Genomic DNA, 43,730 nt, shown 5'->3' with positions numbered 1-43,730 from the left:
ACTACTCTATCGGAGTTCTGTTCTGATTTTTCGGCAATAGTGTAAAATCGTATCGAGCAAAAACTGTCAATTTTATTTTAGCGTTCACAGTTGAACGCATGTTTTATTCCGTCCCTTATGATTATACCCGCGAAGACGTCGATGTGCGCCTGACGGCGAACTTAATCGAGGTCTATTTCAAGGACGTCAGAATCGCCTCCCACACGCGCCTGAAGGGCGCAATCGGGCAGTACGCGACGAACACCGACCATATGCCCGACAACCATCGCCTCTATCTCGACCACAACCCGGAGAACAACCGGGCATGGGCACGTACCGTAGGTACCAACATGGAGCAGTTCGTGACGTATATTCTTGAGAACAACGTGGAGAAAAAGGCGCTTGGCTTCCTGGCGGTCATTCGGAACCTGAACAAGAAACATTCGAACGATCAGATGGAGGCGGCCGCCAAGAGCTTACTCGAGGTCGCGTCGCAGCCTACCATCAGCGTCTATAAAGGCATCTTGGACCGGCAAAAGAAAAAGGCGGCACGAGCTTCGGTCGTCACCGAACGACCGAGTCAATCAAAAGAAGACCACGGATTCACGCGTGGAGCAAAATATTTCGGAGGCGATAGAACATGATCAACCAGGAGACGTTAAGAAAGTTGACCGAGATGAAAATGACCGGGATGGCAGAGCAATATGAATTACAGCATGAGATGAAAGAGTACGCCGAGTTGGATTTTGATGATCGTTTCAACCTGTTGGTCGACCAGGAATACTCGAGACGCCGGTCGAACAAGCTCGATCGGCTCATCAAGCAGGCGACTTTGTCCGACCCGTCCGCGTCAATCGAACATATTGAATACCATCCGGACCGGAGGTTGGACAAAAAACTGATCCTAGAGCTCGCCTCGGGCAACTACATCAAGAATCATCATAACGTCATCCTGATGGGGGCATCAGGCAACGGAAAAACATGGTTGGCGAACGCTTTGGCCGTCCAGGCCTGTCGCCAATTCCACAAGGTGAAGTATATCCGGCTGCCTGAACTATTGGACGAGCTCGCGGTGGCGAAATACGAGGCGGACGGCAGCTTCAGGAAGCTAATCCACAAGTATCGGACGATCGACCTCCTGATCCTTGACGAATGGCTCCTCACCGAGCTCCCACAGGAGCATGTGATGCATCTGTTGGAAATCGTTGAGGCACGGCTGAAGCGTTCCTCGACCATCTTCTGTTCCCAATTCGCACCCGAGGGATGGCATTCGAAGCTAGGACAGGCCCAAATCGCGGACGCAATTCTCGACAGGATCGTACACGACTCCTATAAAATCCTGGTCGATGGCGAAACCTCAATGAGGGAACGCCATGGGCTAGGAATAAGCTAAGATCTTGGCCATCGATGAGTCGATGGCCTTTTTCTTCATATTGACTGGCTCAGTATCCGCATTTGGTGGCTCAGTCGTCCGCATTCGGTGGCTCACAAGTCCGCACTAGTGGCTCTCTGTATCCGCAATACTCATTTGTTAACGGTCGCCACTTTGGGTCTTTGATGTCGTGTTCGTTCGGAGTCCGAACAAATTTGAGCGAACCTCGATCGCATGCGCCAAAATGAATGTAGTTCTGTTGCGCTTGTCGGAGCGACATTGTGTTAGCGCCACCTTCATAGTCCGGGTCATTGAACTGGACTCCGTCGTCTTCCCAGAAACAGATACCGCAAATGTCATACGTGCCGGGTGGGTCTTCGTTAAGTGTTTGATAGCCGCAACAAGGACATGTGTATGTCATCGAATATCACCTCACTTTTCAGTATACCGCACGCCGCGTACAAAAAAACGGCCGACACGAGGTCGACCGCTTTCAGCTCACCACAACATGGACAATAGCGTCAAGATCGCCAATCCGCCTTGTGTGAGGATGATTTTTTTATTGCTCGTCATACTGCCGTACAACGCGACGAGCACGATATAGATGAGGAGCATCGTGACGATCTCGATTGACTGGCTGACGAACAGCCCGTACAGCAAGCCGACGCCGATTAATCCGTTATAGACGCCTTGATTCTTGAACAGCACCGATACGGAGTCACGCGCGAGCTCTTGCTCCGTCATGTTGAAGACACGCGCCGTCGCTTTCGAACGAGTGGCGAACGTCTCCAAATACATGATGTAAAAGAACTCGATGGCGACGAGCGTTCCGAGTACGAGGGTGAGCCCGGACATGTTAGTTGGCCGTCGCGACTTCCGTCACATGGAGCACCGGTTTCGCCGACACGTAGTTGCCTACGTTTTGGGCGAACGCGATGAGGTCCGGGTTTTGGTTGTGTTGCTCGACGGCCGCTTGGTCGGCCCAGTTCTCAATCATGACGAAACGGTTCTCTGAAGTCGTCGATTGGAACAGTTCATAACTCAAGCAACCGGCTTCTTGTTTCGACGAGTCGATGAGCTTGTTGATGTCCGCCAAGAAGTTTTCAAATTCCGTTTCTTTCACGTCGAAAATAGCATTGATTAAGATCATGTGGGTATCCTCCGATTATTTGAATGATGTGATTTTTTCAGCGTCGAGACGTACCGATTGGTAGCCTTCTTCTGCAGCTTTACCGACCGAGAGGATCATGACCGGCACGTAACGGTCTTTATCTAAACCGAACGCTTCCGCGAGTTGGTCTTTCTCGAAACCACCGATTGGGTTCGTGTCGTAACCGTGAGCACGAGCGACGAGCATGAATTGCATCGCAGCGAGACTCGAGTCGATTTTGACGATGTCGTTCATCTCTTGTGTCGACAAGTTCTTGTAGTACGGAAGGATGGCGCCGAGCTGTTGGTCGCGTACTTCTTGTGGCATTTTGCCTTCTGCGACAGCTTGGTCATAAATCTCTTCACCGAGCTCGTAGCATTCCATGTCGCCGAAGATGAGGACCATCGCAGCCGACGTGTCGTTTTGACGGACGTTGAAGCGGATGAGCGGCTTGAGCGTTTCTTTCGCCTCAGGGCTCTCGACGACGACGAAGCGCCACGGTTGCATATTGACTGAAGAAGGGGCCGTTGTCGCTTCCTCGATCATTTGAAGCATTTCAAGTTGTGAGATTTTAACGTTCTCGTCGTAGACGCGGATCGATTTACGACCGAGCATCACGTCAGTGAATGTGTTGTTTTCGAATGTAGTTGCCATGGATATTACCTCTTTCTCTCTTGTTATAGTTGGTTAAGCTTTTGCAGCAGACTCGACAGCTGATTGATCTCTGACTCGGACAGCACTTTCGTGATTAAGTGTTTGCCGCGGTCGTGGTCTTGTTCACAACTCGTCAAGTCATGCTTGGCTTCGTCGGTCAAATGGACGAACACTTCACGATGGTTCGCGGTGTTCCGTTCCCGACGGACGTAGCCTTTTTCTTCAAGAATCTTCAAATGGCGGGTGATGGCCGCATTGTCGATTTTCATCGCCTGCTGAATCTCGCTTTGCGAACAGACGCCCTTGTCATGCACAATCATGAGCATCTCGTAGCGGGTCAGGCTGAAGCCCGTCTCTTTCTCGAACGAGGTCGCGACGCGTTGGTCCGCCAGTTTGATTTGGTACAGCAGTCGGCTGATATCTCGTAATTCCATCTGTGGTGTCTCACCCCTCTCATTTGATAAGTCAATTGTTGACTCGTCAAATGTAAAACATTCACGACGTGCTGTAAAGGAGAATGCTCACAAAAAAAACATCCGCTTTTGCGAATGGTGATCAGTCTTCATATTTGGTGCCATCGAAGTGGTAGTCATGGATGAACGTCGTCTCGTCGAAACCATACAGTCGATCGTGTCGATTCAAGTCCTCAATCGTCTGAATTTCATGCATCGCCGGTTCTCTCGGTAAGGAATCGCGGGCGACGTTCAAATACCGCTCGGTGAAGTCGTCATCCTCATACGGTGTCCCGTCGAACGAGAAGTGAATCGAGTAGACGTCGTCCTCCAAAGCACGAATCACGTCGAGCATCCGTTGTTTCTGCGAATCGGTATTGGCCCAGTCCTCATGGAACATGACCGACACGTCCAAGAACTCTTTCGACTCGACGTCGAAGACGGACGTCGGGGTAGGGCGTACGGTCGTCGCAACCCCTTCATCCACACCGGTCGGCACACTCGCGCGAACCGTCTCTGCCTCCGTCAACAAGTCGAGTTGCTCGAGTCGCTCCTTGAACGTGTCTTCGGCCTCTTGTTGCCAGACATGTTCGAGCACGTTGTCATGGATTGTTTGATCAGACCGATACGTCTCGGCCCAGTAGTCACCTTCGAGTATCGGATCAGTCAGCGTGAACTCGGCCGCATAGCCGCCCATCTTCCAGTCACGCTTGAGCGTGACCTCGACGTCCTCTCCATATGTATCTTCAATATAGGATGCGTATCGTTCTTCCTCATCTTGTTTTGCATACGTCGACCATGTCGTGCCAAGCGCGGTCACGGCGACAGCGGTCGCGACTAACCATCGTTTTCTCATTTTTGATTCACCTCTCTACCAATGTACCTGAAATGGAAGTGTCCTACCTCAGTCCAAAGTCGTATTCAATTTATTACCAAATACCTGTAAACTGAAAGTGCCCTTGAAGAACTAATATCTTTACGTGTACTAATACATATAATACACTTAAGTTACGTACACAAGAAAGGGTGTGACCCATGTTATATAAAATTGATATGAAGAGCGCGGAACCGCTGTATGAACAAATCGTTAACCAGACGAAAGCGCTCGTCATCCGTGGCATTTTACGTCCAGGGGATAAAGTCATGTCGGTGCGTGAACTCGCGACCGACCTCGTCATCAATCCGAACACGGTCAGCAAGGCGTATCAGGAACTCGAACGGCTCGGCTTGCTCGAGATGCATCGCGGACGCGGGACGTTCGTGTCCGAGGACTGGATTGACCAAGACTCGCCGCGCGCGCCGATCCTTGAAGCAATCAAGAAACTCGCCATCGATTGCCATTATGCCAATATTGAGCTCACCGAAGCGCTGACGCTATTTGAGACAGAGTATAAGAAAGTAGGGGAGAACCATGCTGACAGTACAGCAACTGAGTAAGACGATCGATCGCCAGCAAGTGTTAGAAGATATCGACTTCACGGTCGACTCCGGTGAAATCATCGCGCTCGTCGGACGGAACGGGGCCGGCAAAACGACGTTGCTCCGGACGATGGTCGGTATCATTCGACCGGATAAAGGTGATGTCCGTTACGGACCGTCGAGCATCTTTGAGAAGGCGGAGTTGAAGCGTGACGTCATCTTTGTCCCGGATTCGGCCGACGCCCTCAAACATTATACGATTAACGAGGCGGCAGCGCTCTACGAATCGATTTACCCATCGTTCAACCGATCGATTTTCAGAGAGACGCTCACTCGCTATAACATCGACAACAAGAAGATTCGCCAGCTCTCGAAAGGGCAGAAGGCGATGGTGACGCTCTCGCTCGCGTTCGCCGTCCAAGCGAAATATTATCTGCTCGATGAACCGACGGACGGACTCGACGTCGTCGCCAAGTCGGACGTTTTGAAGCTGATGATCGCCCAAGTCGAGGCACGTAACTGTTCCATCATCGTCTCGAGTCACCAGTTACATGAGCTCGAACGAATCGCCGACCGCATCATCATGATCGAGAAGGGCCGCGTCAAGGCGATCATGTCGCTCGAGGAGGCGCGCGAGACGAGCGTCAAACTGCAAGTCGTCTTCAACGACCAAGTACCGGTCGAACTGCTCGAGCGCAAGGACATCGAAATCATCAATGTGACCGGACGCGTCGCCTTGTTCATGGCGAAAGAACGGACGAAAGAGCTCGATACGTTCGTCGATGCGCACGACCCGATGCTCGTCGAAGAAATCCCGATGTCGCTCGAAGACATCTTCCGGGTCCAATTAGGAGGTGAGGCAAGTGTCTTTTAAAGTCCTATTAAAGAAAGATTGGAAACAAGTCTCGATTTTGTGGATGTTGCTGGTTTTTCTCGGAGTGATTGCGTTCACGGTACCAGTTTGGTCACAAATGCAATACTTTGACCAGGAACTTCGTAACATTCAAGAAAATCCAGATGAATATGCCGATTGGATCGATGGGGATTCGTCTGATTTGTCCGTCCAAGACTTTTTTAATGAAAATAATGGAACAGGCTATTGGATTGGTGACTTACAATCGCTCATACCGATGGGTGGGGTATTGTTTTTATTCGTTATTTTTGGTGCTCTCATGGCATCCGTCTTGATTGGAGCAGAACGGAACAGTCAAATGTCCGATTTCACGATGTCTCTCCCGTTCACAAGGAATCAGCTTTACATATCGAAATGGTTAATTGGAACGGTAGGAATTATTGTATCGTCTGTGCTCGGTGGTACGCTCATGATAATGATGATTCGCTTCTCGGACTACGCGTTTTTAATGGAAGGAAGCACGAATCGAGTCATCGCGCTCGTCGTTCTTATGATGCTTAGTGGTATCTCTTTCTTCTCAGCTGCTCTATGGATGGGATCGTTCGGAGGAGAATCGATTTCTCAAGTGATTTGGACGTTCATTGCGTTAATCTTCCCAATTGGTTTGACTGCGCTCGTGCAAGGATCCGTCTATGCGTTTTCGCAACAGTATGATTCGAGGTATGCATTCTTCGACGATTTATTCCAGAGTACGTTCTTACGTGTTTTATCGCCATTCTCGAACTTGGCAAACGTAGACATGTATCAATACTTTACTAACCAAGCTGAATGGCAAAAATTCTTAGCAATTGCGCCATGGAGCGCACTAGCTTTCATCGCATTGTCATTCGGGCTCGGCATTTGGATGTTCAACCGAGCACCGCAAGAAAACAACGGACGATTTTTTATGTTCTCGAATTGGCTATGGTTGATCCACATCATCATGGTTCTCTGTTTCGCCATGTTAGGAGGAATCATTCTCTCAGCATTCTCGATGCAGTCAGGTTTTGCACTATACATCGTCGGCTTCCTAATTGGCGGCTTCATCGCCCACTTGCTCGCGAAACGGTTGCTTTACCGCTTTAACTTGAAACTAAAATCGTAAGGAGGATTCTCATGAAACGGCTCAGTCTGCTCGTCGTCTTGCTCGTCATGCTCGCGGGATGCGGGGATACCCATCGACCGAACGCCTTCCAATACAAAGATTCATACGTCGGGGACAACAGCGCCGTCTCGGGCATCGCCCAGACGTTGCCGATGCATGACTGCTACAAGTCGATCGAGCTACAGACGTCGAAACGGCCGTACGGCTTGACGGTGCGCTACAGCGACCCGGAAATCGAGCGCATTGAGCAAGAGCGGTTGGCGATTCGCAACGCGGCGACGTATTTCACGCTCGTCCAAAACGCGGAAATCGTTCGCTTCGCTTTCCCGAACCGGACGTACGCATTCTCACGCCCGGAGATGGAGGCGTGGCTCGACATCGACTTCTCGACGATTAAGTGGGAAAAAGAGTTGAAAGACCGCTTGGACGAGAAAATCAGCAACGAAGAACAGACGGAAGCCTATTTCAAGAGAATCTGAACGTGTGCGGAAACTTTCATCCGCACACGTTTTTTCGATATTTTCTGAAAATTATCGGGTAAAGGGTAGATGAAAGCGTTTTCTCGGCATTATAATAGAGTTAACTGAATGACTATTCATTCCAAGGAGGAAAAGCGATGAACAAACCGTGGTTGCAAGATTATCCAGCTGACATGCCAAAAACGATTGACTATGAGGTGAAGCCGCTCTATGATGCGCTATCCCGAGCCGCGACCGATTTCCCGAACAAGACCGCCATCTCCTTCATCGGCAAAGAGTTGACGTTCGCTGAAGTCGACGATGCGGCGAAACGGTTGGCGACGATGCTTCAATCGAAAGGGCTGCAAAAAGGGGACCGTGTCAGTCTGATGCTCCCGAACTGTCCGCAATTCGTCATTTCGTTCTATGCGGTCCTGTACGCCGGCGGTACGGTCGTCCAGACGAATCCGCTCTACACGGAGCATGAGCTCGAGAACTTGATCACGGACTCCGGTGCGAGCATCATCGTTACGCTCGACCTCCTGTATCCAAAATCACTTCGTGTGAAGCAGAAGACGGACGTCAAAACGATTATCACGACGAGTATCGCCGACTATCTGCCGTTCCCGAAAAATAAGCTGTATCCCATCAAAGTGAAGCGCGAGAACAATATCGTCATCGATACGACAGGTTCGGTCGCGTTCAAGGACTATAAACAGTTCGATCCAATCACGCCGGTTGCGGTCGACCCGAAAGAAGACGTCGCGGTGCTGCAGTATACGGGCGGGACGACAGGTCTGCCAAAAGGCGTCATGTTGACCCACTTCAACTTGACGGCGAACGTCGACCAGATTTCGAACTTCTTCTATAGATATAATCGCGGCGACGAGAAACGCGTCTTATGCGTCGTGCCGTTCTTCCATATTTACGGGATGTCGTGCTGCCTGAACTTCGGGATGGCGAACGGATATGAGCTTGTCCTCGTGCCACGCTTCGACGTCACCGACGTCTTGAAGACAATCAATAAGAAGAAACCACACTTCTTCCCGGGCGCCCCGACGATGTATGTCGGCATCTTGAATGACCCGAAACTGAAGAAATACGACTTGTCGTCAATCGAGGCGTGTATCTCCGGCTCGGCCCCGCTGCCGGTCGAAGTACAGGAGCAGTTCGAGAGTATCACGGGCGGACGCATCGTCGAAGGCTACGGCTTGTCGGAGACGTCACCGGTCACGCATGCGAACTTCTTATGGGATAAACGGATTGTCGGCTCGATCGGGGTGCCGTTGTCGGACACTTCTGCTAAAATTGTAAAGGCAGACGGAGAGACGCTGGCTGATATCGGTGAAATCGGGGAGATCATGCTGCACGGTCCGCAAGTGATGAAAGGGTACTGGCAGAAGCCGGAAGAGACGGCAGCCGTCTTGAAGGACGGATGGCTCGCGACCGGTGACCTCGGCTATATGGGCGAGGACGGGTTCTTCTATATCGTCGACCGCAAGAAAGACATGATTATCGCCGGAGGCTTCAACGTCTATCCGCGTGAGATCGAAGAAGTGCTATACGAACATCCGGCCGTCAAGGAAGCGGTCTGTATCGGCGTACCGGACCCGTATCGCGGTGAGACGGTCAAGGCGTTCATCGTGACGCGTGACGGCGCCAGCGTGACGGAAGAAGAGCTCGACAAGCACTGTCGCGAGAAGCTCGCAGCGTATAAAGTACCGAAGCTGTATGAGTTCCGGGAAGAGTTGCCGAAGACGTTCGTCGGTAAGATTTTACGTCGCGTCCTCGTCGACGAAGAGAAGGCGAAACAAGTGAAACAAAGCAGTTGACACAAGCGTGTCACATGATAGAATAATAAATGAATGAACCATCATTCATTTTTAAGCAGCGGTAAGGAGCTTGGGTGTTTATGACAAAGAATGGATCAAAAAGTGACCGCATTATCGATGCGGCAGTGAAAGTGATTGCGGATCATGGCTATCACGGTGCAAAGGTGACGGCCATCGCCAAAGAGGCGGGCGTCGCCGACGGAACGATTTATCTGTACTTCAAAAACAAGGAACATCTGTTGATTGAATTGTTCCAGACGAAGATGGGCCTGTTCATCGACTACTCGAAACAACAAATCGAGCGGGAGACGACGGCCGGCGACAAACTGTATCAGTTGATCGAGTCGCACTTGAAGCAACTATCGGCCGATTACGACCTCGCCGTCGTGACGCAAATCGAGCTCCGGCAGTCGAACTTGGCGCTCCGTCAAAAGATTAGCGAAGTGCTCAAACCGTACTTGAACTTAATCGATGCGGTCGTACAACACGGGATCGACACCGGCGAATTCGATTGCGATCTCGACTATCGACTCGCTCGGCAGATGATTTTCGGCACGATCGATGAAGTGGTCACGAGTTGGATGGCGAGCGGCTTCAAGTATGACTTGATGTCGACACTACCGAAAGTACACCATATGTTAAAAAAAGGGCTTGCTTAACCGTAAGCCCTCTCGCTAGCTCAAAAAATGAACGCTGATTCATGAATGATGGTGCGAACAACTTATAAGGGGGAACTACGATGAATATTTTTGTATTGCTGAAGCGTACGTTCGATACAGAGGAAGCGATTCAGCTCGAGAATGGGGAAATTCAAGAAGACGGCGCTGAGTTCATCATCAACCCGTATGACGAATATGCGGTCGAAGAGGCCATCCGTAAGCGTGACGATCTCGGGGGAGAAGTCACGGTCGTGACGGTCGGACCAGAAGACGCGGACAAAGAACTTCGAACGGCGCTCGCGATGGGAGCGGACAAAGCGGTTCGCATCTCGATCGAGGATGACGTCGAGGACGCAGACCATGTGACGATTTCGAAAGTGCTCGCCACGTACTTGAAAGAGCAAGCGCCAGATCTCATCTTCGCCGGGAACGTCGCCATTGACGGCGGTAGCGGCCAAGTCGCACCACGTGTCGCTGAACTGTTGGACATGAACTACGTGACGACGATCACGAAACTCGATATCGACGGCACGACAGCGACGGTCACACGCGACGTCGAAGGGGACACTGAAGTGATCGAAGTGGCGCTCCCGCTCCTCGTGACAGCGCAGCAAGGATTGAACGAACCGCGTTACCCGAGCCTTCCAGGCATCATGAAGGCGAAGAAGAAGCCACTCGAAGAACTCGAACTGTCGGACATCGACCTCGATGAAGACGAGATCGAAGCGAAAATCGAGACGATCGAACGTTTCTTGCCAGAAGAGAAGAAAGCTGGGCGCATCCTTGAAGGGGATACGTCGTCACAAGTGAGCGAGCTCGTTCAATTACTTCGCACGGAAGCAAAAGTCATTTAAGGGGGACACATAGATGAAAGCTTTAGTACTCGCAGAAGCGCGTGAAGGCGCGTTACGGAACGTATCATTTGAAGCAATCGCTGCAGCGAAGCAATTGACGGACGACGTGACGGCAGTCGTCATCGGGGATGACGTCAAAGCTCTCGCGACGGAACTCGGGGAGTACGGCGCGGGTCGCGTCCTCGTCATCGAAGACGAGCGTCTCAAGCACTACACGCCGGACGGTTATGGGCAAGTGCTCCGCCAAGTCATCGACCAAGAGTCACCGGACATGATCGTGCTCGGTCATACGGCACTCGGGAAAGACATCGCCCCGAAACTCGCGGCGCGTCTTGACGCAGGTCTCATCAGTGACGTCGTCTCAATCGAAGGATCAGGCAAAGACGCCGAGTTCGTCCGCCCGATTTATTCAGGGAAGGCGTTCGAGAAAGTGAAGTTCAAAGACTCGGTCATGTTCTTCACGATCCGCCCGAACAACATCGACGCACTTCCGCGTACGGCCGGGGTGAGCGCTACGGTCGAGACACCGAGCGTTGAACTGAAAGATCTCGCCATGATCGTCAAAGAAGTCGTTCGCAAGGCGACGGGGAAAGTCGATTTGACGGAAGCGAAAGTCATCGTCGCCGGTGGCCGTGGCGTCAAGAGCGAAGACGGCTTCAAGCCGCTCGAAGAACTCGCTGAACTGCTTGGCGGTGCTGTTGGTGCTTCACGTGGAGCATGTGACGCCGACTATTGCGACTACGCACTTCAAATTGGTCAGACGGGGAAAGTCGTCACGCCGGACCTGTATATCGCCTGCGGCATCTCGGGCGCGATTCAACACTTGGCTGGGATGAGCAACGCCAAAGTCATCGTCGCCATCAACAAAGACCCGGAAGCGAACATCTTCAGCGTGGCCGATTACGGTATCGTCGGCGACTTGTTCGACGTCGTCCCACTCTTGACGGAAGAGTTCCGCAAACACCTCGTCAATAGCTGATATGCAGAACGTTTGGGGAAACGTACCCTCCGTGGTATACTCTGAACATGAAATGCATGAGAGTGATTCATTCGGCTCTCACATCTTACTGGGGAGGTATTTACCAAATGGCTATTAAACACGCAACGACTCAAACATTTGAACAAGAAGTAAAAGAGGGCGTCGTCCTCGTCGATTTCTGGGCAGCTTGGTGTGGACCGTGCCGCATGATCGCACCGGTACTCGAAGAGCTTGACCAAGAGCTGGGCGACCAAGTCCAAATCGTTAAACTCGACGTTGACGAGAACCCAGAAGTAGCGGGCGCTTTCCAAATTCAAAGTATCCCAACACTTATGATGTTCAAAGACGGACAACCTGTTTCGAAAACAATGGGCTTCCAACCAAAAGAAGCACTCAAAGAGTTTATCGCAACAGCACAATAATCACGTACAGCCGACCGGGCAACTGGTCGGCTGTTTTTTGTTGGGCGTGTTAGGGAAGAAGGAGTTTAGTCGTTTCGCATGGAATATCAACGGTTAAGGTTCGGTACGGATTGAGGGCGAGAATTCGGAAAAATCACCACCTGAAAACGCATACATATAGAGTGCGATTGTAATTTTTTTTCGTCGCTTTTTGTCGACTCCCTTCATATTTAACAGTTCGGGAGAAATCGGGGAGGCGTCAAAATACGCGAAGGTTTTATCATGGAAACAGACTGAAAATTTACGCTATACTCATGAAGAAGACGTGATGGCGTCAAATGACCTTAATAATTAAGCCATCGTTGTAAGACTCTGTTCGAAGGAGGAATTTTCTTGTCGGTGTTACATTTAGCTATCTTATTGCCGCTTCTCGCGGCACCGTTCATCCCGTTCTTGTTCCGGGCGCTGAAACGAATCCATACGGGTTGGTTCGTATTAATCGTTCCGGTCGTCCTATTCGTGTACTTCTTCCGCTTCATCGGAATCACGAGCGCGGGAGACGTGGTGACGGAAACGGTCGAATGGATGCCATCGCTCGGCATCAACTTCACGGCCTACGTGGACGGGCTCGGACTTTTGTTTGCCCTCCTGATTACAGGGATTGGGGCGCTCGTCGTCCTTTATTCGATTTATTACTTGAATAAAGACAAAGAGTCGCTCGGTCATTTTTATGTGTATCTGCTCTTGTTCATGGGCGCGATGCTCGGTGTCGTCCTCTCGGACAACATGGTCGTCATGTACATGTTCTGGGAACTTACGTCGATTTCGTCGTTCCTATTGATCGGGTACTGGTACGAGAAAGAGCGCTCTCGCTACGGGGCGCGTAAATCGATGCTCATCACCGTGTTCGGTGGTCTGTCGATGCTCGGGGGGATCGTGATTCTCGAGTCGATCGTCGGCTCGTTCAGCATCCGCGACATGGTCGCCAATCAGGCGGTGATTGCGGACAGCCCGTTCTTTATCGCGGCGATGATACTCATCTTGCTCGGCGCCTTCACGAAGTCGGCGCAATTCCCGTTCCACATCTGGTTGCCGGACGCGATGGAAGCACCGACCCCGGTCAGTGCCTACCTCCACTCGGCGACGATGGTCAAGGCCGGTCTATATCTCGTCGCACGGATGAGCCCGGTGTTCCAAGAGTCACCGATTTGGCTATGGACAATCGCCGCAGTCGGGACGTTCACCTTGTTCTGGGGTTCGTTCAACGCGGTCAAACAGACCGATTTGAAAGGGATTCTCGCCTTTTCGACGGTCAGTCAGCTCGGTCTCATCATGTCGCTCCTCGGACTCGGTGCCGCGGCGCTTCATTACGACGGCATGGATGACAACATCTATATGGTCGCGACAATCGCGGCAATCTTCCACTTGATTAACCATGCGACGTTCAAAGGGTCTCTGTTCATGATGGTCGGAATCGTCGACCACGAGACAGGGACGCGTGACATCCGCAAACTCGGCGGTCTTATGACCGTCATGCCGATCACGTTCACGATCGCCGTCATCGGCTCATTGTCGATGGCAGGGTTACCGCCGTTCAACGGCTTCCTCAGTAAAGAGATGTTCTTGAAGGCGACAACGAAAGTGTTCTCGATGGACTTCTTCGCGCTCGATACAATCGGCATCTTAATTCCGGTCGTCGCGTTCATCGCGAGTGTGTTCACGTTCATCTACAGTTTGATCATCTTCACACGAACGTTCATGGGCAAAGCCGAGTTCGACAAGTTGCCGAAACAGCCGCACGAGGCACCAATCGGGATGCTCATCCCGCCGGCGATTCTCGCCATCCTCGTCGTCGTCCTCGGTTTCGTACCGAACGTGTTATCGAACTCGCTCATCAAGCCGGCCGTCGAATCGATTTATCCGACGCTCGTCGCGAGCGGTCAGGACGTGAAAGTCGATATTTACTTCTGGCACGGATTGACACCTGAGCTGTTCATGACGATTGGCGTCATCTTGCTCGGGACGCTCATGTTCTACACGATCAACAAGTGGATGGGGGTCTATAACCGCATCCCTCATCGTTTGACGTTGAACGGAATGTACGACGGGACGCTCGTCTGGTCGAACAAGGCGGCGTACCGCTTCAAAGATAACTATATGACGGGCTTCATCCGCTCGTACTTGGTTTACATCTTCTTGTTCTTGTCAGGCATGATGTTGTTCTCGATGTATTGGTTCGATTTGTTCAACTTCTCGTTCGGCGAGATGGAACCGGTCGCGCCGTATGAATACGTCCTTGGGGCCGTCGTCATCTTGGCGGCGCTCGCGATCACGTTCATGCGCTCGCGTCTGCCGTCGATTATCTTGCTCGGTGTCGTCGGGTATTCGGTCGCGTTGTTCTTCGTCTTCTTCAATGCACCGGACCTCGCCTTGACGCAGCTCGTCATCGAGACGGTATCGGTCGCCTTGTTCTTGCTCGTCTTCTACCATATGCCGGAGATCAGCAAGAAAGAAGTGCGCGTCAAATTCAAAATCGAGAATGCAATCGTCTCGATTATCGTCGGGGTGACGGTCACGCTCCTCAGCTTCATGGCGCTGTCGAACCGTTCCCTGTCGTCAATCTCAGAGTACTATAAAGAAAACGTCTATGATTTGGCAGCCGGGAAAAACATGGTCAACGTCGTCCTTGTCGACTTCCGGGGCTTTGATACGTTGTTTGAGATCGTCGTTCTTGCCATCGCGGCCATGGGGATTTACACGATGATCAAATTCAGAACGACAGAACGTACGAAAGGAGCGCGTGAACATGAACCGAAAAAATGATCAAGTCAATGACGTCATCTTACAGACGGCCGCGGTGATCATCTTCTTCATCATCATCGTGTTCTCGATCAACCTGTTCTTCGCCGGGCACTACTCGCCGGGCGGAGGCTTCATCGGTGGTCTGATGACGGCCGCGGCGCTCGTGTTGTTGTTGCTCGCTTTCGATTCGAAGACGCTCGCCAACGTGCTACCGTTCGATTATCGCAAGATGACGGCGTTCGGTCTCGCCATCGCGTTACTGACGTCGCTGCACAGCATCTTCTGGGGCCGTCCGTTCCTGACGCATGCGTACGATAAATTCGACTTGCCGCTCTTAGGCGAACAGACGCTTCACACGGCGATTGCCTTCGACCTTGGTGTTTACCTTGTGGTCATCGGTGTGACGATGACGATCATTCAAACGATTGGAGAGAGTGAATAATGGAAATCTTCGTTAGCATCATCATCGGTGTCTTGACGATGAGCGCTGTCTATATGATTCTCTCAAAGAGTTTGTTGCGCATCATCATCGGCACCGGCCTGCTCAGTCACGCCGCCCACTTACTCGTCTTGACGATGGGCGGATTGAAAACCGGAGCGGCACCAGTCCTCGTCGACGGGGTGACGGAATATACCGATCCGCTCCCGCAAGCGCTCGTCTTGACGGCCATCGTCATCAGCTTCGGGGTGACCGCGTTCTTCCTAGTGCTCGCGTATCGGGCCTATCAAGAACTAAATACGGATAATATTGAGGAAATGAAAGGAACGGAATCGAATGATTAACTTACCGATCTTTCCGATTGTCATCCCGGCGCTTGCGGCCATCATCCTCCTCTTCGCGCCGAAGCAGATTCGTCTGCAACGCGGAGTGGCACTCGGGGCTTTACTTGTAACGTTCGCAGTGACGGTGCTGCTAATCTTCACCGTGTCACAGGACGGCATCTTGACCGTCAACTTAGGAAACTGGCCGGCACCGTTCGGGATCACGCTCGTCTCGGACATGCTGTCGGCATTGCTCGTCGCCACGTCGACGTTGATCGTCTTCTTCATCGTCTGGTTCGCGACCCATTACTTCTCGGACGCGTATGAATCGAACTACGTCTACGTCGCGATGCTGTTCCTCCTCGTCGGGGTGAACGGTGCCTTCACGACAGGCGATATCTTCAACTTGTTCGTCTTCTTCGAAGTGTTCCTCATCTCGTCATACGTGTTGATCGTCCTCGGCGGGAAAGGGGTCCAACTTCGCGAGTCAATCAAGTACTTGCTCGTGAACGTCATCGCCTCGGCGTTGTTCGTCATGGCCGTCGCGCTACTTTACGGAACGGTCGGCACGCTCAGCTTGGCTGACCTCGCGCAGAAGATTCCGCTCGTCGAAAATCAATCTGTTCTCGTCGTCATCGGGGTATTGTTCATGATTGTCTTCGGTTTAAAAGGGGCACTCGTACCGTTACACTACTGGCTCCCGGGCTCGTATGTCGTGGCACCGACGCCAATCCTTGCTATGTTCGGGGCGCTTCTGACGAAAGTCGGGGTATACTCGATTTTGCGGACATACACGCTCCTGTTTGATGTCGGGTCGTTCACGCAGAACTTCTTGATTATTCTCGCCGTGTTGACGATCGTCATCGGGATGATCGGCGCCATCGCCTATAATGACGTCAAATTGATCATCATCTACAACATCATGATCGCAGTCGGCGTGATTCTCTATGGGATTGCGCTCAACACGCAGACGTCGCTCGAAGGGGCGCTTTACTACTTGATTCATGACATGTTGATCAAGGCCGCCTTGTTCATGCTCGTCGGCATGATGATCGGCATCACCAAGTCTGGTCAGTTACGCGACATGGGTGGCTTGATTACCCGGTTCCCGCTGTTCGGCTGGACGTTCTTCATCGCCGCCTTGTCGCTCGCCGGGATTCCGCCGCTTAGCGGATTCTTCGGGAAACTGTTAATCGTTCAAGGTGGGGTCGCCGAGGGCAGCCTGTTCGGGCCACTCCTCATCTTGCTGTCGAGTTTGTTCGTCCTCTTCTCCGTCATCAAAATCTTCTTGTACGGATTCTGGGGAGAAGAGAAACGTGCCTACGACGGTCCGCTCGTTCCGCACATGAAGAAACTCATCGTGCCGACGTTCTTGCTCGTCGCCGTCGCCGTGGCTTACGGGTTCGGCGCCGAGGCGATGCATCCGTTCATTACCCAGGCAATTGAACCGCTCGTGCAACCCGAAATCTATATCGATGCCGTGATTAAGGAGTGATTTAGAGATGGCTTACCAACTACTCATCAACTTTTTCCTGGCGTTCATTTGGATGTTCTTCACGGGTACGTTCACGACGAGCGGATTTCTCATCGGCTATTTGCTCGGATTACTCGTCATCTTCATGATGCGCCGCTTCTTCAAGAATACGGATTTCTATTTCATCCGCGTCTTGAAACTGCTTAAACTGTTCTTGATTTTCTGTCGAGAGCTTGTCCTCGCCAACGTCGAGGTGCTCCGGCTCGTCCTCAGCCCGAAACTGAAAATCCAACCAGGCATCTTCCGGTACCATACCGAGCTCGATGCCGGTTGGAAGGTCAGTTGGCTGTCGATGCTCATCACCCTGACACCAGGGACGCTCGTCGTCCAAGTGTCGGACGACAATAAGACGCTCTATATCCATGCGCTCCATATGCCGGATAAAGAGTCGCTCAAGCAAGGCATTCACGATAACTTTGAGACGAAGATTAAGGAGGCGACCAGCTAATGTTAGATATTATTATTTACGTGGCGCTCGCCATCCTCGTGCTCGCCATGCTCGGCATGCTGTATCGGGTCGTCAAAGGACCGACGACGGCTGACCGTGTGATCGCGCTCGACTCGATCGGAATCGGTTTGATTTCCGTCGTCTCGCTGTTGTCGATTCTGCTCGACACGACGATGTTTTTCGAAGTCATCCTCTTGCTCGGGATTTTAGCCTTTATCGGAACGGTGGCGTTCTCGAAATTCCTCGAGAAGGGAGAGATCATCCAACATGACCGCAACAATGATTTATGACATTTTAACCGGTGTCTTCACAATCATCGGGGTATTCTTCACCGTCGTCGCGGCCATCGGTCTCATCCGGCTGCCGGACATCTACTCGCGGGCCCATGCGGCCTCGAAGAGCGCGACGCTCGGTGTCATGTTCGTCTTGTTCGCGGCGCTCCTGCACGTCTGGGTCGACCAGCGCATCTTTGACGCACGACTCCTGCTCGGCTTGTTCTTCGTCTTGTTGACGGCTCCGGTCGGCGGACACTTGATTGCTCGGGCGGCTCACGCCCAAGGGGTCAAGCTCTGGGACAAATCGCTCCAGGACGCCTTGCAAGAAGATAAGGATAAAGGAATCGAATGACGAAGGGCTCTTCCATCGCACGATGGAAGAGCCTTTTTTAGATGAGGTACGAAATATCGGACGCGGACGTCGGATACGCGAACTCCAAGTGTTTGACGTGTTGATGGGTCATATTGTTTTGTATAATGAATGAGAACAAGTTGATCAGTTCCGGTGCGTGTTGCCCAATCAAGTGGGCGCCGAGCACATGACCGTCCTTGCTGAGCAAGATGCGGGAGAACGCCGTCGTGTCGTTGATCCGCTCATACGTGAGGAAATGGGACAAGTCGTTGTCTTTACATTCATAGTCGATGCCTTGCGCCTTGGCCTCGTCGACCGTCAGCCCGACTTTGGCAATCGGTGGTGTCGTGAAGACGACCGTCGGGGCGGGACGCTCGGGGAGCGGACGCGTGTTGTTGCGGAGCAGGTTGAGCGCGGCGATGCGGCCTTCCTGTCCGGCGAACGGGGTGAGGGCCGGGTTGCGGCTCTTGGCGACGTCTCCGGCCGCATAGACGTTCGGATTCGTCGTCTGGAGAAACTCGTTGACCAAGACGCCGCCGTGGTCGGACTCGATGCCGGCCGCATCCAACCGAAGTCGCTCGATGCTCGGAATCCGCCCGGTGGCGTTAAGCACGAGTCCTACAAGGGTAGAGTCATCTGATAGCGTCACGACGTCGCCATTGATGTCGACCGGTTCGATTCCATAGCGGACATCGATCCCGATTTGAATCGTCTCATCGACAAGCCGTTTGACGACTTTACGGTCGAACGGCTTCAACGCCCGCGACCGGACGAGGAGCGTCACGTCACATCCGAACCGGCGCAGAATATGGGCGAACTCGAAGGCGATATAACCGGCTCCGACGATGATGACGTGTTGCGGTAACACCTCAAGGTCGAAGACGTCGTTGCTCGTGATGGCAGCGTCTCCGCCGGGAATGTCGAGTGGACGCGGGATTTGCCCCGATGCGATCAAGAATTGATGCGCCGAGATTTCATGTCCTTCGATGACAATCGAGTCTTCGTCGATGAAATGTGGTTCGCCTTCGAACAAATCGATGCCGTGTTCTTGCCAATGATGCATCTTCGTCGTCGGGACGGCAAAGCGGTACTCGTCGACACGATGTTTGAAGGCGTGCCAGTCGAGCTTGAGTTCGCCGGTCACACCGAGCGGTTTCATCCGTTCGGCCCGGGCAATCAGGTCGGCTCCTTCCGCGAGCATTTTTTTCGGGTCACACCCGCGCTGCGGGCACGTCCCGCCGAACGTCCAATTCTCGACAATCGCAATTTGTTTACCGGCGTCACGTAACACGCTGGCGGCTTGGCTCGCTGCCGAGCCGCTGCCGATGATGATGACATCGTACCGTTTCATTCCAAAACCCTCCCTCTGAGACTTCATCAATTTTTTCCCGTCTGGAAGGAACCTAAACTGAGGTGATTGAATTTGAGTCATTCTGACCACATTAAACATAAATTGGCGCTCCTCCCGGACGAGCCCGGCTGTTACTTGCATAAGAACGAGTACGGGGAAATCATTTACGTCGGGAAAGCGAAAAATCTGAAGAACCGGGTCCGGTCGTATTTCACCGGGGCGCACGACATCAAGACGATGCGCCTTGTGGCCGAGATTCGGGACTTCGAATATATCGTCACGGCGAGCGAGCTCGAGGCACTCTTGCTCGAGATGACGCTCATCAAAAAGCACGACCCGAAATATAACATCCGCTTGAAGGATGACAAGTCGTATCCGTATATCAAAATCACGAACGAGCCGTATCCGCGGTTGCTCACGACACGGAAGCTGAAGCGGGACGGCGGCTTCTATTTTGGGCCGTATCCGAACGCCTATGCCGCCAACGAGACGAAGCGGCTGCTCGACAAGTTGTATCCGCTGCGAAAATGCCAACCGATGCCGCGCAAGCTCTGTCTGTATTACCACATCGGGCAGTGCCTCGGACCGTGTGAGCTCGCCATCGACACGGACGAGCAAAAAGAGATCGTCCAAGAGATTCGACGCTTCTTGAACGGGGAGACGAGCGAGACGCTCGCCAAACTCCAAGTCGACATGGGACTGGCTGCCGAAGACATGCAGTTCGAACGTGCCGCCGAGCTCCGTGACCAAATCCGGGCCGTCGAATCGATTATGAACAAACAGAACATGATCACGGCCGACCCGACAGCGCGTGACGTCTTTGGCTACACACTCGACCGCGGCTGGATGTGCGTCCAAGTGTTCTATATGCGAGGCGGCAAGATGATCGAGCGCGACGTGTCCCTGTTCCCACTTCACGGGGAACCGTCCGAGGAACTCGAGAGTTTCATCGTCCAGTTCTACGAGCAGAACGTATTGCCGAAGGAAGTGCTCGTCCCTGAGATCGTCCGCATCGATCTGTTGAACGAGGCGATCGGCACGAAAGTGATGCAGCCGAAACGAGGGGCGAAGCGACAGTTGCTCGACTTGGCGACGAAAAATGCGGGCATCGCCTTGAACGAAAAGTTCGAGTTGCTCGCCCGCGACGAAGAGCGGACGCTCCTCGCCATGCGTGAACTCGGTGAGGCAATCGGTATCCCGAACTTGTCGCGCGTCGATATCATCGACAACGCCAACATCCAAGGTGCGGACGCCGTCTCGGCGCTCGTCGTCTTCGAGGATGGCAAGCCGCTCAAGAAGGAATATCGCAAATACAAGATTCGTACCGTCCAAGGACCGGACGACTATGAGACGATGCGAGAGGTCGTCCGCCGTCGATTCCGCCGTCTGTTGACGGAAGAGAAACGTCTGCCGGATCTGCTGTTGATTGACGGGGGCATCGGGCAATTGAACGCCGCCCTCGACGTCCTGCAAAACGAGTTCGGGCTCGACTTGCCCGTCGGCTCGTTGAAGAAAGATGACCGTCACCGGACGAGCCAGCTCTTGTTCGGGGAAGGCGGCGGGGTCGTCGAATTGAACTCACGTTCGAGCGCGTTCTATTTGCTGCAACGCATGCAAGACGAGGTCCACCGCTTCGCCATCACGTTCCACCGCAGCCTGCGGACGAAGAAGATGACGAAGTCGGTGCTCGACGATATCCCGGGCGTCGGGCCAAAGCGGCGTCAGCAATTGATTCGTCATTTCGGGTCGATGAAGCAGATCCGTCTCGCCTCGCTCGAACAGTTGAAAGAAGCGGGTCTGCCGGAGAAGTTGGCCGAGACCGTAATCCAATACGTCCATGAGGAGACCGATGAATGAACCGAGACGCGTTAGCCGATTTTCCAGACGAGACATCCCCTTTTATTGAACAGTTCGTGCGTGACTTGGCGGACGTGACCGACGCGATTCAACATGCGTACGTGCACGGGTCTGTGACGATGGGAGGCTTTCATCCGAGACAGAGTGACGTCGATTTACTGTTCGTGAGCGACCGAGACCTGTCGGACGAGGAGCGGCTCGGTTTGATGCGACTGTGCCTGGAGACATCGACGCAGCCGTATCCGCTCGAGTTGACCGTGATGACGGAACGAGCGTTACAAGAATGGGTCCATCCGAGTCCGTTCGAGTTTCATTATAGTGAGCAATGGCGCATGCGATTAGAAGAAATGTCAATCGATGAACTGCTCCATGAGCAACGAGAAATGACCGATTCGGATTTGTCCGCCCATGTTAAAGTTATCATGGAGCGGGGCTGCGTCTTGTTCGGGACTCCGATGCATGAGTTGTTGCTCGGGTTTGAGGATGGACATTACCGAGAAGCAATCAAGGACGACGCGTTGGATTGCCTGAGCTCGCTTGATAACCACCCCGTGTATAGCGTACTGAATCTCGTGCGGGTGATGGCCTACGAGACGGATGGGCGTGTGCTTGCCAAACGAGAAGTGCTCGAGTGGGCGAAGCGACAACCGATTCCAACTGATCTCCTGCACGTCATTCAAAAAGCGGCAGCGGCATATGCGGGTGAAGACATGACGTTCTCAAGGTCGGAGCTCATCGACTTTTATATCTTCGCCAATGAGCGTCTCTTTCCGTATGAAGAGAAGGATGAGTTGGAGGATTAACTCAAAAAGAAAGAGCCGATGCGGTGTAAAAATCGCATCGGCTCTTCGTCATTCATACGTATCTTTTCGGTCTAGTTGGACGGTGATGTGGACGGCCTTGCGCGTCACGTCGGCATATCCTTCGGCGACGCATTGGAAACGACCCGCAATCTGTTCGGCTAAAAAACCAGCCTCGAGCTGGAAGTAGCCCGTCGCCTTCTCTTGGGTCGCGGGTGGGGGCGTGAGCTCGAACAAGAATTTATTTCCTTTTTCTTTCAGCAGCGTCAAATCTCCCCAGCCGGCCTCACTAAAGAAGGCGCTCAGTTCCTCATTGGGCATGACCGGGAACTTGCGTGCGACCCGTTTACCCGACCAATAGATGACTTGGGCGTAATCGTCCCCAAGCAAATCCGTCAACACATAATCGCGCAACAGTTCGATCGCGAAAGTGGGTTGGCTCATCGTTTCCATCTTCTTCCATCACTCCAATCTCTCTATACCATTATAACGACGAATCGGCTTTTGGTCACCGGGTATTTTGCAAAAGAATGTGTCACAAATCGGTCAGGTTGTCTTGTCATACAAAATTCACAAGAGTAGAATAGGAGACAGAAAGCTATATTTACATTTGAAAACGCTTTTATTTACAAAACGAGCCAAGGGCTCGTACAAAGGGGGAACTAGAATGGCTTCGCAGCGTGACTATTTCAGTCGTAAAGTCCATTCGCTACTTGGGGTCATCCCAATCGGCCTGTTTTTGATCGTCCACTTGTCGGTCAACTACTATATCGTCGATGGGGTGGAGTCGTTTAACAAGGCAGCAAAATTCATGGAGAGCTTACCGTACTTGTACTTCCTTGAAGTCACCATCATCGCTTTGCCGATGATTTTCCACGGCGTGTATGGCGTGTATTATGCGTTCCTCGGTTCGATTAACACGAATCGTTACTCATACGCGCGTAACTGGATGTACATGCTCCAACGATTCACGGGCGTCTTCCTCGTCATCTTCATCGCATGGCACGTTTGGGAAACGCGCTTGGCGAAGTTGCGTGGCGTTGAAGTGAATGCGGAGATGATGCAAAACATCGTCGACAATCCGCTCATGCTTATCTTCTACATAGTCGGGATCCTCTCGGCTACGTTCCACTTCGCGAACGGTCTCTGGTCGTTTGCCATCACGTGGGGGATCACACAGTCGCCTCGTTCACAGCGCTTCATGAGCTACGTCTCAGGCGCGGTCTTCTTGGCACTATCTTTTGTCGGCATCCGTTCAATCTTGACGTTCGCTGGCATCTTGTAATAGGGGGAAAAGTACATGGCAAATCAAAGTTTGATCGTCATCGGTGGCGGTCTAGCTGGACTCATGGCGACAATCAAGTCGGCTGAGATGGGTGTTCCGGTAAAACTATTCTCGCTTGTACCGGTCAAGCGTTCACATTCAGTTTGTGCACAAGGCGGCATCAACGGTGCCGTCAACACGAAAGGGGAAGGGGATTCTCCTTGGCAACACTTCGATGATACGGTCTATGGGGGCGACTTCCTCGCCAACCAACCGCCAGTCCAAAAGATGGCGGAAGCGGCACCGAAAATCATCCACATGTTCGACCGGATGGGTGTCATGTTCAACCGGACGCCAGAAGGTCTTCTCGACTTCCGACGTTTCGGCGGCACGCTCCATCACCGCACGGCTTACGCCGGTGCGACGACAGGGCAACAGCTTCTTTACGCGCTAGACGAGCAGGTCCGTCGCTATGAGGCGCAAGGGCTCGTCGAGAAGTATGAAGGCTGGGAGTTCCTCCGGGCCATCATCGATGAATCAGGCGTCTGCCGTGGTGCGGTCTGTCAGGATTTACGCTCGATGGAAATTAAAGCGTTCCCATCGGATGCGGTCATCCTTGCGACAGGTGGCCCAGGAGTCATCTTCGGTAAATCGACGAACTCGGTCATCAACACCGGCCAAGCGGCTGGAGCGGTTTACCGTCAAGGCGCGGTCTACGCGAACGGCGAGTTCATCCAAATCCACCCGACGGCGATCCCAGGGGACGACAAGCTTCGTCTCATGAGTGAGTCAGCACGTGGTGAAGGCGGACGTGTATGGACGTATAAAGACGGCAAGCCATGGTACTTCCTTGAAGAGAAGTATCCTGCCTACGGAAACCTCGTGCCGCGTGATATCGCGACGCGTGAGATCTTCGACGTCTGCGTCAACCAGAAGCTCGGCGTCAACGGCGAGAACATGGTGTACCTCGACTTGTCGCATAAAGACTCGAAAGAGCTCGACATCAAACTCGGCGGTATCCTCGAGATTTACGAGAAGTTCGTCGGCGACGACCCGCGGAAAGTCCCGATGAAGATTTTCCCGGCCGTTCACTATTCGATGGGCGGACTCTGGGTCGATTACGACCAAATGACGAACATCCCAGGGCTATTCGCTGCCGGTGAGTGCGATTACTCGATGCACGGTGCCAACCGTCTCGGTGCCAACTCGCTCCTCTCGGCTGTATACGGCGGGATGGAAGCCGGTCCTGCGGCCGTTCATTACATGCGCGGTCTCGACCAAGCGACAGAGAGCGTGCCAGAAGCACTCTTCAACTTCAACGAACGTGAAGAAATCGAGCGGTTCAACGACATCCTCGCGATGGAAGGTACGGAAAACGCGTATCAAATCCACCGTGAGCTCGGCGAACTCATGACCGACAACGTCACGGTCGTTCGTTACAACGATAAGCTCGAAGCGACGGATCTCAAACTCCGTGAACTTCGTGAACGCTATAACAACATCTCCGCGACCGATACGGCCCGCTGGAGCAACCAAGGGGCATCGTTCATCCGACAGCTCGACCACATGCTCGACCTCGCACGCGTCATCACACTTGGCGCCTTGAAACGCGATGAGAGCCGTGGGGCTCATTACAAGCCGGACTTCCCGGAACGTGATGACGAGCGCTTCATGAAGACGACGATGGCACGTTACGACAATGGGGAAGTCGATATCTCGTTTGAAGAGATCGACGTTTCGTTAATCCCGCCACGTAAACGGGATTACTCGAAGAAAGGGGCGAAGACGAAATGACGACGCCGATGCAAGCAGATCAAAAAGACATTCGTTTTATCATTGAACGCCAGGACGGGCCGGATCAACCGACCTATACGGAAGAGTTTACCGTCCCGTACCGTCCGAATATGAACGTCATCTCGGCACTGATGGAAATCCGCCGGAACCCGGTCAACGCGAACGGGGACAAGACGACACCAATCAACTGGGACATGAACTGTCTCGAGGAAGTGTGTGGCGCTTGTTCGATGATCATCAACGGCAAGCCGCGCCAATCGTGTACGGCACTCGTCGATAAGCTCGAGCAACCGATTCGTCTTGCTCCGATGAAGACATTCCCGGTCGTCCGTGACCTTCAAGTCGACCGTCAGCGCATGTTCGACGCGTTGAAAAAAGTGAAGGCTTGGGTTCCGATTGACGGGACGTACGATCTAGGACCAGGACCACGGATGCCAGAGAACAAGCGTCAATGGGCGTATGAACTATCGAAATGTATGACGTGCGGTGTCTGCCTCGAGGCATGCCCGAATGTCAACGACAAATCGAACTTCATCGGACCGGCTGCCATCTCGCAAGTCCGTCTCTTCAACTCGCATCCAACCGGCGCCTTCCACGCGGAAGACCGTTTGGAAGCGCTCATGGAAGACGGTGGTCTCGCACAGTGCGGAAACGCACAAAACTGTGTCGAAGTTTGTCCGAAAGGCATTCCGCTCACGACGTCAATCGCTGCGATGAACCGTCAGACGACGCTTCACTCGTTCAAATCGTTCTTCGGTAGCGACAAAGGCCGCACTGGTTCTGCGGTCGAGGCGTAAGGGTTACGGATGACGAAGTACTTCCGGGAAGCCGATTGGGAAACACGTGTCAGAGCAGGGGTCGCGCTAGACGTCAAAGTCCGATTTTCGGAGTGCGACCCGTACGGCCACATGAATAACACGATCCCGTTCATCTATTTCGAGGATGCACGGATCGAGTTGCTTGAAGCGACTGGGTTCTCGTTGAAAGATGGGTTCGTCGTCGTGGCGGACGCCCAGTGCGACTATGTCCGCCAAGTGATGCCGCGCCAATCGATCAAGGTGTATGCCAATGTCTTGACGGTCGGAAACACTTCATGTGATATTCATTACGGGGCATATGACGGAGACCAGCTCATGTTCGCGGGGCGCACGAGCCTCGTGCACTTGTCGAAATCCGGTCGTCCGACCGAATGGACTCCAGAATATAAAAATCGCTTGCAGAATTTTTGCGAATCCGCTATCATTTGATAATGAGTTCACAAACAATTATTTTGCAGGTCCGCCTGTAGAATTGAAATTTGAAGGGAGACTATCACGTCATGGAAAAAACGTTCACAGTCGTTGCAGATTCAGGAATTCACGCTCGTCCAGCTACACAGTTGGTTAACACAGCTTCTAAGTTCCAATCAGATATCAACCTTGAGTACAACGGTAAAACAGTAAACCTCAAGTCAATCATGGGTGTTCTTTCACTCGGAATCGCTAAAGATTCTACAATCAAAATCACTGCAGCTGGTGACGATGCAGAAGAAGCGGTTAACACGCTTTCTGACATGCTCACAAGCGAAGGTCTTGCTCAGTAATTGAGCGACGGACGAGGCGGCCAATCGGCTACCTCGTCTTTTTTGTTTGTCACGAGACCGTTTCTTTTTCAGAATCGGCTTTTTTGGTAAGATAGATGGGAATGGAAGTGATGATCATGAAACGAGCGATTGGAGTACTCGATTCAGGAGTTGGCGGCTTGACGGTGGTCAAAGAACTGATGCGCCAACTACCGAAAGAAGAAATTATCTATATCGGCGACACGGAACGGTGCCCGTATGGCCCGCGCCCGCACGATGAGATTGAAGCCTATACGTGGGAACTGATCGAGTTCCTGTTAAGCAAGAACGTGAAGATGATCGTCATCGCCTGCAACACGGCGACAGCGGTCGTCTTGAAAGAGGCGCGCAAACGCCTCAACATCCCGGTCATCGGTGTCATCGACCCGGGAGCCCGCGCGGCCGTCAAAGGGACGCGCAATAAACATATCGGCGTCATTGGTACGAAGATGACGATCGAGAGCAACTCATACGAGACGGCGCTTCGGCACGTGGCCGGCAAGATTGATGTGTATTCGCTCGCCTGTCCGCCGTTCGTCCCGCTCGTCGAAGCCGGCGAACTCGACGGGGAACGCGTCCGCGCAATCGTCGCCGAGACGATTCGGCCGCTCCAATCTTCCGAGATGGATACGCTCATCCTCGGGTGCACGCACTATCCGTTGCTCGCCCCGGTCATTCAAGACGTCGTCGGACCGGACGTCCACTTGATTTCGTCCGGTGACGAGACGGCGCTCGAAGTGGCGGCCATCCTCGACTTCAAAGAGCTCGAGAACGACCTCGACACGGTCCCGGCGCACCAGTTTTATGCGACGGGGGACGTCGTCATCTTTGACCGGCTCGCGACAGAGTGGCTCGGTCAGCCCGTGAGAGCGGAGAAAGTAGAGGTGTCCGGTGTCGATGCGTAACGAACGAAAACAGGACGAGCTCCGGCCCGTCGAAATCGTTCCTCATGTGAACAAGCATGCGGAAGGATCGGTCCTCATCTCGATCGGGGACACGAAAGTCATCTGTACGGCGACGGTCGAAGAACGCGTCCCGAACTTTTTGCGCGGCAAGAAGCAAGGCTGGATTAACGCCGAGTACGCCATGCTCCCACGCGCGACCGGCAACCGTACGGTCCGTGAGTCGGTACGCGGGAAACAGTCGGGCCGGACAATGGAGATTCAGCGTCTCATTTCCCGGTCGCTCCGCTCGGTCGTCGATTTGGAACGGCTCGGCGAACGGACGATTTGGATTGACTGTGACGTCATCCAAGCGGACGGGGGCACGCGCACGGCCTCGATCACCGGCGGCTTCTGCGCCCTCGTCCTCGCGGTCGATGCGCTCATCCGTCAAGGCAAGCTCGACGACACGCCGATTAAAGAAGGCGTCGCGGCGATCTCGGTCGGTCGGACCGATCACCTGCTGCTCGACTTGAACTACGAAGAAGATGCCGCGGCCGAGGTCGACATGAACGTCGTCATGACGGCGAGCGGACGCTTCGTCGAAGTGCAGGGCACGGGGGAAGAAGCGACGTTCACGTTGCTCGAGATGAACGAGATGCTCCACATGGCCCAGAGCGGGATCGAGACGCTGTTCAAAGCAGCCGAAGACGCGCTCGGTGCCTCGTGGTGGTATGTCGGGGAACAATTGGAGGAGACAACATGAAACTCATCGTCGCAACACGCAATAAAGGAAAAGTCGCAGAAATCGAAGGCATGCTCACGCCGCTCGGCTTCGAGGTCGAGTCGTTGCTCGACTATCCGGACGCACCGGAGACGGACGAGACAGGCACGACGTTCGAAGCGAACGCCGAGCTGAAGGCAACCGAGGCGGCCCGCTACTTCGGCCATGCCGTCCTCGCAGACGACTCGGGGCTCGAAGTCGACGCGCTCGACGGGGCACCTGGTGTCCATTCGGCCCGCTTCGCCGGACCTGAAAAATCGGACGAGGCGAACAACGCCCTCTTGCTCGAGAAGTTGAACGGGGCGACCGATCGGACGGCACGCTTTATCTGTGCCCTCTGTCTGGCCAAACCATCAGGGGAGACGTTGACGGTGCGCGGCACGATCGAAGGGACGATCGGCTACGCGCCGCACGGGGAGAACGGTTTCGGTTACGACCCGCTCTTCATCGTCCCGTCGCTCCATAAGACGGCAGCGGAACTCGAACGCGACGAAAAGGCGGCGGTCAGTCACCGCGGTCAAGCACTACGAAAGTTAGAGGCAAAAATCATTCCGTTCATGAAAGGGTGACCCGTATGCGTTTTCTCGTAGTCAGTGACAGTCACGGATTGACAGAAGAACTATCGATCATCTTTAATCGGCACGAACAAGAAATCGACGACGCGTATCATTGTGGCGACTCGCAACTCGCGCTCGTCGACGAGCACCTGCTCCCGTATCACACCGTGCGCGGCAATTGCGACTTCGGTGGTGACTTGCCGCTCGAGCGAATCGAGGAGACGGCTGAAGGCACGATTCTCATCGTCCACGGCCATCACCACGATGTGAAGTACGACTTGAACCGGTTGCGTTATCGGGCCGAAGAGGTCGGGGCGAACGTCGTGTTGTTCGGCCACTCGCACGTCGCCGGAGCGTTGATTGAGGACGGGGTGCTCTATGTGAACCCGGGCTCGATTCGGATGCCGCGCGGACGGAGTGACAAGACGTATGTACTGATGGATCTCGAGAACGGGCAGGCCAACGTTCGCTTTTATCGGTCTGAGGACGGTTCAGTCGTCGAGGATCTCGATGTGAGCGGAAAGCTGTGACGGAATGAAAAGAAGGAATTGACAGCAAACCATTTTTCTATTATAGTTTTCTTGTCAATGTCCCAATAGCTCAGCTGGATAGAGCAACGCCCTTCAAGACAAATAGGAGCCTTTATAGGGAAACAGCAACCTATAGAGTGGACGACACTATATCGGTGAAGCCTTAACAGATCATGCTGATGGTAATACCGAGGAAACTTATTTCCTTTCGGGGACAAGATGGTTCGAAGGACTAAAGGTCATCCTTTAGAGGTAGAGCCATTGAAGGAGCACCTTGCTCGTGAGGTTCCGTAGAGACTACACGTGTCGCACCTGAAATGGTGAAGATATAGTCCAGACTACAAACAACACACGTTGGTGGCGAAAGCCATGGTGGTAAGCTAAGGCGTCGGTCGGGGGTTCGAATCCCTCTTGGGACACTTCCATTTAAAATAGAGATAGCCTCCACGGAGGTTGTCTCTTTTTTCGTTTTTCGGGGTATTGATTGACAACGAATCGATTCCTAACGGAAGATGGAGATGAATGGAAAGGGTGTGGAGAGATGGCAAAAGAGAAAGCGTACCCGTTTCCTGGGAACTGGTCGCGGCTTCAGAAGATGATTCAAGAGGCGGACACGGCCGGAGAACGGCAACGGGTCGAACCGATTCTGTGGGATTGGTATGAGGCAGTGCCCGGTGATCCCTTTGTTTTCATGGAACTATTCCAATGTCTGATGGAACGTCCGGAAGAACCGGAGACGCTTGAGAAACTCGAAGAACTCGTCACGACTCAGATGACGGTCGCAGAAGAACCTGCAGCCGGCGGGCTTCAAATCGCCCAGTATTACATCATGCGTGACCAACCGTTCGAGGCGGCCCATTGGATCAATCTCTATCTCGAATGGCAAGAGAAGACTGATCACGTCAACACACAAGCGCATCAAGTACTGCAAGTGTTGAAGTTGACCGAGTTCCCGGCCGCGATCGCCAAAGTGAAGCGAATCCTTCATCGAGGCGGAATCGGCGAACAGATTGAGACGCTTGAACACGTCCATTTCAATATCGACGACGTCCTCGACAACGTCTTGAAAGAGCTCCTCGTCGCGGAACGTCCAAAGTTGATGAAGTTGATCGTGCTCCAAAAAGCGTTCGACGAGTTGCCGGTCATCGAATGGACCGATCTCGGGATACGGCACCGATTGACGCAAGACGAGGCGACCGTGCATACGCAAGCGTGGGAAGCGATGACCAATCAATTGCAGCGGGTCGTGTACGGTGACGAGATTGCGACACAACTGCTTATGAATTACATGTACACGCACTACCCGTTCACACCGCGAGAAGCGTCTGACGTGGAGGCGGCACTCGGACAGGCGAAAACGGCCATCTTGCAACACGAGGAAACTGACGGCCTAGCAGCGGAAATCCTCGAGGCGGACATGCGTTTCACCGAGGCGTTTCTAGACTAAATCCTTGTGTGCAGTCGCCGGATTTATGCTATAATACGGATTGTTGTACATTCTTGTACGTATAAACGAATTGTTGGAGGGACTTAGCATGACAGCAAAATGGGAAAAAACATCAGGTAGCCAAGGCGTACTCACGTACGAAGCACCTGCAGAAGCTTTTGATAAAGCAGTCGACGCCGCATTCAAAGATGTCGTCAAAACTTTGAACGTGCCTGGCTTCCGTAAAGGGAAATTGCCACGCCCAATGTTCAACAAAATGTACGGAGAAGAAGCGCTCTATCAAGATGCGCTCGATATCCTCTACCGTGACACAGTTCAAGGTGCGGTCGAAGAAGCTGGTTTCGAACCAATCGCTCTCGAAAACATCGATGTAGACGGCACGCTCGAAAAAGGCAAACCTGTAACGTTCAAAGTAACGTTCGTCGTTGAGCCAGAAGCTGAGCTTGGCGAATACAAAGGTCTCGAGTACGAAGCTGTTGAAACAACAGTCACTGACGAAGAAGTTGCAGCTGAACTTGACGCGCTTCAACAGCAAGGCGCAGAGCTTGCTGTCAAAGAAGGCGCAATCGAAAACGGCGATACAGCTGTCTTTGATTTCGCAGGTTTCGCTGACGGAGAGCAATTCGAGGGCGGCACGGCTGAAAACTACACGCTCGAAATCGGTTCAGGCCAATTCATCCCTGGATTCGAAGAGCAAATGGTCGGCTTGACGGCTGGCGAAGAAAAAGACGTTGAAGTAACATTCCCTGAAGAGTACCACGCTGATAACTTGGCGGGTAAACCAGCGACATTCAAAGTCAAACTTCACGAAGTCAAAGCGAAGCAAGTTCCTGAGCTCGACGACGAGTTCGCAAAAGACATCGATGAGTCAGTTTCATCACTCGACGAGTTGAAAGCGAAAATCCGTGAGCGTTTAGAAACTGCGAAGAAACAAGAAGCGGAAGGCACAATGCGCGACCAACTCGTCGAGCAAGCAACAGCTAACGCAACAATCGACGTACCTGCAGTACTCGTTGACCAAGAAGTAGATCGCATGGTTCAAGAGTTCGGCACACGTGTTTCTTCACAAGGAATCGACCTCGACATGTACTTCCAGCTTACTGGAACGACTGAAGAAGCGATGCGCGAAGAGATGAAAGAGCAAGCTGAAGAGCGCGTTAAAGCTCGTCTCGTCTTGAAAGCAATCGCTGAGAAAGAAGCGATCGAAGTGTCTGACGAAGATGCTGAGAAAGAACTCGAAGAAATGTCTAAACTTTACAACATCGCACCGGATCAACTCCGCACGATGCTCGCGCCACAAGGCGGAATCGAGACACTTAAAGGTGACCTCAAATTCCGTAAAGCGATCGACGTTCTCGTTGAAAACGGGAAAGCGAAGTAATCGGATGACAGAAGGACGGCTGCCTAGCAGTCGTCCTTTTTTTCGTCACGACACTTTGCATGTGTTTATCTTTGATGAAGTGATTTGTTCATGCTACAATTATTGCAACGCAGAGATGTAAATGTCTTTTCACGGTGCATGCGCACCTGGGAATACAAATAGGCGATTTATCGCACTTACATCCATTTTCATTTAGAAGGGGTGTACCGAATGTTCAAATTTAACGAGGAAAAGGGGCAACTCAAGTGCTCGTTTTGCGGAAAATCGCAAGAACAAGTCCGTAAATTAGTCGCCGGTCCTGGCGTATACATTTGTGACGAATGTATCGAACTTTGCAATGAAATCGTTGAGGAAGAGCTCGGTGTGGAGGAAGAAGTCGAATTTAAAGACATTCCAAAACCACAAGAGATTCGTAACATCCTAGACGATTATGTCATTGGTCAAGACCGCGCCAAACGTGCGCTTTCAGTAGCTGTCTATAACCACTATAAACGCATCAACGCCGGCGGCCGTTCTGATGATGTCGAACTTTCGAAGTCGAACATCGTCATGATTGGACCAACTGGTAGCGGTAAGACGCTTCTCGCTCAGACGATGGCTCGCGTCTTGAACGTCCCGTTCGCAATCGCGGACGCGACGAGCTTGACGGAAGCTGGTTACGTCGGGGAAGACGTCGAGAACATCTTGCTCAAGTTGATTCAATCGGCTGACTATGATGTCGAGAAGGCTGAAAAAGGGATTATCTACATCGATGAAATCGATAAGATTGCCCGTAAGTCGGAAAACCCATCGATCACGCGTGACGTATCGGGTGAAGGCGTTCAGCAGGCACTTCTTAAAATTTTGGAAGGTACGGTCGCAAGCGTGCCGCCGCAAGGTGGACGTAAGCATCCGCATCAAGAGTTCATCCAAATCGATACGACGAACATCTTGTTCATCGTCGGCGGCGCGTTCGCTGGCATCGAAGCGGTCGTCAAACGCCGCATCGGGAAGAAAGTCATCGGATTTGGGAACGACCAAGAAAACCGCGAGTTGACGCAAGAAGACTTGCTCGCCCGCGCGCTTCCGGAAGACCTTCAGAAGTTCGGATTGATTCCGGAATTCATCGGTCGTTTACCGGTCATGGCGACGCTCACGACGCTTGACGAAGAAGCACTCGTCGAGATCTTGACGAAGCCGAAGAACGCCCTCGTTCGTCAGTACGAGAAAATGCTCGAACTCGACGATGTCGAACTCTCGTTCACAGACGAGGCGTTGGTTGAAATCGCCAAACTTGCGATCAAACGTAAGACAGGCGCACGCGGTCTCCGCTCGATTATCGAAGAAATGATGCTCGATGTGATGTTCACTGTCCCATCGCGCGACGATATCGAGAAAGTCATCATCACGGATGAAACGATTACGGGTCTTGCCGGTCCGAAATACGTACTTCGCGATGGTACTGTCGAACAGACAGGCGACAATAAAGAGACAGCATAATTTTGAACGAAAAAGGCTCAAACACTCGGCACATCCGAGTTTTGGGCCTTTTTGCACAGGAGGCGTTGTAATGGAACAATTACCAATCCTTCCTTTGCGTGGAGTCGTGGTGTATCCGCTCATCGGAGTGACAATCGACGTGGGGCGTCCGCTCTCCCTACGAGCACTCCTTGCCGCAAAGGAACACGAGACAGATTTGATTGTTGTGACACAAAAAGAGACGGGGAAAGAATCACCTGAACCGGAAGACTTGTACGCGATCGGGACACGCGTCCATATCGCCAAGATGAGCGAGCTGTCGAACGAGACAGTCCGCGTCCGCTTGGTCGGGAAAGAACGCGTCAAGATCAACTCGATTGAAGAGACGAAGGAAGGCTGGTTCGCAGACGTCGAGCCGCTTGAACTCGTCGAAGGGGAAGAAGTCGAGCGGACGGCACTCGTGCGCTTGTTGAAAGAACAGTTCGGCAAACTCGTCGGGTCAATCAAAGGATTGTCACCGGACGAGCGCCGTCGTTTCGAAATGTATGAACGACTCGAGTCGTTGACTGACTATATCGCTTCGAAGCTCGACGTCGACGTCGATATCCGTCAAGCGATGCTCGAAGAACCGGATGCCGTCAAACGCGGCTTGGAACTGCTCGAGATTATGACGCACGAGGTCGAAATCATCGAGCTCGAGCAAGAGTTGCGCGAACGGACGAAAAAGACGATCGAACAGGCACAGAAAGAGTACTATTTGCGCGAACAGATGAAGACGATTCAGCAAGAGCTCGGCGACCAGTCGCAAGAGTCTGAACCGAACCGTCTCCGTGAGAAACTCGAGGCGCTCGATTTGCCGGAGACGACACGGAAGAACGTCATGCGCGAAGCCGAGCGGTTGAACGTCGTCCCGGCGACGTCACCCGAGTACGCTGTCATCCGCAACTATCTCGACTGGATCGCCTCGCTCCCGTGGGGCATCGAGACGGAAGATAAACTCGACGTCAAACATGCGGCCGATGTGTTAGATGACGACCACTACGGGCTCGAGTCGGTGAAAGACCGAATCCTCGAGTACTTGGCGGTCCGTCAATTGACGAACTCGCTCCGTGGACCGATTCTTTGTCTTGCCGGACCTCCAGGGGTCGGGAAGACGTCACTCGCCCGCTCGATCGCATCGGCGCTCGAACGTCACTTCGTCCGTGTCTCGCTCGGCGGGGTGCGTGACGAGGCCGAGATTCGTGGGCACCGTCGCACGTATATCGGTGCGATGCCAGGCCGCATCATCCGTGGCTTGAAACAGGCCGAGAGCAAAAACCCGGTGTTCTTGCTCGACGAGATCGACAAAATGGCGTCCGATTTCCGGGGTGACCCGGCGTCGGCCATGCTCGAAGTGCTCGACCCGGAACAGAACGTCTCGTTCTCGGACCACTATATCGAGGAACCGTTCGACTTATCGAACGTGCTCTTCATCGCGACGGCGAACGACGTCTCGCAAATTCCGGCGCCGCTCCTTGACCGGATGGAACTCATCCAAATCGGCGGCTACACGGAACTTGAGAAAGTCGAGATCGCCAAGCGTCACTTGGTACCGAAACAGTATAAAGAGCACGGCTTGAAGAAGAGCCAGCTCACGATTAAAGAGGACGCACTTTACGAAGTCGTTCGCCGTTACACGCGTGAGGCCGGTGTCCGGAACTTGGAACGCGTCATCGGTTCACTTTGCCGGAAAGCGGCGAAGCAAATCGCCATCGGCGAGAAGAAACGCGTCACCGTCTCATTGAAGAGCCTCGGCGACTACCTCGGGAAACCGAAGTACCGCTATGGCAAAGGGGAGACGGAAGACTCGATCGGTGCTGTCACCGGACTCGCCTACACGGCGTTCGGGGGCGACACGCTCACGATTGAAGTCGCACTCGCACCTGGTAAAGGCAAGCTCCAGTTGACGGGGAAACTCGGTGACGTCATGCAAGAGTCGGCGCAGACGGCGTATAGCTACGTCCGTTCAAACGCGGAACGGTTCGGGATTGACCCGACGTTCTACGAGCGCCAAGACGTGCATATCCACGTGCCGGAAGGTGCCGTCCCGAAAGACGGTCCGTCGGCGGGGATTACGATCGCGACGGCGCTCATCTCGGCGTTGACCGGGAAGAAAGTCCGCCGTGACATCGGGATGACCGGGGAAATCACGCTCCGCGGCCGCGTCCTGCCAATCGGTGGATTGAAAGAGAAAGCGCTCGCCGCACATCGAGCCGGCTTGACGACCATCGTCATTCCGAAAGACAATGAGCGTGACATCGATGACATTCAAGACACCGTCCGTGAGAAACTGACGTTCGTCCCGGTCACGACGCTCGATCAAGTATTAGAAGTAGCATTTGGAGGAAATTAAATAATGAAAATCACTAAAGCAGAATTTGTCACGAGTGCCGTCGCACCTGACCATTACCCGATTCATGAGTTACCGGAAGTCGCACTCGCCGGACGTTCGAACGTCGGGAAGTCATCGTTCATCAACAAGATTTGTCAGCGCAAAGCACTCGCACGGACGTCTTCGAAGCCAGGGAAGACGCAGACGCTGAACTTCTTCAACATCAACGATGAAATCATGTTCGTCGACGTCCCGGGCTACGGCTACGCGAAAGTCTCAAAGACGGAGCGGGAGAAGTGGGGCATCATGATGGAGCAATATTTGACGTCACAGAGCGCGCTTCGCGGCGTCGTCCTGTTGGTCGATATCCGTCATGAGCCGTCAAGTGACGACGTGACGATGTACAACTTCTTGAAGCATTACGAGATTCCGGTCATCGTCGTGGCAACGAAGCTCGATAAAATCAAAAAAGCGCAGCGTCAAAAACATGAAGCGGCCGTCAAACGCAAGCTTCAATTTGAATCGACTGACCGGTTCGTCGCGTTCTCGGCGGAGACGGCAGAAGGAAAAGACGAGGCATGGAAAGCAATTTATGATTTATTGACACGCGAAGAAGATTGACCGAAGACGAGGGCAACCCCTCGTCTTTTTTGTTTTCAGGGTTACGAGAGCGGGTAATTATCGTATAATTGTCCTAATTACATAAGACAAGAGAATAGAGAACGAGGTGGAAAGATGCAAATCATGTTTCAGAACAAATGGTACCGCTTTTTATTTTGGACGCTGACGATTTTCTTGGTCATCTGGGTCGGGACGGAAATTTCATTCGTGTTCCAACCAGTCCAAGTCATTTTGGCGCTCGTCACGGTACCGCTCATCATTGCCGGACTTTTTTATTATTTCTTAGTCGGGATTGTCGATTTCTTAGAAAAACGGATGGACGGCAAACGGCCGCTCGCCGTCGGGATTACGCTTGGTGGACTCGTGCTGATCTTTACGCTCGTCTTCAGCATCCTCGGCCCAGTACTCGCGGAGCAGGTGACGTCACTCGTCAACGCGATGCCGAGCATTGCCAAGGAATTACAGGTACAGGCGTTCGCCGTCCGTGACTCGCTCATGCAAAATGAGTTCTTGTCACGCTTCATCGCCGAGAATGACGATATGTTCACCGACTTCACGAACAACGTGACGTCGTATCTCGGAGACGTCTTCGGGAATGTCGCGTCATCGTTCGGTCGTCTTGTCGGCTTCATCACGTCGGCCGTCATCACAATCGTCGTCATTCCGTTCATGCTTTTGTATATGTTACTTGACGGGAAACGTCTTCCGGACTCAATCGTGAAGTTGTTGCCGTCGAGCTATGAGCGTGAGACACGCAACATCTTACATGACATGCACACGACGGTTAAAAACTACGTCCATGCCCAGTTGATTGTGGCGTTCTTCGTCGGGATCACGTCGCTCATCGGATTATGGATTATCGGACTCGACTATGCCATCCTACTCGCGCTCTTCATGATGGTGACGAACATCATCCCGTACGTCGGACCGTTCCTCGGTGCGGCACCGGCTGTCGTCGTCGCTTTCATCCAAGATCCGATTAAAGTGCTTTGGGTCATCGTCGTCATCATCATCGTCCAACAGATCGAATCGAACGTCATCTCGCCGCTCATCCAAGGCAAGTCACTCAAGGTGCACCCGCTGACGATCATCATCGTCTTGCTCGTCGCCGGGAACTTGGCCGGGATTATCGGGATGCTCATCGCGGTTCCGTTCTACGCGGTGGCGAAAGTCGTCGTTCAAAATATCGTCCGTATTTACAAGCTGAGGGAACGGAAACATTACCTCGAAGCGGAGGAAGAAGAAAAGACCCAAGAGAGTACAATCATCACCGATCCATCCTCTCTAAAATGAGGAATCAAGTAGAAATGGTCTCTATGTCCGTTTCTACTTTTTTTTGTCACAAAAAGTTCTTAAATTATTTCACAAAAATCGAACAGAAGATTATAGTTCCTAAATAAAAATTGTTATAATGTACGGTAGAGATGTGAAAAATGAAGAGACAACCGTCGGTGGATTTTGGATGAGGGGAAGAGGTATATGCATATTGTCGTCGTTGGACTAAATAACAAGACAGCCCCTGTCGCGATTCGGGAGCAGTTCTCGTTTGGGGAGCAAGAAATCGTGGATGCGATGATTGCACTTCGCGAAGAGAAAAGCATATTTGAATCGGTTATTTTGTCGACTTGTAACCGAACAGAGCTATATGTCGTCACAGACCAGCTCCATACGGGTCGTTATTATACAAAACGTTTTTTAGCGAACTGGTTTGATTTAGAGATGGACCAATTCACCCCTTATTTATCGATTCGTGAAGGAGAAGAGGCGATTCGCCACTTGTTCCGCGTCACGTCTGGACTCGATTCGATGATCATTGGGGAAACACAGATTTTAGGACAAGTGAAATCGAGCTTCTTCCGCGCCCAAGAGAACGGGACGACGGGAACGGTGTTCAACAAACTGTTCAAAGAAGCCGTGACGCTCGCCAAACGTGCCCATACTGACACGCAAATTGGGGAAATGTCGGTATCGGTCAGCGCGGCAGCAGTCACGCTCGCCCAGGAAATGTATTCGTCGCTCGATGACAAACAAGTCGTCGTCGTCGGTGCGGGTGAGACAGGCGAGTTGACGACGCTCAACTTGTTCGAGGCCGGTGCGAAACAGATTGCCGTCTTTAACCGGACCGAGAGCAAAGCGAAAGCGGTCGCCGACAAGTTCAAAGGCCGGGCCCACTCAATCCGTGAGATTGCTTGCGGCTTGCTTGACGCCGATATTTTAATCAGCTCGACCGGTGCGAAAGAAGCCGTCATCGCCTATGATGACGTCGCCGCAGCACAACTGCTCCGCCGGGAACGTCCACTGTTGTTAATCGACATTGCCGTGCCGCGAGATATCGATCCAGCGGTCCGGGCGCTTCCGGGCGTCCACTTGTTCGATGTGGATGACTTGAACGGCATCGTCAATAAAAACTTGGCGGCCCGTCTCATTGAAGCCGAAAAGATTGAAATCAAAATCGATGAGGCGATTCAAGAGTTCCAAACGTGGCTCATCACGCTCGGTGTCGTGCCGATCATGAATGAATTGCGCGCCCGTGCGCTCAACATTCAAGAAGAGACGATGGAAAGCCTCGAGCGCAAGCTCGATCATCTGTCGGACCGCGATAAAAAAGTCATCGGCAAGCATATGAAGTCAATCATCAACCAGATGCTTCGTGAACCGATTGATTACATCAAAGACGCCGCCGCTCAACCGGATGCGAACACACGCATCAATCAGTTCGTGGAGACGTTCGGTCTAGATGTCGACGTCCCTGACGCCGAACCGGAAACGGAAGAAGCCGAAGCGATGTCAGCGAAAGCACCACTTCGCGCCTTGATGCGCTAATACAAAACAAAAAAAGGCGGCGGATCTCGTCGCCTTTTTCTATGAAGGGGATAACCGATCATGCGTAAAATTATCGTCGGCTCACGCCGCTCACAACTTGCGATGACACAGACGAAATGGGTCATCGATCAATTGAAGAAAGCCGGAGCTCAAAACGAGTTCGAAATCAAAGAGATCGTGACGAAAGGGGACCAAATCGTCGACGTGCAACTCTCGAAAGTCGGCGGCAAAGGGTTGTTCGTCAAAGAGATTCAGCAACAGATGCTCGCCGGGGACATCGATTTCGCGGTCCACAGCATGAAAGACGTTCCGGCCGAGTTGCCGGAAGAGCTCTATATCAGCTGCATGCCGAAACGCGTCGACGCCCGTGATGTGCTCATCTGCGAGAACGGCTATACGCTCGAGACGCTCCCGGAAGGTGCCGTCATCGGGACGAGCTCACTGCGCCGCGGTGCCCAAATGCTCGCCGCTCGCCCGGACTTCGACATTCAATGGATTCGCGGGAACATCGACACGCGCCTCAAAAAACTCGAGACAGAAAACTTCAACGCCATCTTGCTCGCCAAAGCCGGGCTCGAGCGCATGGGTTGGACGGACCGCGTCGACTTCGAAGCGCTTGACGCTGATATGATGGTCCCAGCCGTCGGACAAGGTGTACTTGCCATCGAAAGCCGAAAGGACGACGCTGAAGTGACGGCAATTCTACAATTGCTCCATGATGACGTGACGGCGAAAGCTGCGACGGCCGAGCGGACGTTCCTCAAGGCAATCGAAGGCAGCTGCCACGTACCGGTCGGCGGTTATGCGACGGTCGATGGCGACGACGTGACACTCACAGGCCTCATCGCCTCGGTCGACGGCAAAGAAGTGCTCCGTGTGACGAAGACGTCGTCAGACGCGGTCGCACTCGGGAAAGACGTAGCAGACGACCTGCTCGGACGCGGCGGGCGCGAAATTCTCGCCTCGGTCAATGCGTGACGTCTGGTACACAGGGACAAAACGACTGACCGCTTCGCAACGAGCCCGGCTCACCGCGAGCGGTCTTTCCGTTCATCACGTCCCGCTCATCGAGACGAGATTGACACATCGCGAGATGCCGATCAGCCGATTCGATTGGCTCGTCGTGACGAGCCAGACGGCGGTGCCGGCACTCCGTGACGTCCCACGTGACGTCAAAGTCGCGGCCGTCGGCGAGAAAACGAAACAAGCACTCGAGACCGTCGGATTCACTGTCGCGCTCATGCCGGAGACGTTTACGGGCGAGGCGTTGTTCCATGACCTTGCGACTGTCGTAAAGTCAGACGAGGTCGTCTTGTTCGCCCGGGGCGACTTGGCGAACACGGCGCACATGACGCGACTCAAAAACATCTACGACTGGGTCGTCTATGAGACGATCGGCCGTGAACTGACAAAGACGGAAGTCGAGGCGCTCGAAGGAATCGAGGCGCTCCTCGTGCTCAGCCCGTCCGCCGTCCGGGCGCTCACGCCATATCTCGACCATTTCCACGGGACGTGGTACGCCATCGGTGAAGTGACCGAGCGCGCCGTCCGGGAAGTGTCGACGTTACCGGTCCGAGTGCCTGAGTGTTATACTATGGATGCATTAATACAGTGTATAGGGGAGGATTTTTCATGAACCAGTTTGACCGTCATCGTCGTCTTCGTTCATCGAAGTCAATGCGTGCACTCGTACGTGAAAATCATGTTCGGAAAGAAGATTTGATTTACCCGCTCTTCATCATCGAAGGGACAGACATTAAACGCGAAGTCAGCTCGATGCCGGGCGTCTTCAATTTCTCGCTCGACCGTCTCGAAGACGAGATCAACGAGATCGTCGACCTCGGTATTCAATCGGTGCTCTTGTTCGGCGTACCTGAACATAAAGACCCGGAAGGTACGGAAGCATATCATGACCACGGCATCGTCCAAGAAGCGATCCGTAAAGTGAAAGAGTGGGCACCACAGCTCACGGTCATCGCGGACACGTGCCTGTGCGAATATACGTCGACAGGCCACTGCGGCATCGTGAAGAACGGTGACGTCGATAACGACGCGTCGCTACCACTTCACGTCCAGACGGCCATCACGCAAGCACAAGCAGGCGCTGACATCATCGCGCCGAGCTCGATGATGGACGGCTTCGTCGCCGCGATCCGTGAAGGACTCGACCAAAACGGTTTCAACCATATCCCGATCATGAGTTACGGCGTCAAGTACGCATCGGCGTACTACGGACCGTTCCGTGACGCAGCGCAATCGGCACCTGGTGAAGGCGACCGCAAAGGCTATCAGATGGACCCGGCCAACCGCCGTGAAGCGTTCCGTGAATCACAATCGGACGTCGAGCAAGGCGCCGATTTCATGATCGTCAAACCGGCGCTCGCGTTCATGGACATCATCCGTGACATGCGCGACTCGCTCGATATGCCGATCGTGGCGTATAACGTGAGCGGAGAGTACGCCATGGTCAAAGCGGCTGCCTTGAACGACTGGGTCGATGAGCAACGAATCGTCATGGAGACGATGGTCGGCTTCAAACGGGCCGGTGCGGACCTCATCGTCACATATTTCGCAAAAGACGTCTGTCGCTATTTGGAAGGAGACTATTCATGACCTACAAACAAACACGCTCAGAAGCAGCGTTCGAACAAGCACGTCCGCTCATGCCGGGCGGGGTGAACAGCCCGGTCCGTGCCTATAAATCAGTTGGCATGACGCCAATCTTCGCTGAACGCGGTGAAGGCTCACGCGTCTACGACATCGATGGCAACGAATATATCGATTACGTCCTCTCATGGGGACCACTCATCCTCGGCCACCGCGACCCTGTCGTCACGAAGGCGATTCAAGAACAAGCTGAGAAAGGCTGGACGTTCGGGACACCGACCGAGCTCGAAACGAAAATGGCCGAGCTGGTCATCGAGCGCGTCCCATCGATCGAGATGGTGCGCATGGTCAACTCGGGTACGGAAGCGACGATGGCGGCACTCCGCCTCGCACGCGGTTACACGGGCAAGACGAAAATCTTGAAGTTCGAAGGCTGCTACCACGGCCACGGCGACTCGCTTCTCATCAAAGCCGGATCAGGCGTCGCGACGCTCGGTCTCCCGGACTCGCCGGGCGTACCGAAAGACTTGGCGAGCCAGACGCTCACGGTGCCATATAACGATTTGGATGCTCTCCGCATCGCCTTCGAGAAGTTCGGCGACGATATCGCTGGTGTCATCGTCGAACCGGCGGCCGGTAACATGGGCTTCGTGCCACCGCAACCTGGATTCCTCGAAGGACTCCGCGAAATCACGGAACAATACGGCTCGCTCCTCATCTTTGACGAGGTCATGACCGGATTCCGGGTCGGCTATAACTGTGCCCAAGGCTACTTCGGCGTGACGCCAGACTTGACGTGCCTCGGGAAAGTCATCGGCGGCGGCCTACCGGTCGGTGCCTATGGCGGGAAACGCGAGATTATGGAACAAATCGCGCCGCAAGGACCGATTTACCAGGCAGGAACGCTCTCGGGTAACCCACTCGCGATGATCGCCGGCTACACGACGTTGTCGCAACTCAAGCCTGAGCACTATGCTGAGTTCGAACGCAAAGCAGACCGTCTCGCTGAAGGCTATACGAAAGCGGCCGAGAAGTATAACATCCCGCACGACACGAACCGGGCCGGATCGATGTTCGGATTCTTCTTCACGAATGAGAAAGTGACGAACTTCGAGAAGGCGAAGACGGCGAACCTCGACCTGTTCCGCGCTTACTATCAGAAGATGGCGGCGCGCGGCGTGTTCTTGCCACCGTCACAGTTCGAAGGATTGTTCCTCTCGACCGT

Annotated in this window: 48 protein-coding genes (1 of these 48 only partly in view); 40 read left to right on the top strand and 8 right to left on the bottom strand. The window is 53.2% G+C overall.

The features are described 5' to 3' along the window. Positions 1-98: 98 nt before the first annotated feature. Both KNP82_RS04750 and istB read left to right on the top strand, forming a co-directional pair. The gene (locus KNP82_RS04750) at positions 99-623 is read left to right on the top strand and encodes a Mu transposase domain-containing protein (RefSeq protein ID WP_214827222.1); all 525 of its coding nucleotides are present in this window, start codon (positions 99-101) and stop codon (positions 621-623) included. Beyond that, on the top strand, positions 620-1,372 hold the full coding sequence (gene istB, locus KNP82_RS04745) for an IS21-like element helper ATPase IstB (protein ID WP_214827220.1): 753 nt from the start codon (positions 620-622) through the stop codon (positions 1,370-1,372). Before KNP82_RS04750 ends, istB begins: the two co-directional genes overlap by 4 nt. Before the next feature lie 70 nt (positions 1,373-1,442). Here istB and KNP82_RS04740 read toward each other — a convergent pair whose 3' ends face one another. From KNP82_RS04740 to KNP82_RS04715, 6 genes are all read right to left on the bottom strand, one after another. After that, complete coding sequence (locus tag KNP82_RS04740; protein WP_214827218.1) at positions 1,443-1,772, bottom strand: CPCC family cysteine-rich protein; 330 nt, start codon at positions 1,770-1,772, stop codon at positions 1,443-1,445. Between the two features lie 77 nt (positions 1,773-1,849). After that, complete coding sequence (locus tag KNP82_RS04735) at positions 1,850-2,206, bottom strand: DUF1304 domain-containing protein (protein WP_214827217.1); 357 nt, start codon at positions 2,204-2,206, stop codon at positions 1,850-1,852. 1 nt (position 2,207) lies between these two features. Beyond that, the gene (locus KNP82_RS04730) at positions 2,208-2,501 is read right to left on the bottom strand and encodes a putative quinol monooxygenase (RefSeq protein WP_214827215.1); all 294 of its coding nucleotides are present in this window, start codon (positions 2,499-2,501) and stop codon (positions 2,208-2,210) included. A gap of 15 nt (positions 2,502-2,516) precedes the next feature. Then, on the bottom strand, positions 2,517-3,155 hold the full coding sequence (locus KNP82_RS04725) for a nitroreductase family protein (RefSeq protein WP_058763170.1): 639 nt from the start codon (positions 3,153-3,155) through the stop codon (positions 2,517-2,519). Positions 3,156-3,178: 23 nt separating this feature from the next. Then, entirely contained in the window at positions 3,179-3,589 is a 411-nt protein-coding gene (locus KNP82_RS04720) for a MarR family winged helix-turn-helix transcriptional regulator (RefSeq protein ID WP_034776750.1), read from the bottom strand. A gap of 121 nt (positions 3,590-3,710) precedes the next feature. Further along, positions 3,711-4,463: a hypothetical protein gene (locus tag KNP82_RS04715; protein WP_214827212.1), complete on the bottom strand. Its 753-nt coding sequence runs from the start codon at positions 4,461-4,463 to the stop codon at positions 3,711-3,713. Between the two features lie 179 nt (positions 4,464-4,642). Between KNP82_RS04715 and KNP82_RS04710 the strand changes: the two genes are divergently transcribed. The 16 genes from KNP82_RS04710 to mnhG all read left to right on the top strand — a co-directional run bounded on the left by KNP82_RS04710 (position 4,643) and on the right by mnhG (position 18,379). Next, entirely contained in the window at positions 4,643-5,044 is a 402-nt protein-coding gene (locus tag KNP82_RS04710; protein WP_021066814.1) for a GntR family transcriptional regulator, read from the top strand. Then, positions 5,019-5,900 carry an ABC transporter ATP-binding protein gene (locus KNP82_RS04705; RefSeq protein WP_021066815.1) on the top strand — a complete coding sequence of 294 codons (882 nt, stop codon included), beginning with the start codon at positions 5,019-5,021 and terminating at the stop codon, positions 5,898-5,900. The genes KNP82_RS04710 and KNP82_RS04705 overlap by 26 nt, the downstream gene beginning before the upstream one ends. Further along, complete coding sequence (locus KNP82_RS04700; RefSeq protein ID WP_214827209.1) at positions 5,890-7,023, top strand: ABC transporter permease subunit; 1,134 nt, start codon at positions 5,890-5,892, stop codon at positions 7,021-7,023. Before KNP82_RS04705 ends, KNP82_RS04700 begins: the two co-directional genes overlap by 11 nt. Before the next feature lie 11 nt (positions 7,024-7,034). After that, on the top strand, positions 7,035-7,502 hold the full coding sequence (locus KNP82_RS04695; RefSeq protein WP_058763177.1) for a DUF4825 domain-containing protein: 468 nt from the start codon (positions 7,035-7,037) through the stop codon (positions 7,500-7,502). A gap of 137 nt (positions 7,503-7,639) precedes the next feature. After that, the gene (locus tag KNP82_RS04690; protein ID WP_214713968.1) at positions 7,640-9,313 is read left to right on the top strand and encodes an AMP-binding protein; all 1,674 of its coding nucleotides are present in this window, start codon (positions 7,640-7,642) and stop codon (positions 9,311-9,313) included. A gap of 80 nt (positions 9,314-9,393) precedes the next feature. Further along, positions 9,394-9,972 (top strand): fatty acid metabolism transcriptional regulator FadR, encoded by a 579-nt coding sequence (locus KNP82_RS04685; RefSeq protein WP_214827206.1) that lies wholly within the window; start codon positions 9,394-9,396, stop codon positions 9,970-9,972. Between the two features lie 80 nt (positions 9,973-10,052). After that, positions 10,053-10,826, top strand: a complete 774-nt coding sequence (locus tag KNP82_RS04680) for an electron transfer flavoprotein subunit beta/FixA family protein (RefSeq protein ID WP_021066820.1) — start codon at positions 10,053-10,055, stop codon at positions 10,824-10,826. A gap of 13 nt (positions 10,827-10,839) precedes the next feature. Further along, a complete protein-coding gene (locus tag KNP82_RS04675) occupies positions 10,840-11,805 on the top strand; it encodes an electron transfer flavoprotein subunit alpha/FixB family protein (protein WP_029595871.1) in 966 nt (321 codons plus the stop codon). A 107-nt stretch (positions 11,806-11,912) separates the two neighbouring features. After that, entirely contained in the window at positions 11,913-12,227 is a 315-nt protein-coding gene (gene trxA / locus KNP82_RS04670; protein ID WP_214827203.1) for a thioredoxin, read from the top strand. Positions 12,228-12,599: 372 nt separating this feature from the next. Then, positions 12,600-15,029 carry a Na+/H+ antiporter subunit A gene (locus KNP82_RS04665; protein WP_058763181.1) on the top strand — a complete coding sequence of 810 codons (2,430 nt, stop codon included), beginning with the start codon at positions 12,600-12,602 and terminating at the stop codon, positions 15,027-15,029. Then, positions 15,013-15,450: a Na(+)/H(+) antiporter subunit B gene (locus tag KNP82_RS04660; RefSeq protein ID WP_214827195.1), complete on the top strand. Its 438-nt coding sequence runs from the start codon at positions 15,013-15,015 to the stop codon at positions 15,448-15,450. The genes KNP82_RS04665 and KNP82_RS04660 overlap by 17 nt, the downstream gene beginning before the upstream one ends. Continuing rightward, entirely contained in the window at positions 15,450-15,791 is a 342-nt protein-coding gene (locus KNP82_RS04655; RefSeq protein ID WP_021066825.1) for a Na(+)/H(+) antiporter subunit C, read from the top strand. Before KNP82_RS04660 ends, KNP82_RS04655 begins: the two co-directional genes overlap by 1 nt. Beyond that, a complete protein-coding gene (locus KNP82_RS04650) occupies positions 15,784-17,265 on the top strand; it encodes a Na+/H+ antiporter subunit D (protein ID WP_021066826.1) in 1,482 nt (493 codons plus the stop codon). The genes KNP82_RS04655 and KNP82_RS04650 overlap by 8 nt, the downstream gene beginning before the upstream one ends. 7 nt (positions 17,266-17,272) lie before the next feature. Further along, positions 17,273-17,752, top strand: coding sequence for a Na+/H+ antiporter subunit E (locus KNP82_RS04645; protein ID WP_058763184.1), 480 nt, complete (start codon positions 17,273-17,275; stop codon positions 17,750-17,752). Beyond that, positions 17,752-18,042: a Na(+)/H(+) antiporter subunit F1 gene (locus tag KNP82_RS04640; protein ID WP_021066828.1), complete on the top strand. Its 291-nt coding sequence runs from the start codon at positions 17,752-17,754 to the stop codon at positions 18,040-18,042. The genes KNP82_RS04645 and KNP82_RS04640 overlap by 1 nt, the downstream gene beginning before the upstream one ends. Next, positions 18,020-18,379: a monovalent cation/H(+) antiporter subunit G gene (gene mnhG, locus KNP82_RS04635; protein WP_031200113.1), complete on the top strand. Its 360-nt coding sequence runs from the start codon at positions 18,020-18,022 to the stop codon at positions 18,377-18,379. Before KNP82_RS04640 ends, mnhG begins: the two co-directional genes overlap by 23 nt. Positions 18,380-18,416: 37 nt before the next feature. Here mnhG and KNP82_RS04630 read toward each other — a convergent pair whose 3' ends face one another. Next, entirely contained in the window at positions 18,417-19,730 is a 1,314-nt protein-coding gene (locus tag KNP82_RS04630; RefSeq protein ID WP_214827188.1) for a dihydrolipoyl dehydrogenase family protein, read from the bottom strand. A gap of 72 nt (positions 19,731-19,802) precedes the next feature. Here KNP82_RS04630 and uvrC point away from each other — a divergent pair, with 72 nt between their 5' ends. Both uvrC and KNP82_RS04620 read left to right on the top strand, forming a co-directional pair. Then, entirely contained in the window at positions 19,803-21,587 is a 1,785-nt protein-coding gene (gene uvrC, locus KNP82_RS04625) for an excinuclease ABC subunit UvrC (RefSeq protein ID WP_214802998.1), read from the top strand. Further along, the gene (locus KNP82_RS04620) at positions 21,584-22,390 is read left to right on the top strand and encodes an aminoglycoside adenylyltransferase domain-containing protein (RefSeq protein WP_058763188.1); all 807 of its coding nucleotides are present in this window, start codon (positions 21,584-21,586) and stop codon (positions 22,388-22,390) included. Before uvrC ends, KNP82_RS04620 begins: the two co-directional genes overlap by 4 nt. A 48-nt stretch (positions 22,391-22,438) precedes the next feature. Here KNP82_RS04620 and KNP82_RS04615 read toward each other — a convergent pair whose 3' ends face one another. Next, on the bottom strand, positions 22,439-22,831 hold the full coding sequence (locus KNP82_RS04615) for a YslB family protein (RefSeq protein WP_235045180.1): 393 nt from the start codon (positions 22,829-22,831) through the stop codon (positions 22,439-22,441). Positions 22,832-23,054: 223 nt separating this feature from the next. Between KNP82_RS04615 and KNP82_RS04610 the strand changes: the two genes are divergently transcribed. The 20 genes from KNP82_RS04610 to hemL form a co-directional block, all read left to right on the top strand. Next, entirely contained in the window at positions 23,055-23,672 is a 618-nt protein-coding gene (locus KNP82_RS04610; protein WP_021066834.1) for a succinate dehydrogenase cytochrome b558 subunit, read from the top strand. Between the two features lie 15 nt (positions 23,673-23,687). Further along, complete coding sequence (sdhA, locus tag KNP82_RS04605) at positions 23,688-25,445, top strand: succinate dehydrogenase flavoprotein subunit (RefSeq protein ID WP_029595861.1); 1,758 nt, start codon at positions 23,688-23,690, stop codon at positions 25,443-25,445. After that, on the top strand, positions 25,442-26,242 hold the full coding sequence (gene sdhB, locus KNP82_RS04600) for a succinate dehydrogenase iron-sulfur subunit (protein ID WP_021066836.1): 801 nt from the start codon (positions 25,442-25,444) through the stop codon (positions 26,240-26,242). Before sdhA ends, sdhB begins: the two co-directional genes overlap by 4 nt. A 9-nt stretch (positions 26,243-26,251) precedes the next feature. After that, complete coding sequence (locus KNP82_RS04595) at positions 26,252-26,692, top strand: acyl-CoA thioesterase (RefSeq protein WP_214762233.1); 441 nt, start codon at positions 26,252-26,254, stop codon at positions 26,690-26,692. A gap of 71 nt (positions 26,693-26,763) precedes the next feature. Beyond that, positions 26,764-27,027 carry a phosphocarrier protein HPr gene (locus KNP82_RS04590; protein WP_021066838.1) on the top strand — a complete coding sequence of 88 codons (264 nt, stop codon included), beginning with the start codon at positions 26,764-26,766 and terminating at the stop codon, positions 27,025-27,027. Between the two features lie 116 nt (positions 27,028-27,143). Beyond that, positions 27,144-27,950, top strand: a complete 807-nt coding sequence (gene racE / locus KNP82_RS04585) for a glutamate racemase (protein ID WP_285801269.1) — start codon at positions 27,144-27,146, stop codon at positions 27,948-27,950. Beyond that, positions 27,943-28,692, top strand: a complete 750-nt coding sequence (rph, locus tag KNP82_RS04580) for a ribonuclease PH (RefSeq protein WP_214827185.1) — start codon at positions 27,943-27,945, stop codon at positions 28,690-28,692. The genes racE and rph overlap by 8 nt, the downstream gene beginning before the upstream one ends. Beyond that, entirely contained in the window at positions 28,689-29,279 is a 591-nt protein-coding gene (locus tag KNP82_RS04575; protein WP_214827183.1) for an XTP/dITP diphosphatase, read from the top strand. The genes rph and KNP82_RS04575 overlap by 4 nt, the downstream gene beginning before the upstream one ends. Positions 29,280-29,284: 5 nt before the next feature. Further along, positions 29,285-29,797, top strand: coding sequence for a metallophosphoesterase family protein (locus tag KNP82_RS04570; protein WP_131471075.1), 513 nt, complete (start codon positions 29,285-29,287; stop codon positions 29,795-29,797). A 541-nt stretch (positions 29,798-30,338) separates the two neighbouring features. After that, entirely contained in the window at positions 30,339-31,244 is a 906-nt protein-coding gene (locus KNP82_RS04565) for a hypothetical protein (protein ID WP_214827181.1), read from the top strand. An 88-nt stretch (positions 31,245-31,332) separates the two neighbouring features. Continuing rightward, positions 31,333-32,625, top strand: a complete 1,293-nt coding sequence (tig, locus tag KNP82_RS04560; RefSeq protein ID WP_021066844.1) for a trigger factor — start codon at positions 31,333-31,335, stop codon at positions 32,623-32,625. Positions 32,626-32,835: 210 nt separating this feature from the next. Next, positions 32,836-34,104, top strand: coding sequence for an ATP-dependent protease ATP-binding subunit ClpX (clpX, locus tag KNP82_RS04555; RefSeq protein WP_021066845.1), 1,269 nt, complete (start codon positions 32,836-32,838; stop codon positions 34,102-34,104). A 70-nt stretch (positions 34,105-34,174) separates the two neighbouring features. After that, entirely contained in the window at positions 34,175-36,475 is a 2,301-nt protein-coding gene (gene lon, locus KNP82_RS04550) for an endopeptidase La (RefSeq protein WP_021066846.1), read from the top strand. 3 nt (positions 36,476-36,478) lie between these two features. After that, a complete protein-coding gene (yihA, locus tag KNP82_RS04545) occupies positions 36,479-37,075 on the top strand; it encodes a ribosome biogenesis GTP-binding protein YihA/YsxC (RefSeq protein ID WP_021066847.1) in 597 nt (198 codons plus the stop codon). A gap of 114 nt (positions 37,076-37,189) precedes the next feature. Next, positions 37,190-38,368: an AI-2E family transporter gene (locus KNP82_RS04540; protein ID WP_035385682.1), complete on the top strand. Its 1,179-nt coding sequence runs from the start codon at positions 37,190-37,192 to the stop codon at positions 38,366-38,368. Between the two features lie 186 nt (positions 38,369-38,554). Continuing rightward, positions 38,555-39,898 (top strand): glutamyl-tRNA reductase, encoded by a 1,344-nt coding sequence (gene hemA, locus KNP82_RS04535; RefSeq protein WP_021066849.1) that lies wholly within the window; start codon positions 38,555-38,557, stop codon positions 39,896-39,898. Positions 39,899-39,958: 60 nt separating this feature from the next. After that, positions 39,959-40,876 (top strand): hydroxymethylbilane synthase, encoded by a 918-nt coding sequence (hemC, locus tag KNP82_RS04530; RefSeq protein WP_029595855.1) that lies wholly within the window; start codon positions 39,959-39,961, stop codon positions 40,874-40,876. Beyond that, positions 40,869-41,534 (top strand): uroporphyrinogen-III synthase, encoded by a 666-nt coding sequence (locus KNP82_RS04525; protein WP_214827179.1) that lies wholly within the window; start codon positions 40,869-40,871, stop codon positions 41,532-41,534. Before hemC ends, KNP82_RS04525 begins: the two co-directional genes overlap by 8 nt. Next, positions 41,531-42,511, top strand: a complete 981-nt coding sequence (gene hemB / locus KNP82_RS04520) for a porphobilinogen synthase (RefSeq protein WP_214827177.1) — start codon at positions 41,531-41,533, stop codon at positions 42,509-42,511. The genes KNP82_RS04525 and hemB overlap by 4 nt, the downstream gene beginning before the upstream one ends. Next, positions 42,508-43,730, top strand: the 5' portion of a protein-coding gene (gene hemL / locus KNP82_RS04515; protein ID WP_058763202.1) for a glutamate-1-semialdehyde 2,1-aminomutase. It continues 82 nt past the right edge of the window; 1,223 of the gene's 1,305 nt are visible here — the first part of the coding sequence; its start codon is at positions 42,508-42,510; its stop codon lies beyond the right edge, outside the window. The genes hemB and hemL overlap by 4 nt, the downstream gene beginning before the upstream one ends.

Origin of the sequence: Exiguobacterium sp. s26 (genome assembly GCF_018618235.1) — a bacterium.
Classification (GTDB): Bacteria; Bacillota; Bacilli; order Exiguobacteriales; family Exiguobacteriaceae; genus Exiguobacterium; species Exiguobacterium chiriqhucha.
The sequence above is the reverse complement of the archived record's forward strand: the minus strand, read 5'-3'. Positions and strand labels throughout refer to the sequence as shown.

Excerpts from the sequence above, each read along its gene's own strand:
- KNP82_RS04750 (WP_214827222.1), top strand. The coding sequence starts at position 99 with ATGTTTTATTCCGTCCCTTATGATTATACCCGCGAAGACGTCGATGTG.
- istB (WP_214827220.1), top strand. The coding sequence starts at position 620 with ATGATCAACCAGGAGACGTTAAGAAAGTTGACCGAGATGAAAATGACC.
- KNP82_RS04740 (WP_214827218.1), bottom strand. The coding sequence starts at position 1,772 with ATGACATACACATGTCCTTGTTGCGGCTATCAAACACTTAACGAAGAC.
- KNP82_RS04735 (WP_214827217.1), bottom strand. The coding sequence starts at position 2,206 with ATGTCCGGGCTCACCCTCGTACTCGGAACGCTCGTCGCCATCGAGTTC.
- KNP82_RS04730 (WP_214827215.1), bottom strand. The coding sequence starts at position 2,501 with ATGATCTTAATCAATGCTATTTTCGACGTGAAAGAAACGGAATTTGAA.
- KNP82_RS04725 (WP_058763170.1), bottom strand. The coding sequence starts at position 3,155 with ATGGCAACTACATTCGAAAACAACACATTCACTGACGTGATGCTCGGT.
- KNP82_RS04720 (WP_034776750.1), bottom strand. The coding sequence starts at position 3,589 with ATGGAATTACGAGATATCAGCCGACTGCTGTACCAAATCAAACTGGCG.
- KNP82_RS04715 (WP_214827212.1), bottom strand. The coding sequence starts at position 4,463 with ATGAGAAAACGATGGTTAGTCGCGACCGCTGTCGCCGTGACCGCGCTT.
- KNP82_RS04710 (WP_021066814.1), top strand. The coding sequence starts at position 4,643 with ATGTTATATAAAATTGATATGAAGAGCGCGGAACCGCTGTATGAACAA.
- KNP82_RS04705 (WP_021066815.1), top strand. The coding sequence starts at position 5,019 with ATGCTGACAGTACAGCAACTGAGTAAGACGATCGATCGCCAGCAAGTG.
- KNP82_RS04695 (WP_058763177.1), top strand. The coding sequence starts at position 7,035 with ATGAAACGGCTCAGTCTGCTCGTCGTCTTGCTCGTCATGCTCGCGGGA.
- KNP82_RS04690 (WP_214713968.1), top strand. The coding sequence starts at position 7,640 with ATGAACAAACCGTGGTTGCAAGATTATCCAGCTGACATGCCAAAAACG.
- KNP82_RS04685 (WP_214827206.1), top strand. The coding sequence starts at position 9,394 with ATGACAAAGAATGGATCAAAAAGTGACCGCATTATCGATGCGGCAGTG.
- KNP82_RS04680 (WP_021066820.1), top strand. The coding sequence starts at position 10,053 with ATGAATATTTTTGTATTGCTGAAGCGTACGTTCGATACAGAGGAAGCG.
- KNP82_RS04675 (WP_029595871.1), top strand. The coding sequence starts at position 10,840 with ATGAAAGCTTTAGTACTCGCAGAAGCGCGTGAAGGCGCGTTACGGAAC.
- trxA (WP_214827203.1), top strand. The coding sequence starts at position 11,913 with ATGGCTATTAAACACGCAACGACTCAAACATTTGAACAAGAAGTAAAA.
- KNP82_RS04660 (WP_214827195.1), top strand. The coding sequence starts at position 15,013 with ATGAACCGAAAAAATGATCAAGTCAATGACGTCATCTTACAGACGGCC.
- KNP82_RS04655 (WP_021066825.1), top strand. The coding sequence starts at position 15,450 with ATGGAAATCTTCGTTAGCATCATCATCGGTGTCTTGACGATGAGCGCT.
- KNP82_RS04650 (WP_021066826.1), top strand. The coding sequence starts at position 15,784 with ATGATTAACTTACCGATCTTTCCGATTGTCATCCCGGCGCTTGCGGCC.
- KNP82_RS04645 (WP_058763184.1), top strand. The coding sequence starts at position 17,273 with ATGGCTTACCAACTACTCATCAACTTTTTCCTGGCGTTCATTTGGATG.
- KNP82_RS04640 (WP_021066828.1), top strand. The coding sequence starts at position 17,752 with ATGTTAGATATTATTATTTACGTGGCGCTCGCCATCCTCGTGCTCGCC.
- mnhG (WP_031200113.1), top strand. The coding sequence starts at position 18,020 with ATGACCGCAACAATGATTTATGACATTTTAACCGGTGTCTTCACAATC.
- KNP82_RS04630 (WP_214827188.1), bottom strand. The coding sequence starts at position 19,730 with ATGAAACGGTACGATGTCATCATCATCGGCAGCGGCTCGGCAGCGAGC.
- KNP82_RS04620 (WP_058763188.1), top strand. The coding sequence starts at position 21,584 with ATGAACCGAGACGCGTTAGCCGATTTTCCAGACGAGACATCCCCTTTT.
- KNP82_RS04615 (WP_235045180.1), bottom strand. The coding sequence starts at position 22,831 with ATGAGCCAACCCACTTTCGCGATCGAACTGTTGCGCGATTATGTGTTG.
- KNP82_RS04610 (WP_021066834.1), top strand. The coding sequence starts at position 23,055 with ATGGCTTCGCAGCGTGACTATTTCAGTCGTAAAGTCCATTCGCTACTT.
- sdhA (WP_029595861.1), top strand. The coding sequence starts at position 23,688 with ATGGCAAATCAAAGTTTGATCGTCATCGGTGGCGGTCTAGCTGGACTC.
- sdhB (WP_021066836.1), top strand. The coding sequence starts at position 25,442 with ATGACGACGCCGATGCAAGCAGATCAAAAAGACATTCGTTTTATCATT.
- KNP82_RS04595 (WP_214762233.1), top strand. The coding sequence starts at position 26,252 with ATGACGAAGTACTTCCGGGAAGCCGATTGGGAAACACGTGTCAGAGCA.
- KNP82_RS04590 (WP_021066838.1), top strand. The coding sequence starts at position 26,764 with ATGGAAAAAACGTTCACAGTCGTTGCAGATTCAGGAATTCACGCTCGT.
- racE (WP_285801269.1), top strand. The coding sequence starts at position 27,144 with ATGAAACGAGCGATTGGAGTACTCGATTCAGGAGTTGGCGGCTTGACG.
- rph (WP_214827185.1), top strand. The coding sequence starts at position 27,943 with ATGCGTAACGAACGAAAACAGGACGAGCTCCGGCCCGTCGAAATCGTT.
- KNP82_RS04575 (WP_214827183.1), top strand. The coding sequence starts at position 28,689 with ATGAAACTCATCGTCGCAACACGCAATAAAGGAAAAGTCGCAGAAATC.
- KNP82_RS04570 (WP_131471075.1), top strand. The coding sequence starts at position 29,285 with ATGCGTTTTCTCGTAGTCAGTGACAGTCACGGATTGACAGAAGAACTA.
- KNP82_RS04565 (WP_214827181.1), top strand. The coding sequence starts at position 30,339 with ATGGCAAAAGAGAAAGCGTACCCGTTTCCTGGGAACTGGTCGCGGCTT.
- tig (WP_021066844.1), top strand. The coding sequence starts at position 31,333 with ATGACAGCAAAATGGGAAAAAACATCAGGTAGCCAAGGCGTACTCACG.
- clpX (WP_021066845.1), top strand. The coding sequence starts at position 32,836 with ATGTTCAAATTTAACGAGGAAAAGGGGCAACTCAAGTGCTCGTTTTGC.
- lon (WP_021066846.1), top strand. The coding sequence starts at position 34,175 with ATGGAACAATTACCAATCCTTCCTTTGCGTGGAGTCGTGGTGTATCCG.
- yihA (WP_021066847.1), top strand. The coding sequence starts at position 36,479 with ATGAAAATCACTAAAGCAGAATTTGTCACGAGTGCCGTCGCACCTGAC.
- KNP82_RS04540 (WP_035385682.1), top strand. The coding sequence starts at position 37,190 with ATGCAAATCATGTTTCAGAACAAATGGTACCGCTTTTTATTTTGGACG.
- hemA (WP_021066849.1), top strand. The coding sequence starts at position 38,555 with ATGCATATTGTCGTCGTTGGACTAAATAACAAGACAGCCCCTGTCGCG.
- hemC (WP_029595855.1), top strand. The coding sequence starts at position 39,959 with ATGCGTAAAATTATCGTCGGCTCACGCCGCTCACAACTTGCGATGACA.
- KNP82_RS04525 (WP_214827179.1), top strand. The coding sequence starts at position 40,869 with ATGCGTGACGTCTGGTACACAGGGACAAAACGACTGACCGCTTCGCAA.
- hemB (WP_214827177.1), top strand. The coding sequence starts at position 41,531 with ATGAACCAGTTTGACCGTCATCGTCGTCTTCGTTCATCGAAGTCAATG.